Source organism: Hoyosella sp. YIM 151337, from assembly GCF_026041215.1.
Taxonomy (GTDB): domain Bacteria; phylum Actinomycetota; class Actinomycetes; order Mycobacteriales; family Mycobacteriaceae; genus Hoyosella.
The window spans coordinates 1-56811 of sequence record NZ_JAPEIQ010000006.1 but is presented as its reverse complement, the minus strand read 5'-3'; the positions used below and the strand labels follow the sequence as shown (position 1 = coordinate 56811).

The following is a 56811-nucleotide window of genomic DNA, read 5'->3' as shown; positions in this document are numbered from 1 at the left end:
AGCGCTACCGGGAACGCCTGCTGGACGCGGAAGTGGCCGCCGCCCTCCTCGAGGCGGGAGCGGCGCCTGCTCCGCAAGTGGTCAACTTGCTGTGCGCGACGCTGGGCAGCGGCGCAGTTTTCGACGACGCTGGGTTGATCATCCTGACCGAGGCAGATCTCACGGGTAACCGTGCGACCGCCGTACCCGCGCGCAAGCTCGCGTCGAAGCGCCGCAACCAGGTGGATCCACTCGCTCTCCAAGCGGGTGATCTCGTCGTGCATGATCAGCACGGCATCGGCCGGTTCGTCGAAATGGCCGAACGGACAGTAGGTGGCGCGCGCCGCGAATACCTCGTAATCGAGTACGCGGCCAGTAAGCGCGGCCAGCCCGGTGACCGGCTTTTCGTGCCAATGGAGTCGCTCGACCAGCTATCGCGATACGTCGGTGGTGAGGCGCCCAGCCTGTCGAAGATGGGAGGCTCTGACTGGCAGAACACCAAACGCAAGGCCCGCAAAGCGGTGCGCGAGATCGCTAACGAACTCGTGCAGCTTTACGCCAAGCGTCAAGCCTCTCCTGGGCACGCCTTTGGTGCGGACACGCCGTGGCAGAACGAACTCGAGGACGCTTTTGCCTTCTCTGAGACGGAAGACCAGCTGACTGCGATCGCGGAAGTCAAGGCAGATATGGAACGGCCCGTGCCAATGGACCGTGTTATCTGCGGTGACGTGGGTTTCGGCAAAACCGAGATCGCGGTACGTGCTGCGTTCAAGGCCATTCAAGAAGGCAAACAAGTTGCGGTTCTCGTGCCGACGACCCTGCTCGCGCAGCAGCACACCGAGACGTTCACGCAGCGCATGACGGGCTTCCCGGTGAAGGTGAAGCAACTATCGCGCTTCACGGATCCAGCCGAATCGCGAGAAGTGGTTGCCGGTCTCGCTGACGGCTCGATCGACATCGTGATCGGCACCCACCGCCTGCTGCAGACGGGCGTCCGGTGGAAAGACCTCGGCCTCGTGATCGTCGACGAGGAACAGCGTTTCGGTGTCGAGCACAAAGAGCACATCAAGGCGCTTCGGTCGCACGTGGATATGCTCACCATGTCGGCGACACCAATTCCGCGGACACTTGAAATGTCCCTGGCCGGCATTCGCGAAATGTCCACGATCCTCACCCCACCGGAGGAACGTCTGCCCGTCCTCACGTATGTCGGTGCGTACGAAGACAAGCAGGTAGGCGCTGCAATCCGCCGCGAACTCCTCCGCGACGGGCAGGTGTTCTACGTTCACAACAGGGTCAGCTCAATCGAGAAGGCAGCCAAACATATTCGTGATCTCGTCCCGGAAGCGCGCGTTGTCGTCGCGCACGGACAAATGAACGAGGACACGCTGGAAAAGACGGTGCAAGGATTCTGGAACCGAGAATTCGACGTGCTCGTGTGCACCACTATCGTCGAAACCGGTCTGGATATTTCCAACGCCAACACATTGATCGTGGAGCGTGCCGACGCGCTCGGCCTGTCCCAGTTGCACCAGTTGCGCGGGCGTGTTGGCCGTGGCCGGGAACGCGGCTACGCCTACTTCCTGTACCCGTCGAACCGGATGCTCACCGAAACGGCATACGACCGGCTCGCCACGATCTCCCAGAACAGCGACCTCGGTGCGGGCATGGCGGTGGCCATGAAGGACTTGGAAATCCGGGGTGCTGGAAACGTCCTTGGCGCGGAACAGTCCGGTCACGTGGCTGGTGTTGGTTTCGATCTTTACGTCCGGCTCGTGGGAGAGGCCGTCGAAGCATTCAAAGCAATCGCTGACGGGCGGCCCGTCGAACTTCCCGAAGAGAAGAAGGAAGTCAAGATCGACCTTCCTGTCGACGCGCACATTCCGCCCGACTATGTATCCAGCGATCGGCTGCGGCTTGAGGCGTATCGGAAGATCGCTGCCGCGACGAGCGACACCGACCTCGACGCGGCGATGGAAGAACTCATCGACCGGTATGGTCCGCTTCCTGAGGAGGTCAAGCGGTTGCTTTCGGTGGCGCGGCTGCGGCTCATGTGCCGGGAGCGTGGCCTTACTGACGTCGTTGTTGCGGGTACGCAGATCCGTCTGTCACCCATCACATTGCCCGACTCCAAGCAGGTGCGACTCAAGCGTTTGTTCCCCGCGGCGCAATACCGGCCTGCCACGAGCCAGATTCAGCTTCCTTTGCCTCGCGGCGGCCGCGGAACGCCCGCCGATCCACGTATTCGGGACAACGATGTGATTCAATTCGTCGCAGACTTCCTCACTTCCCTCGAAGGCACGCCGAAAGGGGAGATGAAAGTGCTCGTCACATGACGGTCGTCCTCCTCGACGTGCGACGCCCCACGCTCGCGCCCCTCGCTGCTGCGCGCCATCTCACGCAGCCTGTGCAGGTGACCGATGATGTGCCGCAGGCCATCCGGGAAAGCCTCGACGTCGTCGGGTCGGCCGCGACACTCGTCGCCGTCGACCCCAGACATCCCGCTGTCATCCAGCGGCTGAACGACGGCGAAGACATCATCACCGTGGACGGCTTCCCGGGGGCGAAGGTGCTTGAGTCAGCTGATCTGATGGATAAGCTGCGCCGCCGCGGGCCATGGGAACAACAGCAGACCCACGAATCTCTGCAGCGCTACCTCCTTGAGGAAACGTACGAACTACTCGACGCGGTGCGGGCAGGCGACCGGGACGAGTTGCGCAAAGAACTCGGTGACATGCTGCTCCAAGTGCTCTTCCACGCGCGTATCGCGGAGGACGACCTGACCGACCCTTTTACACTCGACGACGTCGCTGCAGCACTCACCGCGAAACTCCTGCACCGGAACCCCCTCGAGTTCGGGCCCGACGACGCGCCCATGGACGCTGACGAGCAAAACCGGCGGTGGCAGGAGCGCAAAGCCGCGGAGAAGCCTAGACAGAGTGTGATGCAAGGAATTCCACTCGCACAGCCGTCGCTCGCCCTCGCTGAAAAGGTGCTGCAGCGGGCCGTCGACGCTGGAATTCCACCCGATCTTTTCCCCCAAACACTGCGCCACGTGACACTTCGGCCACAAGGAAATACCGAACTCGAACTCCGCGCCGCGGTCCTTGACTTCATCGAGACAATCGAAATCACCGAGCAGAAAATCGGACGAACCACTACGGACCCCGAAAAGTGGCGCGCAGCCTGGGACGATACCTCCAGCTAGAACTCGCAGCGCTTGAACCCGGTCACCAAAGGCGCACAACGCGGTTACGGCCACGGCACAGTCTGCTTGAGACTCGATGAAAGCAGCTGCACCACAAAGCTGTACGTGGCAATGATGACCGCGTGACATCTCCACGCAGAAGCAGCGCCCGTACCCGACAGACACGCCGTGTCGCATCAGCGGTGGCCGCGTCGATGGCAGCAGCATCGCTGCCCCTCGCAGGTGCAGCTGCTGCATCAGCAGAGACACTCACTGACATCGCGGATGCGGTACTCGAAGCAATGCCGCCCGCGGCGGGAACCTACGTTCCGCCCATCGACCACCACGCGCCCGGGCGCACGTCAGAACTGCTCGCTGACTGGGCACAAGCCCACACCGACGCGCTGGGAATCCCGCGTCCAGCCATGCAGGCGTACGGTCATGCCGCGCTGGCGACGCAAGCCGCGAACCCCGGCTGCAACATCAACTGGACCACCCTCGCTGGGATCGGCGCAATCGAAAGCTGGCACGGTACCTACGAAGGCGCCCAGATCCTGGAAGACGGCACAGTCGACCCGCCCATCCGGGGAGTGAAACTCGACGGCCGACCTGGCCTCGCGGACATCCCAGACACTGACAACGGCGAACTCGACGGCGACCCCGAACACGATCGCGCTATGGGGCCCATGCAATTTATCCCCGAAACGTGGCGGCTCTTTGGCACCGACGGCAACGGCAACGGTATCGCGGACCCCGACAACATCGATGACGCAGCGATGTCAGCTGCGCGCTACCTCTGCGCCGCTGGGGGCAACCTCGGCACCCCAGAAGGCTGGCGGAAAGCGATTCTCGCCTACAACCAGTCCGAAGACTATCTGCTCGACGTGCGCGATGCGGCCTGGCGGTACGCGGCCGACGTGTATGTTCCCGAACCCGCACCGCCGGAGCCCGCTCCAGAACCGCCAGCCGAGGGTGAGCTGCCCCCGCCAGCGGAAGGTGACGCACCGCTCCCTGAAGGTCAACTCCCGCCGCCTGCCGAGGGTGAAGCGCCGCCTCCGGAGGAACTGCCCACGGATGAGCTCGCGGCGGAGGAACTGCCGCCAGTGGACGCCGAGTTGCCACCTGTGGAGGATGAGCTGCCTCCGCCCGAGGGTGAGCTGCCTCCGCCAGCCGAAGAGCTCGTCCATCACGAGCAGGAGCTTGACGGTCCAGCGCTGCACGAATTCGAAGCACTCAATGAGCGCGAGGAGGCTGACGAGCGCCCTGCGTTCCCCGGAGACGAGTTCCCCGGAGACGAGTTCCCCGGAGATGCGTTCCCCGAAGACGCGTTCCCAGAAGGCGAGATTGACGACGCCGATCTTGAACTGCTGCGGCAGTTCGCGGAGCAGTACGGTGACGAGTTCGCTCCGCACGATGACGCCGAGAGCGAACCGGGCAGTGAAACCGACCGAGACCGTCATCCGGCCGAACGCCCTGCAGGACAGCGGGTTCCCGATGTGCTGGCGAAGCTCGCGGCGCAGATCTGGGCGTTCCTCGCGAAGCTGGGAATTAATGGCGAACCGCAGGGCGGCGCGTAAGCGTGCCTGAAACATAGAGGCCTCTGGTCCGGTTACCCTCGAACCTGGCAAGATTGTCCACTGCGGAGTCATTGCTCCGCTGATAGTTGCCAGTTGCCGTAAGGAGTAATTTCGTGGCCGTCATTGAGCAGGTCGGAGCACGTGAAATATTGGATTCACGCGGTAACCCCACCGTTGAGGTGGAGGTTGCACTAGACGATGGGACGGTCACGCGTGCCGCTGTCCCTTCGGGGGCGTCCACTGGTGAGCATGAAGCCGTAGAGCTGCGTGACGGTGGAGAGCGTTACCTGGGCAAGGGTGTCCAGCGTGCAGTCAATGGTGTTCTCGACGAGATTGCGCCCGCCCTGATCGGGCTGGACGCTATCGAGCAGCGTGCCGTCGATCAGTCGATGCTCGACCTCGATGGCACCCCGGACAAGTCGCGACTGGGCGCGAACGCGATCCTCGGTGTGTCGCTCGCTGTTGCTCGCGCCGCGGCAGAGTCCTCGGGTCTGGAGCTGTTCCGGTACGTCGGCGGCCCGAACTCGCACATCCTCCCTGTCCCGATGATGAACATCCTCAACGGTGGTGCCCACGCGGACACCGGCGTTGATGTTCAGGAGTTCATGATCGCTCCGATCGGCGCACCTACGTTCAAAGAGTCGCTGCGCTGGGGCACCGAGGTGTATCACGCACTCAAGGGTGTGCTGAAGGCCAAGGGTCTGGCCACTGGTCTCGGCGACGAGGGCGGGTTCGCGCCTGACGTGGCGGGAACGAAAGAAGCTCTTGACCTGATCATCGAAGCGATCGGCAAGACCGGCCTCTCGCTGGGCAGTGACGTTGCTCTTGCGCTTGATGTTGCAGCCACTGAGTTCTACGAGGAAGACGCCGGTTACCGGTTCGAGGGCACCACTCGGTCGGCCGACGAAATGGCGAAGTTCTACGGTGAACTCGTCGCGAGCTACCCGCTTGTTTCTGTCGAGGACCCGCTCAGTGAGGACGATTGGGACGGCTGGGTTGGTCTGACCACCCAGGTGGGTGACAAGCTGCAGATCGTGGGTGACGACTTGTTCGTCACCAACCCCGAGCGGCTGCAGACGGGCATCGACAAGAAGGCAGCGAACGCGCTGTTGGTGAAGGTGAACCAGATCGGCACCCTCACCGAAACCCTGGACGCGGTTGACCTTGCGCACCGCCACGGCTACAGGACGATGATGAGTCACCGTTCGGGCGAGACGGAAGACACCACCATCGCAGACCTCGCGGTCGCGGTGGGCAGCGGCCAGATCAAGACGGGCGCGCCCGCTCGGAGTGAGCGTGTCGCCAAGTACAACCAGCTTCTGCGCATCGAAGAAGCTCTCGGTGATGCCGCTCGGTACGCGGGTGCTTCCGCGTTTCCCCGATTCTCCTGGAATTCAGCAGGTAGCTGATGGCTGAATCGTGGCCGCGGGGCAGACGCCCCAAAGGCAGTCCAGCTGGCCGGGAACCCCGTCAATCAGGTGATTCACGGGACGCCCGGTCAGCTCGTTCTGCTGCGCAGCCGTCGCGGCCACGGTTCTCCCGCGGGCAGGGAGGAAACGGAAAAAAAGCGCCGAGCATCAAAGCTGTCGGCGCGAAAGCGATGCGGAAACCCAGTGGTGCGCAGATAGCGCAGTCAGCGAGCGGCGCGCACGACGTTGGCTGGTCCACCCGGCGAACGTTCATTCTCGTCCTTGTCGCGGGTGCGCTGGTGCTTACGCTGGTGATGCCGCTGCGCACGTACTTCGCGCAACTTGGGGAGGCTCGGCGCATTTCCGCGGAGTACGAAACGCTGCTCGAAGAGGTGGAAGACCTCAAGCGTGAGAAGGAAATGCAATCCGATCCGGCGTACATCCGGGCCGAGGCGCGGGAGCGACTCAACCTTGTGTACCCCGGCGAGACCCCGTATCGCGTCCAATTCGACGATGATCCCCCCGTCGGTGTGGACGACGAGGTCGCCCGCCCGGGCAGCGCGGCTCCGTGGTACTCACAGTTGTGGCGTGAAATGTCGGTACCCAGTGATCAGGGACCCCAACGTGAAATGAACCTCCCGATCGCTCCAATTGAACCGGAGGCCGAGCCGTAGTGGTTCTCGACGAGTCTTCAGCTGTGTCCGAAGACGATCTTGCGGCTGTCGCGGAGCAACTCGGCCGACACCCCCGCGGTGTGGTGGCGATCGCGTATCGGTGCCCCGATGGCACCCCCGGAGTCGTGAAGACGGCGCCACGGCTGCCCGACGGCACACCGTTCCCGACGCTGTATTACCTGACCCATCCCGCGCTGACCGCGGCTGCCAGCCGTCTCGAATCAGCGGGAGTCATGAAAGAAATGTCCGAGCGTCTCGGTGCGGACCACGAACTTGCTGCCGCGTACCGTGCCGCACACGAGGAGTACCTCCGGGAACGTGACGCGCTCGAATCGCTCGGCACCGACTTCTCCGGCGGTGGCATGCCGGACCGTGTCAAATGCCTGCACGTGGTTGTCGCGCACTCGCTGGCTCGCGGGCCAGGCGTCAACCCGATCGGAGACGAAACAGTCGCGATGATCGCGCGAGACGAACCCGAACTCGTAGGGTCCGTACTGCCGAGTGATTGGCCCGGCGTGGCAGCGAACGAAGAGGGGAACGAGCAGTGACACGCGTCGCCGCAATCGACTGCGGCACCAATTCGTTGCGACTCCTTATCGCGGACGTCGAAGAGACGCCCGACGGCAAGCAAACGCTCACTGATGTTGAGCGGCGGATGATCGTCGTGCGTCTCGGACAAGGTGTCGACGCGACCGGTGAATTCCATGTTGACGCGATCGCTCGCACACGGCGCGGCCTGCAGGAATACGCGACGCTCATCGCCGAGTCGGGCGCGACACGGCTGCGCATGGTCGCGACCTCCGCGACACGCGACGCGAGCAACCGCGACGTCTTCTTCGACATGACGCGCGAAATCCTCGACCCCGTCATCGCCGGCTCGGTGGCTGAAGTGATCACCGGCGACGAAGAAGCCGAGCTCTCGTTCCTCGGCGCGGTTGCCGACCTAGACCCTGCGGAAGGCCCCTTCGTTGTCGTCGACCTGGGTGGCGGCTCCACCGAAGTCGTGTACGGAGCGGACAGCGTCATCGCAGCGCGATCAGTTGACATCGGGTGCGTGCGCCTCACCGAACGCTGCCTGCACAGCGACCCGCCCACTGATAGCGAGATCACCGCGGCCATCCAGACAGCCCGCGAAGTGCTCCGGGACGCGTTCAGCGCGGTACCTCTGGCGCCAGCACACACCTGGGTGGGCGTAGCTGGCACGATGACGACGCTGTCAGCATTAGCGCACGAGATGCCCGAATACGACTCCGTGAAAATTCACCTCTCAAGAGTGCCGTTCCCCAGACTGTTCGAGGTGTGCGATGACCTCGTGCACATGACACGCGCCCGCCGCATGTCACTCGGGCCGATGCACCCGGGCCGCGCCGACGTCATCGGGGGAGGAGCGATCATCACCCGCGTCCTCGCCGAAGAGCTCGCCGCCGTCACCGATATCGGCGAGCTTGTGGTGAGCGAACATGACATCCTCGACGGAATCGCCTACAGTCTCGCTGCGTCAGGAAACGGTGACTGACGAGCGATACTGAACGCCCCCGTAGCCCAATCGGCAGAGGCAGACGGCTTAAAACCGTCACAGTGTGGGTTCGAGTCCCACCGGGGGCACCATCTACCAGCGTAACCACGAACGTGGTGGTCACTCAGGGTCATCCAAAAAACTCTTAATGGACTCGAAGGAAACCGCTGGTCAGGTATCCGCGCCGCGAAATTCATCATCTACTTCGAAGCCTTATGAGCATCTGGGCGCTAGGCGTCATCACCCGCTGCGAAGTCTGCGAGGGGCGACGCTTCACCGGCCAAGCCCAAGAAGATCATGTCGCCGGCAAGAACTTCGCAGACGTGTTCGAGATGAGCGTCACCGACGCGCCGGACTGCGTTGCCCAGCCCGCGATCAGGCGCATGCTGTCCCGGCTCATCGACGCCGGATCGACGCTCGTCGTGATCGAGCACAACCTCAACATCATTGCTGCCGCCGACTGGATTATCGACCTCGGCCCGGAGGCCGGACACGATGGCGGCCAGGTCATCTTCGAGGACCCCCCTGACCCGATGGCCGCCGACGGCAACACTCACACCGCCGAACACCTGCGCCGCCACTTCTCTGGAATAGGGCCAGGTCTCCCGCGATGAGCGGGCGGGCTGAGTCCCTCGGCTCGGCTGTGTCCCGTCGACAACCCGCGTCTCCACGACCCCGTCGCTCGAATTGCCTTGGGATAGTGCACATTTCCGCAGGAAACATCCTAGGGAAAAGACCGGTATCTTGAGGAAATTCGAAGTAGTCGAGGAAATTTACGGCAGCCCGCACGGAAGCCGCGGTCAATTTCGTATGTCAAGCTGCCCAACCCGGCTTCGCCGAAACCTGCTATCTCCCATTACTGTTGGGCACACGCGCCACTGAAATCCTGCCGAACCCGAAGGAATGTGATGACCTCCGTAAATCTCGCGAAACAACACCCTTCCGCCTATAAAGCGCTCACCGCGCTTAGCGATGAAGCAAACATTGCGATCGAGCAGTCCGGGCTGAGCCCCCTCCTCGCGGAGCTTGTGCGAATCCGGGTCTCCCAGCTCAATGGTTGCGCCTTCTGTCTGCGCATGCATACCCGCGATGCGCTCGAGAAGGGCGAAAGCACAGACCGCCTTGCCGTCCTATCCGCCTGGTGGGAGTCTCAGTACTTCACAGCAACTGAGCGTGCCGCCCTCGCGCTAGCCGAACAAGTCACCAAACTGGCTGTCCCGGAACGTCGCACTTGGGACGACGGCACGCTAACCGAGCTGCAAACGTCCGCAGTAAGCTGGCTTGCCACTGTCATGAACGCGTGGAACCGTGTGGCAATCACCGGCCACTATCCCGTTCACCCCTGACACTGCCTAGTGCGGCCGTGCTCGCTGAGCACGTCGCTTACGGCAGGATGTGTAGCCAATGGAGCACTCCCAGCACGGACCAACCCAGGGCATCGAGAAGCAAACCCCTGGCCTAATCGTGGTGGGCGGTCTGCCGGGCACTGGCAAGTCGTCGATAGCTGTTCCACTTGCGCGACGGCTCCGGTCGGCATATGTGCGGATCGACACCATCGAGCAGTCGCTCGTCGGCTCCGGCGAGTTACGAAAAGCGCCGCAGGCAGTCGGCTATCTCACCGGCTATGCGCTAGCAGCTGACCAACTGCGCGTTGGGCTTTCGGCTGTCGCGGAATGTGTCAACCCGCTTGAGGTCACCCGTGCTGCCTGGCGGCGGGTCGCGGACGAGCAGTCCTGCTGGATTGTAGAGGTGGAACTCATCTGCTCGGATCGCGACGAGCACAAGCGCCGCGTGGAACACCGGTCATCGGATATCCCGGGTCTCGTGCTGCCTACCTGGCAGCAGGTGCTTGATCGGAGTTACGAAACCTGGGATCGCGATCATCTGGTGATCGACACCAGCACCACCAGCGTGGAAAGCAGCGTCGAACTCATCTGTCAGCACGTCTTCGACGCTGCTGACAGAGCCTAAAGCTCCCGGGCTCGCAGCACCTAAACGGCTTCCAGCTCTGCGTCACCCTCCTCGGCCGCGCCGGGTCGGCGAAACTCGGCCACGATCCAGTGCGCCATCGCGAGGGTGAATGCGCCGAGCATGGCGACGAGCGACGCGGAATGCTGCCACACGTCCGGCAGGGGTATTACACCCGACCAGACTGCCAGGCTAAAGACCGACAACCCAATCTGGCCCAACGCTGCAATCCATGCAATGCGGAGGTGGGGACGGACCACGGGTGCAAGGCACAGTGCCACGGGCATGGCCAGTGCGGCGATGAGCCAAGCGCCGTGGTGGTCGTACATGAGCGATTCGCACGGGTCCGCGGCATAGAGTTTCTGGCATTCACCGCTGAAGTGAACTAACGGCGACCGCGCCACTTTCAGGGCAGCGTAGGCGGTAATTGCGGTGAGCAGCAGCCAAGCAATGCGCACGAGTACCACCCGTGGAAGTATGTCACAGGAGTCCCCGGCCCGGGCCGCCCGTGTAAGGGGAAAATACTTCACCGGGGGACTATCGGCACATGAAGATGCGGATGGCGATTGGTATCCGTGGCATCAGCGCTGGTCTGCTCGCTGCAACAGTCACGGCCGCGATGCTTGCAGTATTGGTCGTCGGCTTCAGGCTGGAAGACTCCTTCCCAGTCTGGGCGTGGACCATTTTCACCGCTCCCGCGTTCATAATCGCTTATCACAGCGAAGTGCGACGTGCCAAGAAGCAGCAGAACAGCAACCAGCTTGGACCGAGGCGCTGACTACTTCACCGCGTCCCGGCGCTGTATTCGGCCGCGAGTTCGAGTAGTTGGGGTACCCCTGTTTTGAGTGAGGGGCCGAAGGTGGTGTCGTGGGGGCGTTCGCCTTTGAGCCAGCGTGTGTAGATGGCTTCGCAGAAGATGGCGGCTTTCCATAGGGCGAGGGTTTGGTACCAGGGCAGGGGGGTGATGTCGAGCCCGGTTTGGGTGGCGTAGCGCTGGGCGATGGCGTTGCTCGATGGGTAGCCGGGCTGGCCGGTGACGGGGCTGAGTTCCAGGGGTGTGGGGGTTGAGTTGGTGTCGGTGTAGGTGGCTGTGAGGTACCCGAGGTCAGCGAGGGGATCGCCGAGGGCGGCCATTTCCCAATCGAGCACGGCGAGCACGCGGGCGGGTGACTGCGGGTGGTACATGAGGTTGCCGAGGCGGTAGTCGCCGTGGACTATGGCGGCTGCCTGGCTGGTGGGGATGTTGTCACGCAGCCAGGTGCCGAGTTCGGCGACGCCGGGGATGGTGCGCGTGGTGTTGACGTCCCATAGTCCGCTGAAGCGTGTGACCTGCCGTTCGAGGTAACCGTCCGGGCGGCCGAACGCGGCGAAGTCAGGCCGGGTGACGTCGATGCTGTGCAGGTGCACCAATGTGTCGACTAGCGCTTCGCTGGTGCGCGCGCGGTCCTGGGGGGTGCTGAGGGCTTCGGGGATGGTGTCTGTCAAGACGGCGCCGTCGAGTGCTTCCATGACATAGAACGGCACGCCGAGCACCGTTTCGTCGGAGCATACGGTGAGGATGCGGGGGACGGGGAACCCTTCGGGACGCAGCAGCTGCTGGATGCGGGCCTCGCGAACCATGTCGTGTGTGGAGCGGGGCAGCGGCGGGCGGGGGCCGCGGCGCAGCACGATGTCCTGATCACCGCGGCGCAACCGGTAGGTGATGTTTGATTGGCCGTCGCCGATGCGTTGCCACGCAAGTGGTCCCTCGCCGATGCCGTGGGCGTCAAGGTATTTGGTGATGCGGTCGAGAATGAGCAGCGGTGCGCTGGGCAGGCCGGCGGCGGCGCCTGCGGTCGCGACGACTTCGGTGTTGTCGGGTTCGGTGAACATCACAGGTGTGCCTCCCGGATCACGGGGGTGTCTTGGCGTGGCGCACCGGACTCGACGGCTTTGCGGCGGGCTGCGGACGCTCTGCGCGCGATGGCCCACTTGTGGGTTTCGTTGGTGCCGTCGTAGATGCGGAACGGGCGGACCTCGTTGAGATACTGGGCCAGCGGCAGTCCGTCGGACACACCGTCACCGCCGCAGATCTGCACCGCCCGGTCGATCACGCGGTAAATCGCTTCGGAGCAATGGACTTTCGCAACCGACGACAGGGCTGAACCCTGTTTGGGATCGTTTTCGAGCAGTCGCGCGGTTTTTGTGATGATTGCGTCGGAGGTTTCGATGTCGATGACGGACTCGGCGATGAGGTTTTGTGTCAGGCCGAGATCTTTCAGGGCGGACCCGAATACCTCGCGCTGTTCCGCGCGGTCAAGCGCGATGTCCAGTGATCGGCGTGCGAGACCGAGCCAGCGCATGCAATGTGTGAGCCGGGCGGGACCGAGGCGCACCTGTGCGTACCGGAACCCCTCACCCGCCTTGCCGAGCACGGCGTCGGCGCCGACCTCACAGTTCTCGAAGTAGACGTGTGGGTGCCCGCCGGTGATGTAGCGGTCCACGGTGTGGATCGGTTCGCCGACGCGGACGCCGGGGTTGTCCATGTCGACGAGGAACATCGTCGCACCCCCAGGTGCGTCCTCACCGGCGGCGGTGGTGGCCATGACGATGCAGAAGCCCGCGCCGATCGCGCCGCTGATAAACCGCTTGTGCCCGTTGATGATCCACCGCTCACCACGGCGGGTAGCGGTGGTCTGCAGTGCGGACGGGTCCGAGCCCGCGCCGGGATGCGGTTCGGTCATCCCGAAACAGGAACGCACCTCACCGGTGGCGAGTGGGGTGAGGTAGCGGCGCTTCTGCTCGCCGGTCGCGATGAGGTTCAGCATGTGCATGTTGCCTTCATCGGGTGCCATGCAGTTGAGCACGCTAGGGCCGATCGGCGAGTAGCCGGCTTCCTGGAAGATCGGCGACCAGTACTCGATCGGCACGCCCTGCCCGCCATACTCGCGGGGCACGTGCGGCGCGAACACCCCCGCTTCTTTGGCGGCGGCCTGAAGCTTCTCCCTCGTGGCGTGCGTCAGGTAGTCCCCGGGCGCGGGTTCATGCTGCATTACCGTGTCGCGGACGAATTCCCGGGTGCGCTGACGCAGGTCCTCAATCTCGGGCGGGAGGCTGTGGTGGTCCATGGTGGGTTTCCTTACGGTTGGTGTGGTCACGCGGTTCCGCCGACGGTTCGCAGACCGCCATCGACGGTGAGCACCTCGCCAGTGACCCACGCTCCGTCATCGGAGGCGAGGTAGGCGACCGCGGCCGCGATATCGGCAGGATCGCCGAGACGCTTCAACGGGTACATCGCTGCCGTTTCGGCTTCCTTGCCCTCGTAGAGCGCTTTGGCGAACTTCGTTTTCACCACCGCCGGTGACACCGCGTTGACGCGCACGTTCGGCCCCATCTCCGCGGCGAGCGTGCGCGTCAACTGCGTGAGCGCGGCCTTGCTCACCCCGTACATCCCGATGCCAGGGGCCGGGGTCTCGCCGGTGACCGAGGAGATCGTGACGATACAACCCCCATCTGTAAAGCCGGTAGCGGCCAGCTTCATGGCGTCTTGGGTCCAGGTAAGCGGTGCGATCACGTTGACCTCGAGGATCTTTCGCGCGACGGCCGCGTCGAGTTCGAGCATTGGCCCATACGCCGGATTGATGCCCGCGTTGAGAACAAGGATGTCGAGCCGCCCGAACTCGTCGATGACACGCCTGATCGTTTCCTGCCGGTGCGCATCATCATCGGCCTTGCCAGCGACCGTGATGACGCTCCCCTCCGGCATGGTTGCTTTCGCTTCAGCGAGCTGGTCTTCGTTGCGTGCCGTGATACAGACGCGTGCACCCTCTCGCACCAAACGCTGCGCAATGCCAAGGCCGATTCCCCGGCTGCCTCCGGTAACGATCGCTGTCCGGCCCTCGAACCTGTTCACGCTGGTGTGATTCACGCGAATTCCTTCTCTCCTCACAGCACACGGCGAGCGTGCCGACCGATCGATCGCTCGGTGCCTACTATGGCCCGGGCGGCGTGATACTGTCAAGGCCGCCGGGCCACAGGTAGCGCTGCTGCCAGGCGATTGAAAAGGACCGAACCATCGCCACTGAGACACCAACAGAACTGCACGCCGACTGGCGCGACTTCTCCCACGAAGCGCTGCCCCAGATACTTGAGGCAGCGCTCGGCTGCTTTGTGGAGCAGGGGTATCACGGGACAACCATTCGCCAGATCGCAGCGAGCGCTGGCTTATCGGTTCCGGGCCTATACCATCACTACCCGTCAAAGCAGGCCCTGCTCGTTGCGATCGTGCAAGAGGCCATGCGCGACCTCTGGGCTCGCAGTGTTGCCGCGCTCGAGGAGGCCGGTGACGACCTCGCGCAGCGTCTTGACCTTCTCGTTGAATGCTTAGTACTCTTCCACGCCAACCGCCGAGAACTGGCTTTCCTCGCGTCCAGCGAGATCCGCAGCCTGGAGTCCGCTGCACGCGACGCGCACATCGCTGCCCGTGACCGCCAACAGCGCCTCATGGACGGCATCATCCAGAAGGGCGTGGAGACCAGCGCCTTCTCGACACCGTACCCGCGCGAGATCAGCCGCGCCGTGGTCACCATGTGCACCGGAGTCTCCCAGTGGTACCGGCCCGACGGCGAACTGACCCCCCACGAGATGGCCATCCGCTACCAAACCATGACACGAATGGCAGTTGGAGGCGGTGAGCGATAGTCGGCCGAGCCGTGGATTATTTGTGCTGTCGGCTGCAAAGTCGGTGCGCATCAGCTGAGCAGTTCTGCGTGAAAAGACGACCCGGCTAGGTATCTAGTATGGCGCAATGCGGATTCTCATCTGGACCCACGGCACTCGGGGTGATGTGCAGCCCTACCTCGCGCTTGGTTACGCGTTACACAATGCTGGACATGAACCTGTTGTCGCTGGGCCACGCTGCTATTCGGGGCATGCGGAGCAGCACGGACTGAACTACGCGGGGCTTGACGACCGGTGGAACCGGCTGACTGATGACCCGGAGATCCGGCACGCCCTCGAGTCGAACTATGCCGGGGTCAAGGGAAAGAAGCTGGCGGGCACAGTGATTCGCAGAACCCGCGCCTACATGGCCACCGTTCTTCGTGAAATCGCGGATGTCGCCGACGAGGGCATGTACGACGCTGTCGTTCATCACACTCTTGTTCCTGGACAGCACTTGGGTGAATACCTGGACGTCCCTACGTTCCCGGTGGCGCTTCAACCCGTGTGGATCCCGACTTCTGCGTTTCCTTCACCGCTCGGGCCGCAGTCGCTACCCCCCGCCTTTAACCGCATGACCTACTCGTCGTCCCAGTTCCTGGTGCGGGCGATGTTTCCGAAGATTGGCGCCTGGCGCGCCGGGCGGCTTGGGTTGCCCCGATACCGGCGGCGAATGCACAACCCGTTCGTGCGGCCAGACGGCGCCGCCACGACCACCCTCCAAGCTTTCAGCAACGGCGTGCTTCCTGCCGATCCCGCGTACCCAGACACCGTGCATACAACCGGGTTCTGGTACCTTCCCGCACCCGGGGACTGGCAGCCCGCCCCAGCACTCGCCGCGTTTCTCAGCAACGGCGAAAGGCCCGTCTACATTGGTTTTGGATCCATGACCGGAAAGGACCCGGCGCAGACCGCCGCGACGGTCTCAAAAGCACTGGCCATAACGGGGATGCGCGCGATCGTCGTAACCGGCGAAGGAGGACTCAGGGAAGAGGCGTTCTCTGGTGACGTCTTCGTCGCCGGGGAGATACCGCACGATTGGCTCTTCCCCTTGACGCGCGTCATCGTCCACCACGGTGGCGGGGGAACGACTGGTGCGGCGCTCAGGGCGGGCATCCCGCAAGTGATCTGTCCATTCACTGGAGACCAGCCGTTCTGGGCGCGACAGATGCACCGCATCGGCGTTAGCCCGCCCCCAGTGTCTCAGGCAGACATAACCGCCGAGGGACTGGCCCGCGCGATTACCCACGCGGTAACCAGCAGCACGATCGCTGCGAAAGCAGCCCAGTTCGCCCAGACAGCCAACTCGGAGCACGGTGTTACACAAGCGGTCCAGATCATCGAACAGGCAATGACCTGACGGCGATCGTTCGATGCTCGGCTCAATCGAACCCGCCCGAGTGAGCTTGCGGCAATGCCCTTTTCCACGCTCCGAATAGCCGCGGCCTGCTCCGCTACCCGTGCACCGGGTGATGCGCCGCCGCCTCCAACTCTGCGGTATCGACGATTTTTACCCGAGGGCGCCCGGCTCGGTGCCCCGCTGATCGTTCGTGCTGGTCGATGCGCGACCATCCGTCTGCGTCGATGGGGTGAGCACCGCGGGCTTTCAGGAGATCTATGACGTCGCCGCACGGGATCTCGGGCGAGCGAAGTTGACCGGAAGCGAGGTCGGCGAGGATTGTGCGGGCGGTTTCCCGGCCGCAGACTCGGTTCATCCCGATACCGCCGGTGGGGCCTCGTTTGATCCACCCCGCAACGTAATGTCCTTGGGTCTGCGATACTCGGCCTTCGTCATTTGGCACAACGCAACGTCCTGAGTCGAAGGGTAAACCCGGGATAGGGCCGCCGCGATAGCCGGCGGCGCGGATGACGAGACCGGTGTCGATGGTGCTTCGCCGGGCAGTCGCCGCGACCTTCGCACCGTCAGCGTAGACGTTGTGGACGCACGAAATCCCAGCTGCGGTGCTTTCGCCAATGATCGCTTCGGGGGCGACGAGGTAGCGCATCAGGATGCGCCGGTTGCCTGGCGTGATCGGACGGCTGGAATACGCCTGGGCGATACGGATCTTCGCGGCGAGCATCGAGTCGAGCGTGCCCTCAGCGAGGGCCGTCGCCGTTGATTCGGTGAGCTTGAGGTCATCGGGATCGATGACGATGTCGACTCCCCGGAGGTTGCCCAGCGCAGCGAACTCGCCGATGGTGTGGGCGGCCTCAGCAATCCCTCGCCGACCCAGTACCACCACCTCGCGCACTTTCGAACGTCGCAGCGCCGCGAGGGCGTGATCAGCAATATCGGTGGGCGCCAGGGACTTCGGATCACTGACGAGAATCCGGGCCACGTCGAGGGCAACGTTGCCATTTCCGACGATAACCGCCGTCTCACCGGAGAGATCGAACTGCTCGCTGGCGAAGTCGGGGTGGCCGTTGTACCAGGCGACCAATCGGGTCGCGGAGACAGAGCCGGGCAAATCCTCGCCGCCGATACCGAGACGTCGATCGTGGGCGGCGCCGCTGGCGTGCAGCACGGCGTCGTAGCGCGCGGTCAACTCGTCGAGAGTGATGTCACGCCCGACTTCGACGTTGAGGAAGTAGCGAAACGACCGCCGAGCAGCGGTGGCGGCGAACATCCGCGTGACACCTTTCGTGGACTGGTGATCGGGCGCGACCCCGGCTCGCACCAGTCCATACGGGGTGGGAAGTCTCTCGAACATGTCGACCGACACTCCAGGCTGTGAAAGCAGTTCCTCGGCGGCATAGAACGCCGACGGGCCGCTGCCGATGACGGCAATGTGCGCGGGCCGGCGCGGCCGTGGCAGTGGCAGCGCAACCGGTTTACGCCGAATCGGCCGGTGGTCGGTGTAGTAGGCGGCATTAAGGTCGAGGAAGTGGCGATTGGTCTCGTCGAGTTTGTCGTCGGGTTTGATCGCCGAGACGGGACATTCGTCGACGCACGCGCCGCAGTCGATACAGTTGGCCGGATCGATGTAGAGCATCTCGGCGGTCGGGAATCCGGGTTCGTCGGGGCTGGGATGAATGCAGTTGACGGGGCAGACGGACAGACAACTGGCGTCGTTGCAGCAGGCCTGCGTGATGACGTGTGCCATCGAATTCCTTGAGTATTAGTTGAATCGGGCGGTGAACGAGGCGAAGCCCTGGAGGGTGTTGTTCAGTACAGGTACGGGGTCGCTGACGGTGATCGTGTCGACCCGCGGGATCATGGCGTACAGGAGGGTCTGCATTTCGAGTTTCGACAGTTGCATGCCGACGCAGGTGTGGATGCCGTGACCCCAGCCCAGGTTGCTTCCGCGCCGGTTCAACGTGAATTTCTCGGGCTGGTCGAAGTGGCGTTCGTCCATGTTGCCTGAGGCGTAGAGCAGGACCACTCGCTGTCCCCGGCCGAGCCGAATGCCGTGAAGTTCGGTGTCTTGCGCGACCATTCGGGTGAACCCGCGAATAGGAGACGCCAGTCGAACGGCTTCCACGACCGCTGTTGGGACGAGGCTGGGATCGTCGCGCAACTGCCGCCAGACACCGGGCACTGTTCCCAAACTCCATAGCAGCTGTGCTGTAGCAAGAATCGTGGTGTCAAGGCTAGGGGCCACGAAGTCGATGATCATGTTCTTGGCTTCGATCGTGGAGACTTCACCGCGATCGGCTGCGTCGAAGACCGTGGACGCCCAGCTGCCAGGCTTCACGGCCGCCCGGTTCAGGCGGAGCGTGTACAGGTACAGGGCGAGCGAGCGACGAAAAGTCGAAAGCGACCGCAGGTTAGCCGGACCGAGCCCGTCAAAGGTCGCCCCGGCCCATCGCAGCATATGGTGGGGAGTGACCTTGACGCCGACAAGTTCCGCGACCGCCTGTACAGGGAGCCTGGCGGAAAAGTCGGCGACGCCGTCGAATGAGTCCTGCCGGAGTAGCCGTTCGATCGTCTCCGCGGCTTCAGCCTCGAACACCTCCGCGGACGGTGACAGGGCCCGCGATGTCAGCGACCGCATCAGGATCATGCGGCGCGTCAGATGGGTTGAATTGTCACTGGAGAGTGTGGTGTATCGCCCCAGCGCGTTGGCAATCGGGTTGGCCGCGACACCTTGTTTACTGAGGAAGGTCGTATCGTCGCGCAACGCTTCGCGCACATCGTCGAACCGGCCCATCGCCCACATTCGATGCCGGGGCAGCCACACGAGTGGGCCGGTGTCGCGGATCTGCCGGTAGACCGGCTGCGGATTCTTCAGCGTGGCGGTGCTGTACAGGTCGATGTCGACCGAAGGGGCACTAAGAGTCATCATCGGACCAGCCCATCGAGGCGCGCCTGCATGGCCTGTTCCACTCGTGCGGAAAAGTCTTCAGGCGTTTCACCCTCTTCCGGGTACATCGCCGGAAGCACCGCTGTGGTGATCTTCACGGGCAGTGGCAAATACGGGAGGATCGCGGTGATTCCGATCGACAAGCCCCAGGGAATCGACAGCGTCACCGGCAGCGTTTTCACGCGAAGGAGGCGGGGGAGGCAGAGTGCCTTCGCCATTCTCTGCCCGTCGGATAGCACGAACAAGGAGTTGCCCGCACCGGCCGTGACCACAGGTACGACCGGGACCCCGTGTTCCATCGCGAGTCGCGCGTAGCCGCTTCGTCCACCGAACTTGATGCGATGGCGCTCCTGGTACGGTTTGGCCGCCTCGACGTCACCGCCGGGAAAGACGGCGACATAGTGTCCGGCAGCGAAGCCTTCGTCCGCGGACTCTTTGCTGGCCGGTCGGCATCCGAGTTGCTCGGCGAGCGTGCCGAAACCCAGTGTCCAGGCAATCTGGTGGGTGAGGAAGATGACGTTGTCTCTGACACCTAGCTCGTCGAGTGTGGCGGCGAGGGCGTAGACGTTGAGGTCGGTGATTCCCCCGTGCCCGTGGTTACTCACCAGCAGTGCCGGTGCGGATGGCAGTGGCGAGTCGACGTGCAGTTCATGCTGGTTGTGGCGGCGAACGATCGCCAACCCCGCCCGGCGGACAAGGTTAGCCGCGGCGCTCTGTCTGGTCGTCATGTGCGCATTCCCGAGTAGATGTCGTCGATGAGCGACGCGTAGTTCCGCATGACCACGGGACGCTTCACCTTCAGACTCGGCGTCAGTTCACCGCTTTCGACAGTGAGTTCGTGGGGGAGGACGCGGTATTGCTTGACTGTCTCCCACCTGTTCAGTCCCGCGTTGACCTTCTCGAGTGCGTCGGTGATCGCTGCCTCGGCGTCCGCGGTCTGGCCGATGGCGTCGGGGTCGAGGGTGAGCAGCACACTTGCGAAGTTGCGGCCGTCGGCGACGACTATTGCGTTCGAGATGATCGGGCATTCGGCCTTAATCGCAGATTCGATCGCCGTTGGCGCGATGTACTTGCCGCCGCTGGTTTTGAACAGGTCCTTCTTGCGGTCGGTGATCTTGAGGAAGTTCTCGTCATCGAGTTCGCCGATGTCACCGGTGGCGAACCAACCGTCGCTGTCGATCACCTCGGCGGTCTTGTCGGGGAGATTGTGGTAGCCGCGCATGGTACCCGGGCCGCGCATCAGGATCTCGCCATCATCGGCGATGCGTACTTCAGTACCCGGGAATGGTTGCCCGACAGTGCCGATTTTGACGTTGCCGGGCCGGTTGACGAAAGAAGCGCCTGTGGTTTCGGTGAGTCCATAACCTTCCAGAATCGGCAGACCCGCGGCCGCGAACCACTCGGCGATCCGCGGCGGAAGAGCGGCGCTCCCAGAAACGAGGTATTCGAGATTGCCGCCGAAGCGTGCGCGAATCTTGCTGAACACCAAGCGATCCGCGAGCGCGAGTTGCGCGGCCCGCCACGGCGGGACGACTGTGCCCGCAGCCTTGCGACGCACCGCGTCGATGCCGACGCCGAACGCCCACGTGAAGATTTTGGCCTTGAGTCCGCCCTCGGCCTCGGTGGTGGAGACAACCCGGCTGTATATCTTCTCGAAGACGCGCGGTGCAGCGGCCATGAAGGACGGCTGGATAAGTCCTATGTTGTCAACGATGCGGTCGATTCGGCCGTCGATGGCGGTGATAAAACCGACCTCATACTGCGCGGCGAGCAGCAGTTTGCCGAACACGTGGGACAGCGGCAGCCACAGGAACTGCACGTGATCGTGCTGGATGACGTTCTCCGAGGCGACCGCCGCGCCGAGGTAGAGCCAGTTGCCGTGCGTGAGTTCGACACCTTTGGGACGTCCGGTGGTGCCGGAGGTGTACACAATTGTCGCGAGGCTGTCGGGCGTGATCCCGGCGACTGCCTGGTCGACGGCGTCCGGGTGCTGGCGGAGGTGATCGCGGCCAAGTTCAGCGAGTTGGCTGAGCGACAGCACCGTGTCACCATCGCCGGCGCCGTCGAACAGCACGACGTGCGTGACGGCGCCGACGTACCTGCGGCCGCTGCGCAACTTCGCTAGCTGTGTCTCGTCCTCAGCGAATACTACGACGGCTCCGCAGTCACTGAGGATGTACTCGACATCGTCGGGGTTGGTGCTCGGGTAGACGGTGGTAGTTGCGGCGCCTGCGAGCGCCACCGCCACATCGGCCAGCACCCATTCGAGCCGGGTCGTCGCAGCGATCGCGACTCGCTGCTCGCGCTGAACGCCGAGAGCGAGGAGTCCTGCGGCAAGTTCGCGCGTCTGCAATTCGGTATCGGCCCATGTGAGCGAACGCCACTTGCCGTCGTCTGCGGGAGTGCGAAATGCCTCACGGTCGGCCGAACGGTGGCACTGCTCGAGAAACAGTGCGGCGGTTGACGCGTGGGCCACGGGCAATGCTTGAGTCGTCATCGGAGTTCCTTGACGGTCGTCGGGTTGATGCCGGCCGCGGCGAGTCGCCGCTGCCACGTACGCAGGTCGGGGGAGTCGGCGGCAGCCGCTACGATGCGGTCCGGGCGAATCAGCACGGCATCCGCGTGGTAGAAGTCGAGCAGCGCGTGTGCTTCGGTGTCGGCAGCCCCGACCCGAACAACTGACAGTCCCAGTGATTCGAAGAATCTGCGGGTTTCGGCGTCGAAGGCGGCTGTGCGGTCCGCGCCGCGGTAGATGATCGCCCAATTCAGTCCGATTAGTGCATCAAGGCGCTGACCTCCGATGAGTGGCTGAGCGAAGACGTCGCCGGTTCGTTTGCCTCGGCCGCCCTGGTGAACGAGTGGGCCCTCACTGAAGGTGGGCCACAGCGCGGTGACGAACTCGTCCTCGCTGCCGGTAAGTCGGGTGACCGCGCGGATCGCGCCGTTGCGTACCGAGTTGAATTGTGCCGGACCGCCGGTCATCGCGGCGCCGACGACGATCGCCAGTTTTACAACACGGCGAGCGTAGGGTCGCCGTTCCGCCTCGTACGTGTCAAGAATCCGGTCGTCGGCCATGCCGTCCAGTACGAGGGCGAGCTTCCAGACGAGGTTCGCGGCGTCACGAATCCCGGCGCACAGGCCCTGGCCGATGAAGGGCGGGGTCTGATGTGCCGCGTCGCCGAGAAGGAACACCCTGCCTCGCTGCCATTTGTCGGCGACGACACCGCGAAATGTGTAGCAGGCCTGGCGCAGGAAGGTGACCTTCTCCAAGTCGACGTTTTCGAGCCAAGGCCGGGTTAGTTCCAGCACCCGATGGTGGGTGAAATCCCCGGGCCGCTCGCCGGCCTTGAGCCGGAACTCCCAGCGGTAGCGCTGGGGTGTTATCGGCATGAAAGTCGCCGCGCGGTTGCTGTCGCATACCTGCTGGACGCCGTCGTAGACATCGAGCGGTTCCGTGGTCGCAATGTCGACGACCAGCCACTGCTGCTGAAAGCGGAAGTCCTCCATTTTGGCGCCGACCACACCGCGAGTCATGCTGTTTGCGCCATCGCAGCCGAGTACTGCGTCGGTCCAGACTTCATGTTCGGTGTCGCCTTCGCGGTACCGAACGCGCATGACCCCACCGATGCCGGGTGCCTGTTCGACCGCGAAAACCTCAACGCCCCCGCGAAACTCGACCGAGGGGTATTTGTCGAGCGCATTGCGGAGAACGCGTTCGAGATCGGGTTGATCGAACATGTTCGCTTGGGGGTAGCCATGAATCTCGCGCTCGCGGCGAAGATTGGCAAGAACACGGTGCTGGGCGTCCGTGAGTCGCATACCAGGCGCCGGCCGGGAGATCGCACTTACTTCACCTTCGAGGTCCATCGCGGCGAAGATCCGAAAGACCTCGTCGTCGAAGTGGACGGCGCGAGGGAGGGGGTAAACCTCCGGCCAGCGTTCGAGCACCAGTGTCTGAATGTTGTGCTGGCCGAGCATGATCGCCGCGCTAGCACCGGTGGGTCCGGCGCCAATCACCACGGCTGGGATGTAGCGCATGTCGCCTACCGAATCGTGTTGTGCTGAGTTCCGAGGTCGAGCGCGCCGTCGTCGGTGCGAATCGACGTGACGACCCGGTCACCGGGCTTGAGGTACGCGCTGCTTTTGGCTTGGCCTTTGATGAAGAGCTGCCATTTAGTGCTTTCAGGGAGCAGGCCACCGACCTTCTGTGCGATTGCTTTCGGCGGCTGCAGGGCGACACCACCCGGCGTGCCGGTGAGGATAACGTCACCAACCTCAAAGTTCTCAAGCTGGGAGAACTCGGTGAGGGTGTCGGCTGGCTGGAAGACCATGTCGCCGGCGAGCGAGTCCTGCCGTTTGCTTTCGTTCACTGAGAGAGTCAGACGCAGATCTGACCAACGGGCGACCTCTGCAGCGTTCTCCGGTACGCACAGGTGCGGACCGACCGGGCAGAAGGTGCGGTAGCTCTTGCCCTTGTACCACTGTCCTTGCGGCAATTGGATGTCCCTGGCGCTGACATCGTTAGCGACCACGAAGGCGCCGACGTATTCGGCCAGGTTCTGCGGGGTTACGGTCACCGGTTCCGTGATCGGCTTACCGACAACGATCCCGAGTTCGACTTCGTAGTCCAGCAATTGCACGTGGGGCGGGGTGACGATGTCGTCATCGGCGCCGCACATTGAGGCGGTTGATTTGGTGAACAGCATGTTGAACGCCCGGTTCGGGTCCATGCCGGACTCGATCATGTGCGACCGGTAGTTCGCGCCCTGGCAGTGCACCCGCGCGTTAGGCAGCGGGTTCAACGGTGTGACGTCCCTGAGCGGAATCCCTTTGGCCTCGGGTTTGGCCAGCGACTCGCGGGCGGCCTTGACCCCCTCGGTGAGGACTTCTGCAGTGGTCTCGTAGGTGCCGGGCAGAGAAATTATGTCGGTGCCGCGGACGACACCCCAGCCGTCGCTGTGGCGGATTAGATTGATGCTCATTTCAGGGCTACTTTCGCTAGGCCCAGCAGGCGCCGGGAGGTGAACTCGTTGTCGCGGTCGGCGAGTGCCGATACCACTTGCTTGATGAAATGCGGCGATGGATTCGCTTCGAGGAAGTCACGGGTGACGGCAGGTCCCCACTGCGAGAGCCCGCTGGCCGACATCTCGGCCCAGCCCGCCTCGACGGTGTTGTCGAACATGTCGCCGTCGGTGAAGTGCTCGACAAGGAAACCATCCGGGTCGCGCCAGTAGTCGAACAATTGACTGCCCTGGATGTGGCGCCCGATGCCCCATGAATGCTTGTAGCGGTTTTCCTTCAGGTACTCACTGCCCGCGGCGAGTGCATCGAGGTCGGCGACCTGGAACGCGGAGTGGATGTACTTGCGGCCGGGGCCGAGCGTCATCGCGAGGGTGTGGTGGTCGGCCGGGGTGCTGCCGCGGTCGCAGCGGATGAACGCCATCGTGGGCCCTTGGTCACGCTGACCGGGAAAGTACAGGAAGTCGCTGACGATCAGACCCAGGTGCTGCTGGTACCAGTCGAGTGCCTTGTTGAAGTTCGTGGATTCGAGCACGACGTGGCCCAGTCGCTCGACCCGCGCCGGTTCACGCGGCGGCCGCTGAGTGGCGTTGACGCGGTTCAGTTCACCGTTGGTGTTGAAGATGAGCTTCCGCTGGAGGATCGGAAGCTCGGGGAGTTCCTCGGCACCGGCGACAACGCGCAGCGGGACTCCACCGGGATCGACCAGGTCAACACCGATCCCACCGCCGTGGCCGGGCAGGTGATAGGCCGACGTATTCGCCGCCCGGGCGAGCCTGTGCACGTCAGCGATATCAGCAGCCCTAAAGGCGGGGCCGATGAACCGCGACTTCTCGCCCTGCCGGATGACGACACAATGGGTGCCCGCGAGTGCACCGCGCAGATAGAGCGCGTCCGTGGTGCGGGCGGCGGTGACGAAGCCAAAGTCGTGCGCGAACCGTTCCGCCGCGTCGAGATCGGGCTTCTCGAACTCCAGCCACGCCAGATCTTCAACCTTGATTACCGGGTTCTTGGCCTTGTGCGCGCGGTCTCCACGCACGGCGCCCTGCTCGCTGTGCAGACCATCGTGGACGTCCTTGGTTGGTGTGGTCATATCCGATTCCTTCCACGGTACTGATGAAAGCATCAGTTACGAGAACCATGGTTGTCAACAACCGTCATAACTGATGAACAGATCAGTTTTGTGTTATCTTGGCGTGCATGACTGAGCCAGTAGCCGTGAACCGACTCGAGCGGCGCAAGGCGCGGACGCGGGCCGCCTTGATCGCGGCCGCCCGCACGTTGCTAGCCCGCCACGGCGGGACGGAAGCGAGCATCCAGGAGATCACTGATCTCGCTGATGTCGGTTTTGGATCCTTCTACAATCACTTCACCTCGAAGGACGAGCTGTTTGACGCGGCAGTAGCGCAAACGCTCGAAGAGCACGGTGCGCTGGTCGACCAGGTCACCCAGGGCATCGAAGACCCAGCCGAAGTGTTCGCCGCGGGTGTCCGGCTCACGGTCCGGCTCTTTCGCACGCATCAGCAGCTCGCGCAGATCATCACCAACACGGGGCCTGCTTACCTGCAGTCGAGCACTGGGTTGGCTCCGCGCGCGCTGCGCGACATTCAGCGCGCCTTAGAAGCTGGTCGCTTCGACGTCGAAGATCCGGTTGTCGCCCTCGCCTGCACCGGAGGCGCGATACTGGGTGCCCTGCACATCATGGAAGGCCGCTCGGCCGTGCAAATCGACCAGGCTGCCGACGAAGTGGCCAGAAACATGCTGCGAATGTTCGGCCTTCCCAGCGAGGAGGCGCGAGAGATCACGTCCCGGCGATTGCCGAACCTGCGCTGAATCTCTCGACGGCGGGCATGCTCTGCGAGGTAGGTTGCCCAGTCTGCCTAGCCGTCCGGGAACGGCTGCATTGGGATGCCATGATCAGTCTCGCGCATACCGAGTTCGTATGTGGCGGAACCAGATACGTGCATCCGCTGAGGAGTTTCTCCAGGCCGGTCAATTTCAAGGTCAAGGTCGGCGATCGAGCAGTTCACGGTATTGTGCTCGCCCCCGTCAGGGTCGGCATAGACCCATCCGACGTATCGCTCGCGCGGCGCACTGACTCTTCCACGGACAGCGACCTCTTTGCTGGGGAGTACAAAATTGCATTGATCCGGCAACTCGTCGATATGCGTGCGCGGGACACCAGGTAACCCACCGAGCCGGTGCGCCGCGCCATCGAGAACGAGCATCCCGTTCGCGACCCAGGGCGTGGTCAGGGGCCCCAGCTTGATGCGCCCGGCGCCGATGTCGAGATATCCGCCGTCGCGCAGCGGTGCGTGGAGCCATATCCACCGTTCTGCGTGTTCCCGTCCCCAGTTGTGGCCGACCATTCCTGGCCAGTCACGCAGGTCGATGCGCTCGTTGTCGACTGTGAGCCGGCCAGACCACAGCACGCCCGGGTGCGGACTGAGGAGCTTTGTGCGAGGCAGCGGTCCCGTGTACATCCAGTCGGCCGGCAAGTGGCGCAGCACCTGGTGGCGGTCACTGAATGTCAAATCCCAGTTCGCATTCAGCGCCTCGCTGCTGATGGAGCCATAGGCCCGTCCCGGCGCGATCTCCGCCTCCGCTATGCGTATGTAGGAGCCTTGCGGCGTGGTCAAGGACGTCGCGTCGAATGTGACCTTTGTTGCCTGGGGTGCGTCTGGGGCGAAGAGGGTGAACCACAGTGAGCAGGTGGGGTCGGCATTCGGGCGTTTGTGGACCGTGTAGCGAATCCACACGCCTCTCCCGCCACTGGGCTCAGTCGCCTTCAGATAGAAGCTCTCGTAGTGCCCGGTTCTGTGGTCGATCTCTGGAAACCGCGCTGAAGTCCGCACACAACAACAGTAAAACTACTGGTACAGCAACGGTATCGAAATCATCGCTCCTGTGACTGCCACTGGGATTTCGCTGTTGTGAGTACGAGGACGTCCTAAGCGCTGCTTGCGCCAGGCTGCGGTTGCGCCGCTTGCCACGGTGCCGGAATTGTGCTCGTCTCTGTCACTACTGCGGCCTACGGGCATGCGACGATGGCGACGCGGTGGCGGTCCCTCTTGTCGGGCTGTGGATCGCGCGGCTACGCGCAGCGCGCCGCGGGGCGGCAGGCGACGTCACGTCGGGTACGGGCTTGTTGCGCTTGTCGCGATACTGGCAGCGCCGAGCGCGCTGCCAGTCGCTGGGGGTACCTGACGTTCCTTGGGGCGGCACTGTTCGTGCTGGGTGTGCGATCTCGTCAGCGCGTCGCTTGGGTCAGCCGCGCGGTAACCGCAGTCGCTGGGGTCCTCACGGGTTCATCAGTAGTCCGAGACGCTGTTGGAATTCACGAGTACGCGTCGGCTGCGGCGACGTCAACCGTCGTGCAGGCGTCGCTGGGTCTGGTAGTGCTGCTGTTGACAGTGCGGGTGTTCATGGTCGAACGGGACCGCCCGCCAACAGTGTCCGGGTCAATCGGCCACAAGTAGCGGCGGCCCGAGTCGTCCGGCGCCGCGCTCGCGCTGTCGGCGAACGACGTAGCACCCTGGAGCGATCCCTGTCGCCCCGTGCTCGGGGTGAAGAAGATACGCGATCCCGGTGGTCTCGATGATGCCCAGGGCGAGACGCATGGTGTCTTGGACGGATGTCGTCCATATGCAGGTACCTTCATCGGCAACGAGGCAGTGCGGGTTGCCGCCGGCGGCGCTCCGCAACAACTCGATTCCCGATCGTGGCACTGCGATGGAGCGTGCCCAGGGCGCAGGCTGGATGGCGGCACTGACCACGGCGTAGGGGATGACAATGAGATCGCCTTGCGCCTGGAGACCGCTTGTCACCGGGACAGTAACTTCGCGGTCGAGGTGGTCGAGTACATCCAGGCCACTGAGTGCAGTGAGGTCGGACAGTGTGAGTTCAGCATGCATGGAATATCACCTTGGAGGTTTTCAGGTTCGGCGAACGAGTTGTGCATAGTCGGTACCGCTGATGCCGTAGGTCCAGCCAGCGGCGTCCAGCGCGGAGGGAACCCAGTGGGGGACGCGAATGCCGTAGCGGCGGCGCTGGCCGTCGCGTTCGACGGAACCGTTGACGACCAGCAGGATTAGGCCCGGTCGCCCCCAGCCAGCTGGGGTTGAGTAGAGCCCCAGCGTGCACCCGGGGTTGCCTGGGTCGTCGGCGCGATCCACGAGCGCAAGGCCAGCCATGTCGATGTACCGGTCCCAACCGATCCGCTCGATCGCGCAGCGGCGGACCTCGATATTGCGCTCACTGTTGATCCGTTCGGCGGTGGGATCGAGAACGACCCAATCGGGAACGATGGTGCCGTGCAGCACGAACGTGTGACTGCGGTCCGTGAACTCGAGTGCTGGCCGGTCCGGATGGTGTAGCCGACGTTGATTGTTGTTGCCGCTGGGCGTGGGTTCCGTGTGTAGTGCGGTGGGTCGTTCGGACATTACGCAGACACCATCGAACGCCCACCACCACCCCGTCGCGCCTACCAGCGTGGCGTGAAGATCGAGGAGGTCGTCGTCGCGCGCCTGGTAGTCCACGAGCCCGAAGTGCCGGAACGTGTCGTAGTACGCGACCCGATGAGCTTCCTGTTGCCCGTACCAGGTGACGCCGAGAGGTGAGCGCGGCAGCAGCCCGCGTATCGCCGTCGCGACACCGTCGTACAGTGAGGTTCGCAATGAATTGCACGCTGGCCCAATGATTCTCGAGCTCGGCCCCGGCAGTCGGTGTATCCGTGCGTCCATTCGGGCACGGGACTTGGCCCACATTGCGGCGATCCCCTCCGAAGGGTGGGGAGGCGCTCCGTAGGTCAGCGGCGGGACCGATAGGCCTGCATCGTTGATCAACCGATGTGCCGCCGGGGGAGAAGGCGCCCACACGAATCTCGGTGCTGTGAACCCGGCTCTTTCGTAGAGCTCTGCGACAGTCTCCTCGGCGGAGGGCCGATCGGAAGGTGTCGTGCACAGTCCGTGCTCAAGCCAATAGTCGCGCCGGGCATCTGCCGCATCGGCCAGGGCGTGGGGATCGGTGACTTTGTGGGATAGGGCGCGGTGTGGAACCGCTGATGAGATCGGCATCGCGCTCACCGGACGGTGGCGGTAGCCGCCTTTCCTGTAGTCATAGTTATCGAGGATCGCACGAGAAGCTCCGCGGCACAAGCAGTCTTTCGTGTCCAGGTGGTGATTCCGGAGGACGCCAATTGTTTGAAGTGTCTTCTAGCTGTATCGGGTGATGAAATCCCGGTTTGTGTCCCGGCCGCCTTCGGGGTCAGGCGTGGGCGCCGCCTCTTGGCTGGTCGACGTGTCCTCGACGCGGATTACGTGCGGAAGCTACCCACACTTCGCCGCACGCTCGGCCAAACCGTCGTTGTGGCTGGTCATGCCACGAATGCTGCGGCGCGGTGCCAGGTTGGACGGCCAAACTGCGCACGTTTCAGGCGCGGCGTGTATCCGTCCCACGACTTCGCCGACGCAATCGCCGGTGCCTTCGGCTCCGCCCTCACTTACCAGGCCCCGGTCTCCAGATTTCTCAATTCAATGAGTCGTGACGGTGTTCTGCCTTCACGTATCTTCGGCCAGATTTCTCCCCGCTTCGGGACGCCAGTTTTCGCCGTGCTGTGTGTCCGGCGGCCGCCACCTGCTCTGCAACTCGAGCATTAGGTGACCGCGGGCGGCTCAACTCATCCGGCGGTACAAGGACCGGCAGAGTAATCTGACCTCAGATCGCTCAATGTCGTTTTGCCCAGGGAGGTCGAAGGTGGCGATCGATCCGCACCTCGATCCGTCCAGAGTTGAACTGGGAATGTTCTACCAGCAGCCACCCGAGGTTGTGTGGCGAGCGCTCACAGACTCAACCCTGCTTGAGCAGTGGTTGCTTCCCTCGGTCGGGTTCGACTCTCTGCAAGCGGGAACCGCATTCATCTTTCTGCTGCCATCAGATCCTCCGGCCGAGATCGCGTGCGAAATTCTTCAGGTTCTGCCGGGGCAAGCGATGACCTGGAGCTGGACGGACATGCGCGGCCCATCGCCGTCCCGATGGAAAGTGAGCTGGGCGATACAGCCACAGGGGCACGGCACCCGGCTGCTGCTCGTCAACAGCGGCTTTGACGTCGCAGAAAAGCGACAGCGAATGCAGCGAAATGTGATGGAGCGAGGCTGGCGCGAAGTGCTTTCGAAACTGGAAGGTATATTGCGCCGCCACTGAGTTGCTTCCGCGACGTTCCTTCCCGCGATCGCGAAGCACGCCCTTCCAGTGGCTGATTCAGGCGATCAGCTACTCAGGGTGACCGGCTGATTGGTTAAACTCTCCGTGCCAGGTGTGATACCACACCTGGCCGCTACGGTTAATGTACGGAGAGCGTTCCGGCGATCGCGCCGTCACGCATCGTGTGGAAGGTGTAGTACCCGGGAAATGCGTGGACTTGTCCTGTCCGAAGTTCTGGCCTGAATTGCTTAAGCCACTCGTCCGCTAGTGTGCGAGCTTTTGCGTATCGATCACCGGCTTTGCCGGTCGCGTATCGGTCGGCATCATCCCGTATGCGGTATTCCACATCATCGCTGGGCCCCACTCGAGATGCACATCACCAGTTGTCCGGTCGAAGATCACCTCGGTTGCGCTGCCCCCGCCCTAGTCAACGAGTTCGATGTAGAAGTGGTTGCCGAACTCCATTACCTCGCCGATGCCCAGCCCCCACCTGGCCGCAAGCTGCTCTGCGCTGGCGATGGCTTCATCCGGGGTCTCAACCGGCCCCGTCCCCTGGACAATCGCACCCATGGCACCCATCGGCCCAGCCATCATCTGCTGCGTGTGCGCCCGGCTGTAGTCCCAGCGGGTGTTGCCCCGCGCCGCGAAGCTCCATGTCAGTGTGCCGACGAGTAGTTCACGGCGTAGTGCCTTTTCCCGTGAGCATGCGCGCAATGTCGTAGCTGATACAGCGTCGAGAGACTCCTCCATCTCTGGGGCCGAAAGTCCCCAACGGCCGACGGCAAAGGCCTGCTGACCCACCGAGAAGGGACTTTCGGCCCTAACCCCCAACTTCGGACGGAGGGAACGCTCGTCAAAAGTAGGTGTCTCAGAACTGGCGTGACAGCCGCGTCATCTGAGCCAGGAGGGAACATCATGACTGAAACCGCACCGGACATTCGCGGCCAGGTCAGCTATCGACTGATTGTGCCCGGCATGGGTTCTGACCATTGCGCGGGAATCGTCACGACGTCGCTGCGGCGTGTCCCTGGTGTCGAGGAAATCCACACGAGTATCGCTAGCCACAGCGTTCGGGTCACAGTGAGAGACGGCCCGGGTGCTGCGGCTCTCGACGTCCTGCGTGCTGCGGTGGAGCGAGCGGGCTACGACGTTGCCGAAGGCGAGGCCGGGGGTGACACTGCAGGTGCAGTCGCACCGCAGGAAGTTGACCGGGATCAGGAGTATCTCGCGATTGCTGCGAAACGCGTGTGGATCGCGGCGGTTCCGGCCACTCTCATCATGGTGCTCATGGCGGTACACATGTTCTGGGAGCCGGTCCCGGGCTACCTCGCCATCATCTCTGTGCTGGCGTTCCCGGTGGTCTTCCTCTACGGCGGCTTTGTCACGCATCGCTCCGCGTGGCGATCGCTCACCAACCGCACCGCCAATATGGATGTGCTCATCTCGCTGGGCAGCCTGCCGCCCTACCTGATAGGACTAGTGGGCTTCTTCTATCCGATGACGTCGTTCACCGAGATGGCCGCGACTATCATGACGTTCCATCTCATCGGCCGATACTTGGAGACCCGTGCGAAAGGCCGTGCCTCGCAAGCGATCAAGCGGCTGCTGACGCTTGGGGCGAAGACCGCCCGAGTCCTTCGCGACGGCAGCGAGGTGGAGGTCCCCATTGCGGACTTGGCCGTCGGTGACGTGATGGTCGTGCGCCCCGGGGAGAAAATCCCGACTGACGGGGAAGTGATCGACGGTGACAGTCACGTCGACGAATCTATCGCGACGGGCGAATCCCTCCCCATTGCTAAGCAGCGCGGAGATCTCGTGCTAGGCGCCACGATCAACAAGGAGGGTCGCTTGATCGTGCGGGCGACCCGTGTTGGCGCCGAAACGTTCCTCTCGCAAGTCATTCGGCTCGTGGAGGAAGCGCAAGGCTCTAAGGTGCCGATCCAGGAGTTCGCCGATCGTCTGACCGCCAAGTTTGTGCCAGCAGTTATCGCGATCTCGCTCGGCAGTTTGGCTGTATGGCTGATTTTCGGGGAATCCCTCCGGCCGATCCTCGAGTGGGGCGCAGGGTTCCTGCCCTGGGTTAATCCAGACCTTCCCGTGCCGGTGATCGCGATTTTGGCCGCGGTGGCCGTGCTCGTCATCGCGTGCCCCTGCGCGCTGGGTCTGGCTACTCCCACCGCGCTGATGGTCGGGTCCGGACTCGGCGCGGCGCACGGCGTGTTGATCCGCTCGGGTGAGGCCATACAGACCCTCAAAGACATCAAGGTCGTTGTACTTGACAAGACGGGAACGATCACGCTCGGAGAGCCAGAACTCACCGACGTCGTTGCTGCGCCCGGGATGGACGAGTCCCTGGTGCTTGAGCTTGCCGCCGCTGTTGAGAACGCTTCGGAACATCCGCTCGCGAAGGCGATTGCCGACGGAGCGCGGAAGCGCGGTATCCGGGTTGGCGAGGTGGGCGAATTCCGGTCCGTCAAGGCTCGTGGCGTGCAGGGCATCGTCAGCGGCAGGAAGATTCTGATCGGAAACCGCCGCTTGCTGCAAGAGACCGGTGTTGCGGGACTCGACGCGCTCGATACTGCACTCGCGGAGTTGGAGCGCCAGGGCCGCACCGTTGTCACTGTCGCGGCCGGCGGGAACGCGATCGGTCTCATCGCGGTCGCCGACGCCATCAAACCGGACTCGCGCAAGGCCGTCGCAGCGCTGCACTCACTGGGTCTGCGCGTCGTTATGCTGACCGGCGACAACGAACGCGCGGCCCGCGCAGTCGCAGACGCGGTGGGCATCGACGAGGTTCATGCGGGAGTGCTGCCCGAAGGCAAGGTCGATGAGATCCGCGCACTGCAGGACCGTTTCGGCCCCCACGTCACCATGATCGGTGACGGTATCAACGACGCCCCCGCGCTCAAACAAGCGAACGTGGGTATCGCCATCGGTGCAGGTGCCGACGTCGCGATCGAAGCAGCCGACGTCACGCTCGTCAGCGGTGAACTTACTAAGGCAGTCGCAGCGATCCGGCTTTCACGCGCAACGTTCAGCAAGATTGTTCAGAACTTGTTCTGGGCCTGGTTCTACAACGGTGCGGCTATACCAATTGCCGCCATCGGCTTGCTGCACCCCATGATCGGTGTCATCGCCATGACAACCAGTTCGCTGTCGGTGATCGGCAATTCGATGCTGCTCAAGCGCGCGAAACTGGACGTCTGATTCACAGTCGCGTGCACGTCACATCACAGAAGGGGATTCCCCAATGACTGCGCCACAGCAAAGTACTCCTGAATCAGTCCCGGTTCACAATCATGGGCACCGATGGCTGATGATTGCCTGCTGCGCCCCAATTGTGCTGATTGTCGGTGTGCTGGTGTGGACGGGCACCCTAGATTCGGGCTTCCTCGCCATCGCGGCGGTGTGCGCCATCATGATGTTCGCGATGATGGGCATGCACCGCCGCGGTGGTTCAACGCACGCGTCCGGTCATGACCGGCAATGACACGGTCGGCGGTAAGCCGGCCCCAGCCGCAGCGCACCTGTGCGCCTGCCACGGTCGCGAACGAGATCACCGCATTGGCCCGCTTGCCTGGCGGCCCAGGTGCCTGCCTGGGTGCCGTTCACAGCTCGTCGAGTAGCTGCCGCATCTCGGTGATCTCCTGCTGCTGGGTTTCGATGATGGTGTTGGCCATTTCCGTCGCGCCGGGATGGGTACCCTCATCGACCTCGCGCTGGGCCATCATGACGGCACCTTCGTGGTGCACAATCATGTGCTCCAGAAATAGCCGCGCCGCGTCATCGCCCTCGGCATCAGCGAGGGCCTGCATGTCTTCTGCTGACATCATTCCCATACCTCCGGGGCCTGCGTGCATATCATCTGCGGCCATCTCGTGCCCGGGCATGCGCATCCCGTTGCCAGGTTGCATCGGCATACCAGTCGGGGGAACATCCTCGCCCCAGGCGGAGAGCCACTCCGACAGTTGTTCGACCTCTGGTGTCTGGGCCGCCTTGATGTCCTCGGCCAGCGCAAGCACCCGGTCGTCGATCCCGTCCTTCGCCAGAAGCATGTCACTCATCTCGATGGCCTGGTCATGGTGCGGAATCATCATCTGCGCGAACCAGACATCTGTCGGGCTGACTTCACCTGTTACGACGTCTTCAGCGGCGGGCGGGGCGGCGGTAGTGTCAGGATCCACTGCACCGTCGTCGCCGCACGCGGCGGTACCGATCAGCACGGCGACAGCTGCGGCAGCTGCTGCGACAGTTCTTTTCACCTCAGACTCCTATCGGGTAAGGACACTTTCGTGTCCGGCACGTCTGTTCAATGCTACTAAGTACATTAGTAATAACGCGAGTGCTGAGGACTCGTGGGGGTGTAAATGCAAGTGCAAGGCTGAAGGGCCCGGCTTAAGCTGACGGGGTGGCGACGGGATGCGATGGTGCGGAGCCGCTGTTCAGAGCGGAGGGCACGTTCATCTTCGCCGATCTGGCCGGGTTCACCGCGCTGACTGAAGCGCACGGCGATGAGTCAGCCGCTGACCTTGCGCACGAGTTCGTCTGCGCAGCTGCGCCGGTGTTGTCCGAGTGCGGGGCTGAACAGGTCAAGACCCTTGGTGATGCGCTCATGCTGCGGGTACCAGAACCAGCTGCCGCCATCCGCCTCGGCCTGCTGCTCGCCAACGATCTCCTTTCGGGTTATGGATATCCGGACGTGCGGGTGGGGATGCATCACGGCACCGCCGTGTCGCGAGACGGCGACTGGTTCGGGTCGACGGTGAATATCGCGTCACGCATCGGCGCGCTCGCTGGGCGGCGGCAGGTGCTAGCCAGTCAGGCAGTAGCTGACGCAGCAGGTGACATTCCAGGTGTATCACTCACTCCGCTTGGCCCCCGCAGCCTGCGGAATATCCCCGTGCCAGTTGAGTTGTTCGAGGCGGAATGGGCAGACCGCCCAGCCCGCGAATCGGTTCTTGATCCGGTGTGTCAGATGACTTTGGACACTGATCACGCGCCGCACCGGCTGCGACACGATGGGACGATGTATTACTTCTGCTCGGCCGCATGCGCCGGGAAGTTCGCCGCATCGCCGGAGAGCTACCCTCAGGGCCGGTAGCGGACGATGCCCCGTAACCGGACGTCATTGATGCACGTGCTGGGACCTGCCTGGGCGCGCTACTGTGTCCACTAAACCGATTAGTAATTGGGCGGCAAAGGCTGCTGGTGGAGGGCAACAGTGCGTATTACCGGTGAGCTTGAGACCGCGATCATGAATGTGCTGTGGTCGCGGGACCAGTCGTGCACCGTCCGCGAGGTGCTGGAGCGCTTAAGAGCTGACCGGGACATTGCCTATACCACCGTGATGACGGTGATGAACATTTTGTACACCAAGGGGTGGCTGCTGAGGGACAAGCAAGGTCGCGCCTGGAGTTACCGGCCCGTTATGTCGCGCGAGGAGTACAGCGCGCAATTGATGCGTGAAGCACTGCATTCGAGCCCGGACACACGCGGTGTTTTCACGCATTTCGTGTCAGGATTCAATGAGGAAGAATCCGAGGCTTTACGTGACGCTCTGACGCGCCTGACTGAGCGGGAGCACTGATGCTTTTGATCGCGGGCTGCCTGGCCATCACTGGGCTTGCAGGCGCAGTGTTGTTGCCCGGGCCGCTGTCGCGAATCCGGACCGAGCACTCCCCTCGGATAGGCATTGCAATGTGGCTGGTGGCGGTCGGTGGCGTGCTGATCGTGTGGCTGGCGGCGGCGCTCACTGCGCTGATGGCTCTTGCCTATCCGCGATTGGCTGCAGGTGCAGCGGTTTCGCACGACGGACTTTCGCTGCTGCTGCACAGCGCGCTAGGCGTGCTGGCGACGGTCGGCATCACGTGGCTGGTAATCGCTGCGGCGTGGCAGTTTTGCCGCGACCGGGCCGCCCGCAAAACTCACTGCCAGGCGTTACGCCTGGTGTCCAGTGCGGCGCCCCGCCTCGGCAGCAACGTCGTTGTGGTGGAGTCACCACAGCGGTCCGCCTATAGCGTGGCGGGACGCGGCGGAACCATCGTGGTCACCAGTGGAATGCTCAAAGGACTCAGCCACAACGAAGTTCAAGCCGTCCTCACGCATGAAGCCGCTCACCTGTCCGGGCACCATCAGACTCTCTTATCGGTACTCAGCAGTCTCGCTCGGGCTGGTGCATGGCTTCCGTTATTTCCTGCCGCGCTGAATGCCGTCAGTCAATTGCTCGAAATGCGTGCGGACGACATCGCGGCCCGCAGCCACGGCCCCGGTCTCCTCATGACAGCCCTGGTGTCAATGACGGCCGGGCCGGCATTCACTATGAGCGCGGGAGGAAACGGCGTCCTCGCGCGGGCGGAACGACTCGTCGCGCCCGTCAGCGGCCGTCGCAGAGCGTTCCATGCCGCTGCCGGCCTGACAGGTGCTGCCGCCGCTGCCGCAGCGCCTGTGGTGCTCGGTGCGGCGCTCCTCACCGCCTGTGGCTTCTGATTATCCACCATCCTGACGGCACCTGACGTGGCCGGAGCGCTAAAGCCCGCGACCTGAATTCTGCGTTAGAACTGCCAATTCAGAAGATCCGATACGCATCGCGGGACAGGAAGAACCCGCTGCCCGTCAGGTTATGAAAGCAGGTAACACCGCTGGCTTCGCTGGCACATATCGTCTTGCCGATTTGGGTCCTGTGGTCGTAGTCGAGGACGGGGTACGAGCCGAAGACGGTGTCACCGGCGCACACGAACCCGGACTCCTCGAAATCGACGGAGAGTGACTGTCCCCAGGCGAGGTCGCATTCGACGGCACTCGTGGGAGTGTAGGTGTAGTCGAGAATGTCGCACCGGGCTTCATGCCGGCAGCGCGCCATATGTCCCCGGTCTCGTTCCCGTGGAGTTGACGTGATGATAACCGCGATGATCGAGCGCGCGCTGGACTGGCAGATAAGCTAGCGCCTGTGAGCGGCTCGCGGGTATGCACCAAGCGCTTTCCCGCTTTGCTGCTCTTCGTCGCCCTTGCGCTCGCTGCTCAGGTGGTCACTGGCTGCGCACGGCCCTCGCCAGAAACCGTTGCGGCCGCTGAACGATTCGAGCGGGAGATCGCGAGCGCCGCCCTCCCCGGGGTGCGGACAACAGACGTAAAGGTGCATGGGAACAAGGGCGGCGGTGGCGACCGAGTCGCCGTTGTGGTGACGATGCGCCCAGAAGCGAGCGATACCGACGTTATCCGAGTGGGCGCGACGCTAGGCGAGTATGGGGCTCGGCAGGACTTCCGGGCCGGGTACACAATCCGTCAGCCGAATGGCCGGTCACTTTTTCGCAGCTCGCCGGAGTCAGAATTTCACCTCGCGTCGCTGGACACACCGGCTGCCGTCCTGACGGCCGGAGTGCCCTTGTGGCGTGAAGTGAGAGACGTCTTCCGGGTGCCCGTCCATGCCGAGTATCCGGACAATTCCGCGCGGACCAGATTCACGGTGATGCTGCCAGAGGAAACTGACCCTCTCGTTGCCTTCTCCAGGATCGCCGAACTCCCTGCCGCGCACGACGACGGGTACACCTGGTACCTCAAGCAAGAACCGGGCTCGCGCGTGTTCATGTCGCACGGTCTGCCCGGGCCGCAGGTCACTGCGCTGTGGGAGACTTTCGATTCTGCTGTCGCTGGGGTGGAACCCTCCGGCGCGGCGTTACTACGGTTGATCGCGTACGAGCACATGCTTGAGGTGCAGGTTAACGTCGATTTCTCAGATGCGAGCCCGCAGGCGGTTCCGCCGGATCAGTTCACGCCGGATGAGTACTGGGAACTCGTCGGGCCGATCGCGGAAGCCCACCTGCAGGCGCTGCACGACACCGGGCAACCGTTTCTATACCGGCTTAATCGCGGTGGCTCGCACGAGACGCTGGAGGTATTCCCGGTCATGCGAATAACGTCGACCGGTTGCGTGCCAGAAGAGTCGTTCCGTGCCCCATGGAACGAGGTGGCTTATGAGTTGTATGCCCGGATGAGTGGCGACGCGTCTCTCGAATGTCCTTGATTCGCAGCGGTCCGGCGTCAGGGATAATCGAAGTATCGCTCACCATCGATATCGATGGTGATGCTTGTCATCGTGCCTTCGGCATCGCCGTGGACATCGCAGTAATACGCCGAATCAACATCTTCCCCGGCGGCGTCCTCACCGCGCACACGCCCGCTGATCTGCCACGTGAACGGTTCGTCTTGCGTGGCTCCGATACCGGAGAAACGCGCGCCGTCGGGAATCTGCATCACGCGAAGAACCGTTTCTTCGCAGTACACGTGCGCGAGCGCCTCCGGGATGCCGCGTTCACGCTGGGACCACATCACGACGAACGCGACGGTCAGAGCGAATAGCGCAACGGCAGCCGCGATCGACAGTTTGAATGTCAGGCTGCGTGTGCGGGCACCCTCGGCCACTGCGTGAGTACCTCTTTCTTGTGCTGATGAGTTCAGTATCGTCCGCGAGGGTATACCTGTGAGCAGACAAGTGCTCATGGTGCATCTAAGGTCGAGGATGCAGCGATGCAGGGAACGGGAAGGCAAGGGACGGGCGATGTCGGTGGGTCACGAGGCGCAGCCATCCGTCAGTGACTTGTTCCGTAACGCGTTTCGGCGGCACCCGGCAGGCCTCGCGATAATTTCGGCGAGCGGTCCTGACGGGCCAGCGGGGATCCTGTCGTCCTCGGTCGCGTCGGTAGGAATTGATCCACCCGCGCTGTCATTCACAATTTCGACGACGACGGCATCCGCGCAAATCGTGCGCAGCGCGGAAACCGTTGTCGTCCACCTGCTCGATGCTGCGGACCTGAAGCTTGCCCAGACGTTCGCGAAGCCGGGAAGCGTCCGCTTCGGTGACGATATGGCGTGGGAGTATCTGCCGACGGGCGAACCGATCCTCGTTGAGACGAAGTCGTACTTGCGCTGCCGTCATCTCGGACACCTCGACGTGGGGGATTCGTCGATCGTCGCCGCGGAGGTGCTGAGCGTGCGCCAGACCGAGTCAACGGCGCTCCCGCTCGTCTACTCGAACCGGGCGTTCCATATTTTCCACGAGTTCCCGCTGCGCTGATGAGTTAACGATTCGGTCCTGATCAGGCGCTTGTGTGCCGCACTACACAGACGTCGTAGCAAAGAGCGGGTAAAGTTCCGGGGGAGGCATTGTTGAGGAACATGTGGCTCATGTGAGTTTCCGGCGCTGGGAACTCCCCGAACTACTTGTTCGTTGACGTTGCAGAATCGGGAGACACCATCGGGCACTGGACCGGCAACGGCGTGTGCAGAAGCCCGGCACAGAACGGAAGGGACATCCTAAGGTGCGCACCACCAGCAACCCGGTGTTCAAGAACCTGCCGAAAGGCCCCGGGGGTTACGCAACATTCGGTAGTGGATCGGCAGGCGCTTCGCAGGCTGCCTACCAGTACGGCCAGCAGACGGCGCCGCAGTACACGCCATCCGCCCCGCAGCGGGCGATGACGGTCGATGATGTCGTCACAAAGACCGGCACCACTCTTGGTGTCCTGACCGTCACCGCGGTCCTGTCTTACTTCCTCACCAACACCAACCCAGGTCTCGCGCCGATCCTCGTCTTCGGCGGCATGATCGTCGGCCTGGTCCTCGTACTTGTTGCCGTCTTCGGTAAGAAGATGGACAACCCGGCCATCGTGCTCAGCTACGCGGCTGCCCAGGGCTTGTTCGTTGGTGGCCTTTCGTGGCTGTTCGCGAATGTCATGGTCGCCGGTATCTCCGCGGGTGCGCTGATTGGCCAGGCGGTGCTCGGTACCTTCGGCGTGTTCTTCGGCATGCTGATGGTGTACAAGACCGGTGCAATCCGCGTGACGCCGCGCATGACACGCATGGTGGTTGCCGGCATCTTCGGCGCGCTTGTGCTGATGATCGGCAACCTGGTTGCCAGCTTCTTCATGGACGGTGGCTTCGGCCTCCGCGACGGTGGCCCGCTCGCGATCATCTTCTCGCTCTTCGTGATTGGCCTCGCAGCGTTCAGCTTCCTGATCGACTTCGACGCCGCTGACGAGATGATCCGCCAGGGCGCACCGGAGCGTGCCGCCTGGGGCGTCGCACTCGGCCTCACCATCACACTCGTCTGGCTGTACATCGAGATCCTGCGCCTGCTGAGCTACTTCAACCAGGAGTGATCTCGCCTCAACGAAACCGGCCCCCAACTCGGGGGCCGTTTTTGTTTGCGCCGCAGCCCCACAGATTCACGAGAAACGCGTCAGATTCACGGCCTTAACCGATGAATCTGACGCGTTTCTGGTGAATTTAGCGCCCGAGTCTGGTCATAACCAGCAATGACCACGCTATACTGAAGCTGCCCGTCACGATGTCCGTGCGAGAGGTTGACCGTGTCTGAGAACCCCACCCTGCCTGACCGAGCTGTGCAGCAGGTTCTCGCTGACGGGCCGATTCCCAAGCATGAACAGTTGCGCGCGATCCTCCTCGACTTGTGCCGCACCGCCCTCCAGCCTGGTGACATGCTGCCCAGTGAGCGAAAACTGGTCGACGAATACGGCGTGAGCCGTATTACGGTCCGGGAGGCGGTCGGCCAGCTCGTCGCTGACGGGGTGCTCGAGCGGGTCCCGGGCAAAGGCACGTTCGTGGCGCGCAGGGCAGTGCGCTCGACGCTGCACCTCGCGTCTTTTCACGAAGACATGCGCCGCGCCGGCGCCATCCCCTCAACGCGGGTCCTCCAGGCCGAACGGGCGGTCCCGCCACCGGACGTCGCGTCACTGCTTCGCTTGCGGCCCTTCGACGAGGCCTTCCATATCGTCCGCCTGCGGCTTGCGAACGAGCAGCCTATTAGTGTGGACGACGGCTGGTACAACCCGGCGTATCTTCCTGATTTGCTGTCTGCGGATCTTGAGGCGTCGCTGTACGAGCAGTTCGATAACAAATACGGCGTGCCAATCAACCGAGCGGAACAGTCAGTGGCTGCTCGCGCGTGTCCGGCTGAGACTGCGCGCCATTTGCAGGTAGATGAAGGGGATCCGGTGCTGGTGTTCGACCGGGTGTCCTATAGCGACAAATTGCCGATTGAGCGCGCTGTCTCCACCTATCGCGGTGATCGGTACCAGCTCCAGATGAGCCTGGATGAGACGTCACCGCAGGGTGGCTCCAACACGGGGCAGGTGCGCTGACAGGGAAGGACTACCACCGTGGTTTACGACGCTTACGAGGCCGCAGCGCAGCGATACGAGCCGATGCCGTATCGCACCTGCGGCCGCAGTGGCCTCAAATTGCCCGCAGTATCGCTCGGCCTGTGGCACAACTTTGGTGACGATAAGCCGCTCGAAACGCAGCGGGCGATCCTGCGCCGCGCCTTCGATCTCGGTGTCACGCATTTCGATCTGGCAAACAACTATGGCCCGCCGTACGGGTCGGCGGAAATCAACTTTGGACGCGTGCTCGCGGAGGACTTCCGGCGCTACCGGGATGAACTCATCATCTCGTCTAAAGCTGGCTGGGATATGTGGCCGGGCCCCTACGGTTTCGGCGGGTCGCGTAAGTATCTGCTCGCATCGCTGGATCAGTCGCTGCAGCGGATGGGCCTCGACTACGTTGACATCTTTTACAGCCACCGGCCGGACCCGGAAACGCCGCTGGAGGAGACGATGGGGGCGCTGGATCAGGCCGTCCGGTCCGGGAAGGCGCTGTACGCGGGGATATCGTCCTACGGCCCGACACTAACCCGCAAGGCTGCGAAGATCATGCGCGAACTCGGCACCCCGCTGCTGATACACCAGCCGTCGTACTCGATGGTGAACCGCTGGGTGGAGGACGGGGAGCCGTCACTGTTGCAGGCAGCTAGCGATGAAGGGCTCGGCGTGATCGCTTTTTCGCCGTTGGCTCAAGGGCTGCTCACTGATCGGTATCTCGGTGGCGTGCCCGCGGATTCGCGAGCTGCGGCCGGAAAGAGCCTAGCGCAGAGCATGGTCGCGTCGGAGAACCTGGAGCACGTGCGTGCGCTCAACGAGATCGCGGCAGCACGCGGCCAGTCACTGGCGCAGCTCGCGATTTCGTGGGTGCTGCGCAGGCAGGCCTACCCGGTGACGTCGGCGCTAATCGGCGCCTCGAGCGTCGCGCAGCTCGAAGCGAACCTCGCATCAGTCCAGCACCTGAGTTTCACGCCTGAGGAGCTCGCGCGCATCGACGAGCACGCGGTCGATCTCGGAATCAATCTATGGGGCGACGCCACTGCATCGAAAGAGCACTAGGTTCTCACCGGCTGTGGGAGTTTGCACTGCGTATGCCCCGTGCAAACTCCCACAGGCCGTGCACAATCATGGGTGCCAGGTGAGCAGGGGATCGCCGGCGGCCACCTCGGTCGCGGTGACGGTGGCTGTATCTGGCTTGCTGTCGAGAACCACCACGGGACAAATATCGTCGTAACCTGCCGCGACAACGGCTTCTGGGTCAAAGGTGACGACCGGGTCGCCCGCGTTGACTCGGGTCTTTTCGGCCGCGAGGAGCGCGAAGCCCTCGCCCTTCAGCTGGACGGTATCGATACCGATGTGCACGAGCACGCCAACGCCCTCATCGCCGACGATGACGAATGCGTGGGGGTGCAGCTTTGCTATCGTGCCGCTGATGGGTGCGACCGCAGTGAGCTTTTCACCTGAGCGTGCGGGTTTTACGGCAGCTCCGGCGCCGACGAGCTGCTGGGCGAAGACTGGATCAGACACAGTGGTCAGTGCGACGACTGTTCCGGGCAGGGGGCTCACAAGATTCATATCGTCAGCTCACAGAAGGTCGTCGATGTCTTCGGCGAGGTTCTCCGCCTCCGGTCCCACGACAACTTGGACGATCGACCCGGCGCGAACGACGCCGTGCGCGCCAGCGGCTTTGAGTGCCTCGTCGTTGACGAGGTTAGCGTCGTTCACCTCAGTGCGAAGGCGGGTGATGCAGGCTTCGATTTCGACGATGTTGTCTGCGCCGCCGAGTGCGCTGAGAATGCTTTCGGCCTTGGACATGGTCACTCCCTGTGTGGAGAAGAGCGTTGCTCTATGGTTCGGATCACATAAATTCTGACCAGACTATTGACAAGCGGTGCTGTGATTGCCCATTCTGATCTCACTGGTCATAACCAGACAGTACCTGTCACAGCCAGAGTGGGCAAGACCACAATTTCACGTCTCAACCCGACACCCGATCGAGGTTCTCATGACCGCAATGACAGCAGGTGCCCCTCCGGCGCCGAAGCAGAACCGGGCACTCGCCGGTCTTCAGCGCATCGGCCGCAGCCTGATGCTCCCCATTGCCGCGTTGCCAGCGGCCGGCCTGCTCCTGCGCCTCGGCCAGGACGACCTGCTGGGCCGATTTTCCGCTCTCGAGGTCCCCGCAAGCGTGATATCCGCAGCTGGCGGTGCGCTCTTCGCGAATCTCGGCCTGATCTTCGCGGTCGGCATCGCCATCGGCTGGGCTAAGAAAGCCGACGGCTCTACGGCGCTCGCCGCGGTAGTCGGCTACCTCGTGCTGATGGGCGTCTTCGACGCGCTGTCACCCGTGGTGCTGGAGGGCGAGACGGCGCCCGACGGCAGCCAATTGATGATCAATTACGGAGTCCTCGCGGGCATCGTCACCGGCCTGCTGGCGGCGATACTGTGGCAGCGGTTCTACCGGAAGACACTGCCGGACTATCTCGGCTTCTTCTCCGGCCGGCGCTTGGTGCCGATCATCACCGCGGTCGTGATGATGCTGGTCGGTGTCCTGATGGCACTCATCTATCCGCTTTTCAACAACGGGCTGACCTGGGTCGGTGAAACCGTCAACGAGAACAGCGTCATCGGTGGCGGAATCTTCGGCATGATCAACCGCCTCCTCATTCCGCTCGGTCTGCACCACGTCGTCAACTCTGTGGTGTGGTTCATCGTCGGCGAGTACGACGGCGTGCGAGGTGACCTGCCTCGCTTCTTCGCCGGTGACCCGGACGCGGGCATTTTCATGACCGGCTTCTTCCCGATCATGATGTTCGCGCTACCGGCTGCCGCGCTCGCGATCTGGCATGAGGCTCGCCCCACGCAGAAAAAGGTCGTCGGCGGCATCATGCTCTCGACCGGTCTCACCGCGTTCCTCACCGGCATCACCGAGCCCCTCGAATACTCCTTCATGTTCATTGCGTGGCCGCTCTACCTGATGCATGCCTTCCTGACCGGCACGTCGCACGCACTGGTCAACGCGCTGGAGATACGTGACGGTTTCACTTTCTCAGCAGGTCTTTTCGACTTCGTTCTGAACTGGGGCAAGGCCACAACGCCCTGGCTGCTCATCCCGATCGGTCTCATGTACGCCGTCATCTACTACGTGATGTTCCGGTTCGCGATCCGCAAGTGGAACCTTCGAACGCCCGGACGTGATGAGGAAAACGGCACCGCCGACACCACCGCATCGAAGTAGTCCACCCGCCCTCCTCGCTCAGCCACCAACCGAAGGAACCACCACATGCTCAGCCGCACCACCACGATCGGATCAACCGTTGGACTTCATGCCCGCCCCGCAGCCCAGTTCGCGAAGGCCGCGTCTGCGACAGGTCTCGCCGTCACCATCGCCGTCGACGGTGGCGAACCAGTAGACGCCACCAGCCTGCTGGCAGTCATGACGCTTGGCGCCGCGCATCAGCAAACCGTGACGCTTACGGCGGAAGGGAAGGGCGCGGAGGAAGTGCTCGACTCTCTGGCCACGCTGCTCAGCACCGACCTCGACGCCTGATCGGAGCCGAGCCACGATGTTTACCGGAATTGGTGTCAGCCCCGGCACCGTAATCGCCCCGGCCCTGCAGCTCGCACCACCCGTGCCAACGTCCGCGGAAGACGAGCGCGCCGACACGGCTGGCGAACTCACCGCCATGCGCAACGGCTTCACCAATGCGGTCATGCAGTTGCGAGCAGAAGCTGGCCGCCGTGAGGGCGATGCCCGCGACGTTCTCGAGGTTGCTGCCCAGATCGCGGACGACAGCGCGCTGCACGCAGCCGCCGAAAAGCACATTACCGAAGGCGCGCCAGCTGCTCACGCGGTCACCCTCGCCGCCGCCGAGTTCGCGACGATGCTCGAGAGGCTCGGCGGCTACATGGCCGAGCGTGCTGCGGATCTGCGGGGTGTGCGTGACCGGGTTGTCGCATCCATCAAAAACGTTGCACTGCCAGGCATCCCGCAACCGGGATACCCGTACGTGCTGGTGGCAAAGGACCTCACTCCAGCAGACACTGCCACCCTCGGTGGCAGCGATGTGGCCGCAATCGTCACGGAGGAAGGCGGGCCGACCAGTCACACGGCGATCCTGGCGCGGGCACTGGGCATCCCGGCGGTCGTCGCCGTGTCTGGGGCTACTGCGATCAGCGCGGGGACCGATCTTCTCGTCAACGGGGCGCGTGGCGTGGTGGTCGCTGACCCGACAGAGGAGCAGCGGCTGTCCGCAACCGCGGCGGAAGCGACGGCGCTGCTGACGAGTGGCCCTGGCCAGACGCAGGACGGGCATCGGGTGAGCCTGCTTGCCAACATCGCTGGACCGGGGGACAGCGCCGCCGCCCACGAAGCTGACGCGGAGGGTGTCGGGCTTTTCCGCACGGAGTTCGCGTTCCTCGACCGTGCGTCGGCACCGTCGTTCGAGGAGCAGAAACAGCTTTACGTCGACGTTCTCGCGCAGTTCCCGGGCCGGAAGGTGGTGGCCAGGACGCTCGATGCGGGCGCGGACAAACCGCTTCCATTCCTGCCGCTTGGGACCGAGGAGAATCCGGCGCTGGGCGTACGCGGACTGCGGACGAGAACGCGCTTCCCAGCGCTTCTCGAGACGCAACTGCACGCACTTGCTGCGGCAGCCGCGGAAACCAGCGCTGATCTGTGGGTGATGGCGCCAATGGTCGCCACCACCGACGACGCAGCAGAGTTCGCAGCGCTCGCTCGCCAGTACGGGCTTCAGACTGCGGGCGCCATGATCGAAGTCCCGTCAGCTGCTTTGCGCGCCGGTGACATTCTGACCGAAGCCGCGTTCGTCAGCATTGGAACGAACGACCTCACGCAGTACACGCTCGCGGCGGACCGCATGCTCGGCGCAGTCGCGCATCTGCTTGATCCGTGGCAGCCAGCGCTGCTCGACCTGGTCGCTCTCACCGCCGCTGTGGCCGAGGGAAAGCCAGTCGGCGTGTGTGGGGAGGCAGCAGCCGATCCGCTGCTCGCGCTCGTCTTCACCGGGCTTGGCGTATCCAGTCTCTCGATGACGCCGCGCGCGATCGCTGCGGTGCGCACAGCATTACACGCGGTCACGCACGAACAGTGCCAGCAATTCGCGGCCGCAGCGCGCAAGTCCCGCACAGCTGCGCAAGCACGCAGCGCTGTGCGAGCCCTAGCCCCAGCCAGCCTGCTGAGCGATGTGGGTCTCTCATGAATGCCGATCGGGAAATGACAGCACTGCACGGCCGAATCATCACCGGCACCGAAGTCATCAGCGACGGTGTTGTCACGTTCAGCGACGGTGTGATCACGTGGGTGGGCCACGCACGCGACTTCACCGGTCACGCGACCGATACCGGTGCGACGCTGGTCCCCGGTTTCGTTGACCTGCACTGTCATGGGGGTGGGGGTGCAGGATTCAGCGGGGATCCGGATGCCGCGCGCGCGGCTGCCGCCTACCACCGGTCACGGGGAACCACCACGCAGATGGCGAGCCTAGTGTCAGCGCCGGGGGATGTGCTCGAGACACAGGTGTGTGCGCTCGCACCGCTGGTACAGCGCGGTGAACTCGCCGGAATTCACCTCGAAGGGCCGTTTCTGTCGGCAGCGAAGTGCGGTGCGCAAGACCCCGCTGCGATCATCCCTGGCGACCCGAAGTTGCTGGGCCGCGTCCTCGACGCCGGAGGCGGCACGGTCCTGAGCCAGACGCTCGCCCCCGAGACTGCACACTTCGCGGAGCTCGTGGCGCTGCTGCGGGCGCGCGGTGCGGTGCCGTGCGTCGGTCACACGTCAGCGGACGCGGCGACCACGCGACAGGCGCTGCAGTCTTCGTCAGGGAAATGGTGCGCAACGCACCTTTTCAACGCGATGCCACCGCTCTTGCATCGCGAACCGGGCCCGGTTTCCGCGTGCCTCAGTGCAGCAGCGTCCGGCGACATGGTCGTGGAGTTGATCGCTGACGGTGTGCATCTCGCCCCAGAGACAGTGCGTATGGTGTTCGACCTTGTAGGGCCAGGCCAAGTCGCGCTAGTAACGGACGCTATGGCAGCGGCCGGTATGGCGGACGGCGACTACATGCTGGGCGCGCTGGATGTGCGCGTCGAAGAGGGCGTTGCCCGGCTGCGCGACGCCGCCCACCGTGGAGCTGACGGCAAGCTGCCCATCGCTGGCGGCACAGCCAGCATGATCGACGTTGTACGCCACACCGTCGCGGCGGGCGTGGACCTGCTGAGCGCCGTGCAAGCCGCCACCGTGACCCCAGCCCGTCTGATCGGCGCCTACGCTGGAAGTATCGCCCTCCGATACCCCGCGAACATTGTTGCCCTCGGCGACAACCTCGAGCCGGTGCGCATCTGGTTCCGGGGTGAAGAACTCAGCGGCCGGACGACCTCCGCCGCCGGTACACCCGCTCCCAGCCACCCATAACGGAGAGCTACAAATGGAAATTCGTATTGAACGTCAACTATCCGGTGTCGCGGTTTCGGTCGCTGACGTGATCGAAGGCTACGTCCGGTCTGGCGCGGTGACGCTCGGCCTCGCGACGGGTTCATCGCCGATACCCGCGTACCGTGAGCTGATTCGGCGGCACCGCGAAGAAGATTTGAGTTTCGCGCGGGCCCGCGCTTTTCTGCTCGACGAATACGTTGGACTGCCGCGCAGCCACCCACAGTCGTACTACTCCGTCATTCGGTCTGATTTCGTGTCACATGTCGACCTCGCGGACTCTGCGGTGCAGTCCCCGTCGGGAGATGCAGTGGATGCGGCGGCTGAAGCTGCGCGGTACGACGCCGCAATACACGCCGCGGGTGGTGTGGATGTGCAGATTCTGGGCATCGGCAGCAACGGGCACATCGGGTTCAACGAGCCGGGGGAGCCGCTCGATTCGCGCACCCACGTGGGTGTCCTCGCGGAGCGAACCCGCCAGGACAATGCGCGGTTTTTCGGAAGCCTCGAGGAGGTGCCGTCGCAATGCATCACGCAGGGGCTAGGCACTATTCGCGAAGCACACCACCTCGTGCTCGTGGCCACTGGTGCGCGTAAAGCTGACGCGCTGGCGGCGGCCCTGCATGGCGAGGTCACGCCCGACTGCCCAGCGTCGGTGCTCCAATTGCACGCAAACGTCACCGTTATCGCGGACGAAGCGGCTGCGGCGGGACTTTACGGTGCGGAGATCAGGGCTGGGCAGACCGCTTGAGCCTTCAGCTCCCTATACCTCTTTTCAGCGGGCATGTACAGATTGTGCATTTTGCAATGACATTCGCCTGAAATGGACGTGGTTGCCGGAAAGGGGTATAGGGGGTGGGTCCGGCCTTCATCAGGACAGAACGAATGTCGCGAGCACCTGGTCGAGTGCGGCGAAGTCTCGCTCTTCGTTGACCTGAATCTGGACGCCGATCAGGGCGCTGCGATCCTCGGGCATCACACTGACGATGATGTACAGCGCCCCGGTGCCGCCGCATTCCTCGAACAGGTCGTACACCCCGGTGTAGAGCGGGTCGGAATAGTCGAACCTGCCACCGTAGCTGCACATGCCGTGAAAGTCCTCGGCGAGGCGTTCGAGGTAGGCGGCTTCGTCGTAACTTCCCGCGAGGTCCCGCGACGCTGTCACGATCACGCCGGGTGTAGTCCAGCCCGACATGAAGGCTTGCAGATTATTCGAGGCGCGGACGTCGATGAACTCGGCACCCTCCGAGGTGAATGGCGCTCCGTCCACGTCACCCCACTCGGCGGGCACGGAAACGGAAAGGGCGCCGCTGTCGTCACTGATCGTGACGTAGTTGGTGTACTCGGCAGCACCGCTGGCGACGCTGTCGCCAAGTTCGTCCGCGAACGAGAACTTCTGCTCCAAGGCGGCACCGCCGAGCTGGCCGCTCATCACCTCTTGCGACGCGAACCGGACCACGTCGACTGACATCACATCGTCGGCGGATCGGCTGCGCAGGATGTCGCAGAAGTCGGCCATCGTCCCGTCGGTGGCGAGTTCGAGGCGTTCAAGATGGGTGATGATGTCACCGGGTTCGAGGCCGGCCTCGTCGGCGGGGGAGCCAGATGCGACCGCCGCCACCCAGATGCCGTTGAGCCCTGCGCCGTCAGTCACTGCCTGCCCATTGATCCCGATCGACGTGACATTCTCGCCGCCCCGGAGGCGATCGACGAGCGGCCGCGCTTCTGATGAATTGATCGCGAAGTACTGGCGAGCATCATGATTGCCCGCGTAGTTCACCCCCACGACCTGACCATCGGTGGTGACGAGCGGGCCGCCGGAGTTGCCGGGGTTGATGGTGGCGTCGTGTTCGATCACTGAATCGACGGACGCCCAGTCGGTGTCACCATCAGCCCGCGCTTTCGACACAATGCCGCGCGTCAGCGTGAACTCGGGATCACCGAGCGGATATCCCGCTGTGTACACATCGAGTCCGACGGAAGCATCGCCGTCGTGCCACGCGAGGAACGGGAAACCGTCCCCTTCGATATCAATCACGGCGAGATCAGAGCACTCGGAGTAGCCGAGCACACGCGCGTTGCGGGGCTGCTGCTCACCGTCAATGTGCACGCGGAGCAGTGCGGCACCGGTGACCACGTGGTTATTGGTGACCGCGATGCCGCTTGGGTCGATGATGAAGCCGGTGCCGCTGCCTGCGGCGTTCATCTGGACACCCACTTCGGGGTCGACGAACGTGCCTTCGGCGACGATGCGCACGGTCGCGGCGCGCACCCCTTCCAGGTCGGTTTGCGCGCCCGCTGGCTGACCGGCCGCGCCATTCGTCTGGTTGTCGCCTGACTCCCCGCCACAGCCGACGAGCACCAGGATCGCGATGCTGAATACCGCCGCAAGCTTCCGTGCCGAACGCATCATCTTTACCCACTTTCTCGGTGAAAGGTGATGGGGTCCGGCCGCCTTGCTATCGAGGTGCCGTGAGCCATCAGGCGAAATCGTACTCCGCTACAACCACTTCGGAGTTACATTCATTCGCCAAAAAATGACGGCGTGTGAAAATCGTCCTCGCGCGTCAGCTGAGGCGCTCGAGGATGATCGCCATCCCCTGACCGCCGCCCACACACATCGTTTCGAGGCCGAACTGCTTGTCGTGCGTCTGGAGGTTGTTGAGGAGAGTGGTGGTAATGCGGGCGCCGGTCATCCCGAAAGGATGACCAAGCGCGATCGCGCCGCCGGAGACGTTCAGTGTGTCTTCGTCGATGCCCAGTTCTCGGGCGGAGCCAAGCACTTGCACCGCGAACGCCTCGTTGATCTCGAAGAGATCGATGTCCGACAGGGACATTCCGGCGGTCGCGAGGGCGCGCCTCGTCGACTCGATCGGCCCAAGACCCATGATTTCCGGTGACAGCCCGGACACACCAGTCGCGACGATCCGGGCGAGCGGTGTGAGGCCGAGCGCTTTCGCTTTCGTGTCACTCATGATCACAAGCGCCGCGGCCCCGTCGTTGAGCGGGCACGCGTTGCCAGCCGTGACCGTGCCGTCCGGGCGGAATACTGGCTTCAGCTGGCTCACGGCCTCGTACGTGGTACCAGGCCGCGGGCCGTCATCCGTCGCCACCTGCGAGCCGTCGGGAAGCGTGACGGGAGTGATCTCCCGGTCGAAGAAGCCAGAGTTGATCGCGGCTTCGGCACGGTTCTGCGAACGAACACCCCAGTGGTCCTGGTCTTCGCGGCTGATACCCGTTAGCTGGACGACGTTCTCGGCGGTCTGGCCCATCGCGATGTAGGCGTCGGGGAGCAGTCCGTCCTCACGCGGATCGTGCCAGGTGACACCGCCCTGTGCGGTGTGCGCGGTCCGTTCCTCGGCTTCCGCGAATTTCGGGTTCTTCGTGCCGGGAAGCGAATCCGAGTTGCCGTGGATGAAGCTCGACACGCTTTCCACACCGGCGGAGATGAAGACGTCACCTTCACCGGCTTTGATCGCGTGCAGTGCCATGCGCGTGGTCTGCACGGAAGAGGCGCAATACCGGGTGATCGTGGTGCCTGGAAGGAAGTCATAGCCGAGCATCACCGCGACGGTGCGGGCCATGTTGAACCCTTGCTGCCCGCCCGGGAGCCCGCAGCCGAGGATAAGGTCGTCGATCTCGGTCGGATCGAGCTCAGGAACCTTCCCCAGCGCGGCTGCCACCATTTGGGCCGCGAGATCGTCAGGCCGGATCTCTTTCAGCGAGCCTTTCATCGCGCGCCCGATAGGCGACCGGGCGGCGGCGACGATGACAGCCTCAGGCATGAGAACTCCTTCGAGTGCGGATGGTTATGTCACACCAGCGTAGTCCCCAGGTGATCACTTCTTCCGGCGCTGGCGCCGTGCGATGCGGGTGAGGCGGGCGGCGGCGTCGGCACCGTAAGGGCTGCTTGGCTGCGCCGGCGATGAGCCCTGCGGCGCAGTGCGATGCCGGAACCAGAGCCGGTTCGCCGCATTCCAGATCCGGACGGTCGGACGGCGGGCTTCAGCTGCGGTGGAGAGTTCGGGCAGCTCCTCGAGCGGGCCGCCCTTCCACACGCCGAGCGCGGTGCACAGTACTGGCAGTATGTTCTCTGCGGCGAGCTCGTATCCCGCGGGGGACGGGTGAAAGCGATCGGACGAGAACAACCGGTCGGGCGCGGCCAGGAACTCAGGTGTGAGGAGGTCGGCCAGCCGCACCGGGTGACCGCCTTCGACCAGCGTCACCGCGGCTTGTGCACGGGCCAGACGCAGCCCCCATCGGCGCATCACGAAACGCAGCGGCTGCGGAATTTCAGCCACGATCCCGAAGTCGGGACAGGTCCCGACCACGACGACAACACCATGCTCACGGAGCCTGCGCACGGCATCTCGGAGCCGCTGCGCCGCCCGGCGCACAGATTGTCGCGCGGTGACGTCGTTTGCGCCCACAAGAATGACCGCGGCATCCGGTGGGCTGCCCGCGATCAGCGCGGCATCCACTTGGCCTTTCAGGCCCTTCGAGGTGGCCCCACTGATCGCTTTGGTGCTCAAACGCACGCGCTTGCCCGATTCCTCGGCGAGGCCGCGGGCCAGCCGCACACCTGGCGTTTCGTCGGCGAACGTCGAACCAAGACCCGCCGCGGTGGAGTCCCCGAACACCATCAGATGAATGTCGGCGCGGCGCGAGGAACTCCACCGTTCGGGCCGTCCGCCGTACGGGTTGTACACACCGTCCGCTTCGGGCGGAAACGGGGGAAGCTTGCCGATCCGGCCGCGAGCAGTGCGCGCCTGCGCGGCGAGAAAGTTGTAAGTGGCCCAGCTCGCTGCGCCTGCTGAAGTGGCACTGATCGCGGCGGCGGCAGCTGCCCGGGCCGCGACGTGGCTGCGTGTATCTGCCGGACGCGTGCGTGCGGAGCGCTGGCGGCGTGGTGCCACGTCGTACCTCCCCTCAACGCTTACGCTCCGCAGATCTGGTGATGCCCCGATTTGCAACGTCCTCAGGGCGGCATGTCCATTCAAATTTATACCGGTGATCATGTCTGAGCCCACCGGTGATGACCCTTATCGGACCGCGATGCGTACTTCGCGCGCGACATCTGGGACCATGGAGATATGCGCATTGCAGATCACGTGGTCGACCTCATCGGCAATACCCCGCTGGTGAAGCTGAACTCAGTGGCGGAGGGAATCCAGGGCATCGTCGCGGCGAAGATTGAATACCTCAATCCGGGCGGCAGCTCAAAGGACCGTATCGCTCTGAAGATGGTGGAAGCGGCCGAGAAAGAGGGCAAGCTCAAGCCTGGCGGCACCATCGTCGAGCCGACATCCGGTAACACGGGTGTGGGACTCGCGCTCGTCGCCCAGCAGCGGGGATACAAATGTGTATTCGTCTGCCCCGACAAGGTGAGTGAAGACAAACGCAATGTACTGCGCGCATACGGCGCCGAAGTCGTGGTGTGTCCGACGGCCGTGCCGCCGGACCATCCCGACAGCTACTACACGGTCTCCGACCGTCTGACGAAGGAAATTCCCGGCGGCTGGAAGCCGGACCAGTATTCCAACCTGAATGGCCCCGAGAGTCACTATGAGACGACCGGGCCGGAAATCTGGCGTGACACGGACGGCAAGGTCACCCACTTTGTCGCGGGTGTGGGGACTGGCGGCACAATCACCGGCACGGGACGGTACCTGAAGGAGGTCTCGGACGGCGCGGTGAAGATCATCGGTGTGGATCCCGAGGGTTCTGTGTACTCCGGCGGCACTGGCCGCCCGTACCTGGTCGAGGGTGTGGGGGAGGATTTCTGGCCGACCGCCTACGACCCTGCGATTCCGGACGAAATCATCGCCGTCTCCGACGCAGACTCGTTTGAAATGACCCGTCGGCTCGCTCGTGAGGAAGGTCTCCTCGTCGGTGGCTCCTGCGGTATGGCCGTCGTCGGCGCTCTGGAAGTAGCGCGCCGCGAGGGTCCCGACGCGGTAGTCGTCGTTCTGCTGCCCGATGGCGGTCGCGGCTACATGTCGAAGATCTTCAATGACGCCTGGATGTCCTCGTATGGGTTCCTGCGCACCCGTCTCGACGGCACTACGGCCGCGTCCACCGTGGGCGACGTCCTTCGCGGCAAGTCGGGCAAACTGCCGGATCTGGTGCATACGCACCCCCAGGAAACGCTGCGCGACGCGATCGAGATCATGCGCGAGTACGACGTGTCACAGATGCCGGTGGTCGGCGCGGAGCCGCCGATCATGGCAGGTGAGGTCCGCGGCTCGATCAATGAACGTGACCTGCTCGGCGCGGTCTTCGAGGGGCGTGCGTCCCTCGCGGATCCCGTGAGCAAGGTGATGGGTCCGGCGCTGCCGCTCATCGGTACGGGTGAGACAGTGGACGACGCACAGAAGGCCCTTGCTGATACGGACGCCCTGATGGTAGTCGAGGATGGCAAACCAATTGGTGTGATCACCCGTCACGACCTGCTGGTGTTTTACAGCTCAGGCCTCGCCTGACGATTCATCTGCGAATCCGCCACGGATACTCGGTCTCCCTTTGGGGTATACCCCGTGAAGTGAGCCAGTATCGGGGGCGGATTTTTTCGCGTAGGTAAATACCCCTAGGCGTATTGTGGAAGGAACCGCTTGCGACGGGAGGCAGAAGATGCACATCACGACCATCGAAACCTCAAGCCTGGGCGACCGCTCGTACCTTGTCGATGATGGCGCTGTCGCCGCAGTGATCGACCCGCAGCGCGACGTGGATCGGGCGCTCGCTGCCGCCGGTGCGCGCGGCGTCAGCATCACACATGTCTTCGAAACGCACATCCACAACGATTACGTCACCGGTGGTCTCGAGTTGTCGCGCGTCACCGGGGCAGAGTACGTGCTGTCGAATATGGACGAGCTGAGCTTCCGGCACCGCGCGATCGCCGACGGTGAGGTCGTGGACGTCGGTTCGCTGCGCTTCAGGGCGATGCACACACCTGGGCACACCCACCATCACTTCAGCTACGTGGTGCTCGATAGCGGCGGTGCGCCGGCCGCTGTGTTCACCGGTGGGTCAATGCTTTACGGCACCACGGGGCGTACGGACCTGTTAGGGCCAGAGCACACTACCGACCTTTCGCACAAGCAGTTCCACTCGGTGCGCAAGCTCGCGGACGCGCTGCCCGAGGACGTCGAGGTGTATCCGACCCACGGTTTCGGCAGCTTCTGCTCGTCGACACCGGCCGCCGAGCAAGACTCGTCCACAATCGGGGCGGAAAGACGAACGAACCCCGCACTGACGCAAGACGAACAGACGTACGTCGACGAACTCATGGCTGGTCTCACCGCTTACCCCGCCTACTACGCGCACATGGGAGTGATCAACCAGGAAGGGCCGGAACCGGTTGATCTCCGTACGCCTGAGCCCGTTGAACCGGCCGCGCTGCGCCGGCGCATCGACGCCGGTGAGTGGGTGGTCGATTTGCGGAACCGGCGGGCATTCGCCTCCGGGCATTTAGCGGGCACTACGGGATTCGAGCTGTCCAACAGCTTCGTGACCTACCTCGGCTGGCTCTATACGTGGGGCGCGCCAATCACGCTGATTGGCGACAGCTCGGATCAGGTGCGCGACGCGCGCCGGGACCTCGCGCGAATCGGGATCGACAACGTGACAGGAGCGGCGGTCAGCGAACGCGACCGCCTCGGTGACCTCGCGCTGCGGGACGGCGATGTCCGCTCCTACCGGGTGGCGACGTTCGCTGACCTCGCGCGAGAAAGAGACGAGCGCGATCTGGTGGTGCTCGATGCGCGCCGCAAAGACGAGCACAATGAATCAGCCATTCCAGGTGCAATCAACATTCCCATCCATGAGGTGCTCGCCCGCAGGGATGAAGTTCCCGGTGGTGAGGTGTGGGTGCACTGCGAATCCGGGTACCGGGCGTCGATCACGGCGTCGCTGCTCGATCGCGATGGCAGAACAATAGTGCTGATCGACGACGCGTTCGATGAAGCGGAAGAGCTCGGTCTCACCCGCGCCTCTGCCTAAGAGTTGATTCATAAGTATCTGCGGTGGTTGAGGTTGTAGAGGTGGGCGACTGCTTGGGCGGCGTTGTTGATGTTGTCGCCGCGTCGGCCGGCATTGTCGAAGCATCTGCCAGTCCTTCATGCGGGCGAGGATGTGTTCGATTCTGGCCCGGATTTTCCGGTGTGCGGCATGGCGGTGGTTGTCGGTTTTCGGTGGCGGTAGCGTCGCACCGGGTAGGGACCGGTAACCACCGTCGGTCAAGGTAGTCACGCCTGGCGGGAGGGTGACGGTCGCTTTAGCGACGATGATGTCGTTGCGGTTGCCCGGCCACGCCCTGCCAACGTGCACGATCCTGCGAGATGTGGTGGCGAGGACGTGGATGGTGACTGACCGACGGTAGTTCTTCGATGGCTTCGTGAGTTCCTGGTCGTGCACCGGGATCAGTGTTCCGTCCAGCAACAAGGTTTCACCGGATCGGACATCACCGCTGGTGAATAGGGCCGCGATGGCTGGGAGTAGGTCGCGGATGATGCGGTGCGCGGTGGACTGGCTGGTGCCGAAGATCGGGGCGTGTCAGATGGTCTGTGTAAGGGTTCGGTCCGTCTGAGAGGAGATGATGGACCTTGTGACAGATGATAGGGAGCATCGTGGGTCAGATGTAGCGGCAGAACTGG

The 56811-nt window shown here is 63.5% G+C and carries 57 protein-coding genes, 1 tRNA gene and 2 pseudogenes (1 of these 60 only partly in view); 34 read left to right on the top strand and 26 right to left on the bottom strand.

Annotated features, from left to right (window positions below; genetic code table 11):
• From mfd to ONR57_RS23480, 3 genes and pseudogenes are all read left to right on the top strand, one after another.
• Positions 1-2315: the 3' portion of a transcription-repair coupling factor gene (gene mfd, locus ONR57_RS01640; protein WP_374116366.1), read on the top strand. It extends 1291 nt beyond the left edge of the window; only the last 2315 of its 3606 coding nucleotides appear in the window; its start codon lies beyond the left edge, outside the window; the stop codon is at positions 2313-2315.
• Positions 2312-3187, top strand: coding sequence for a MazG family protein (locus ONR57_RS01635; RefSeq protein WP_265121111.1), 876 nt, complete (start codon positions 2312-2314; stop codon positions 3185-3187). The genes mfd and ONR57_RS01635 overlap by 4 nt, the downstream gene beginning before the upstream one ends.
• A gap of 194 nt (positions 3188-3381) precedes the next feature.
• Positions 3382-3987 (top strand): annotated as a pseudogene (locus tag ONR57_RS23480) (lytic transglycosylase domain-containing protein); the annotation flags it as partial.
• Between the two features lie 412 nt (positions 3988-4399).
• On the opposite strand, the gene ONR57_RS23475 reads toward ONR57_RS23480, so the two are convergent.
• On the bottom strand, positions 4400-4501 hold the full coding sequence (locus ONR57_RS23475) for a pentapeptide repeat-containing protein (protein WP_374116385.1): 102 nt from the start codon (positions 4499-4501) through the stop codon (positions 4400-4402).
• Positions 4502-4856: 355 nt separating this feature from the next.
• Here ONR57_RS23475 and eno point away from each other — a divergent pair, with 355 nt between their 5' ends.
• The 8 genes from eno to ONR57_RS01590 all read left to right on the top strand — a co-directional run bounded on the left by eno (position 4857) and on the right by ONR57_RS01590 (position 10313).
• Positions 4857-6152, top strand: coding sequence for a phosphopyruvate hydratase (gene eno, locus ONR57_RS01625; protein ID WP_265121109.1), 1296 nt, complete (start codon positions 4857-4859; stop codon positions 6150-6152).
• Positions 6152-6826 carry a septum formation initiator family protein gene (locus tag ONR57_RS01620; RefSeq protein ID WP_265121108.1) on the top strand — a complete coding sequence of 225 codons (675 nt, stop codon included), beginning with the start codon at positions 6152-6154 and terminating at the stop codon, positions 6824-6826. The genes eno and ONR57_RS01620 overlap by 1 nt, the downstream gene beginning before the upstream one ends.
• 23 nt (positions 6827-6849) lie before the next feature.
• Positions 6850-7374, top strand: a complete 525-nt coding sequence (locus ONR57_RS01615) for a DUF501 domain-containing protein (protein WP_265121107.1) — start codon at positions 6850-6852, stop codon at positions 7372-7374.
• Positions 7371-8342, top strand: coding sequence for a Ppx/GppA phosphatase family protein (locus ONR57_RS01610; RefSeq protein ID WP_265121106.1), 972 nt, complete (start codon positions 7371-7373; stop codon positions 8340-8342). The genes ONR57_RS01615 and ONR57_RS01610 overlap by 4 nt, the downstream gene beginning before the upstream one ends.
• A 15-nt stretch (positions 8343-8357) precedes the next feature.
• Positions 8358-8434: transfer RNA gene (locus ONR57_RS01605), tRNA-Leu, on the top strand.
• A gap of 123 nt (positions 8435-8557) precedes the next feature.
• Positions 8558-8956 (top strand): hypothetical protein, encoded by a 399-nt coding sequence (locus ONR57_RS01600; protein WP_265121105.1) that lies wholly within the window; start codon positions 8558-8560, stop codon positions 8954-8956.
• Between the two features lie 294 nt (positions 8957-9250).
• Positions 9251-9688 carry a carboxymuconolactone decarboxylase family protein gene (locus tag ONR57_RS01595; protein WP_265121104.1) on the top strand — a complete coding sequence of 146 codons (438 nt, stop codon included), beginning with the start codon at positions 9251-9253 and terminating at the stop codon, positions 9686-9688.
• Positions 9689-9746: 58 nt separating this feature from the next.
• Positions 9747-10313, top strand: coding sequence for an AAA family ATPase (locus ONR57_RS01590; protein ID WP_265121103.1), 567 nt, complete (start codon positions 9747-9749; stop codon positions 10311-10313).
• A gap of 20 nt (positions 10314-10333) precedes the next feature.
• Here the strand turns inward: ONR57_RS01590 and ONR57_RS01585 are convergent, their stop codons facing one another.
• Complete coding sequence (locus ONR57_RS01585; RefSeq protein WP_265121102.1) at positions 10334-10768, bottom strand: hypothetical protein; 435 nt, start codon at positions 10766-10768, stop codon at positions 10334-10336.
• An 89-nt stretch (positions 10769-10857) separates the two neighbouring features.
• On the opposite strand from ONR57_RS01585, the gene ONR57_RS01580 reads away from it, so the two are divergent.
• Complete coding sequence (locus ONR57_RS01580; protein ID WP_265121101.1) at positions 10858-11088, top strand: hypothetical protein; 231 nt, start codon at positions 10858-10860, stop codon at positions 11086-11088.
• Positions 11089-11093: 5 nt separating this feature from the next.
• On the opposite strand, the gene ONR57_RS01575 is transcribed toward ONR57_RS01580, so the two are convergent.
• The 3 genes from ONR57_RS01575 to ONR57_RS01565 are packed head-to-tail and all read right to left on the bottom strand — an operon-like array spanning position 11094 to position 14217.
• Positions 11094-12182 (bottom strand): phosphotransferase family protein, encoded by a 1089-nt coding sequence (locus tag ONR57_RS01575; RefSeq protein ID WP_265121100.1) that lies wholly within the window; start codon positions 12180-12182, stop codon positions 11094-11096.
• Positions 12182-13417 carry an acyl-CoA dehydrogenase family protein gene (locus ONR57_RS01570; RefSeq protein ID WP_265121099.1) on the bottom strand — a complete coding sequence of 412 codons (1236 nt, stop codon included), beginning with the start codon at positions 13415-13417 and terminating at the stop codon, positions 12182-12184. The genes ONR57_RS01575 and ONR57_RS01570 overlap by 1 nt, the downstream gene beginning before the upstream one ends.
• Positions 13418-13443: 26 nt before the next feature.
• Positions 13444-14217 carry an SDR family oxidoreductase gene (locus tag ONR57_RS01565; protein ID WP_265121098.1) on the bottom strand — a complete coding sequence of 258 codons (774 nt, stop codon included), beginning with the start codon at positions 14215-14217 and terminating at the stop codon, positions 13444-13446.
• 146 nt (positions 14218-14363) lie between these two features.
• On the opposite strand from ONR57_RS01565, the gene ONR57_RS01560 reads away from it, so the two are divergent.
• Together ONR57_RS01560 and ONR57_RS01555 are read left to right on the top strand one after the other, a co-directional pair.
• Positions 14364-14990 carry a TetR/AcrR family transcriptional regulator gene (locus ONR57_RS01560; protein ID WP_265121721.1) on the top strand — a complete coding sequence of 209 codons (627 nt, stop codon included), beginning with the start codon at positions 14364-14366 and terminating at the stop codon, positions 14988-14990.
• A gap of 106 nt (positions 14991-15096) precedes the next feature.
• On the top strand, positions 15097-16368 hold the full coding sequence (locus ONR57_RS01555) for a glycosyltransferase (protein WP_265121097.1): 1272 nt from the start codon (positions 15097-15099) through the stop codon (positions 16366-16368).
• A gap of 94 nt (positions 16369-16462) precedes the next feature.
• On the opposite strand, the gene ONR57_RS01550 is transcribed toward ONR57_RS01555, so the two are convergent.
• The 7 genes from ONR57_RS01550 to ONR57_RS01520 are packed head-to-tail and all read right to left on the bottom strand — an operon-like array spanning position 16463 to position 25424.
• Positions 16463-18112, bottom strand: coding sequence for an FAD-dependent oxidoreductase (locus ONR57_RS01550; protein WP_265121096.1), 1650 nt, complete (start codon positions 18110-18112; stop codon positions 16463-16465).
• Between the two features lie 15 nt (positions 18113-18127).
• Positions 18128-19294 (bottom strand): cytochrome P450, encoded by a 1167-nt coding sequence (locus tag ONR57_RS01545; protein WP_265121095.1) that lies wholly within the window; start codon positions 19292-19294, stop codon positions 18128-18130.
• The gene (locus ONR57_RS01540; protein ID WP_265121094.1) at positions 19291-20040 is read right to left on the bottom strand and encodes a 1-acyl-sn-glycerol-3-phosphate acyltransferase; all 750 of its coding nucleotides are present in this window, start codon (positions 20038-20040) and stop codon (positions 19291-19293) included. Before ONR57_RS01540 ends, ONR57_RS01545 begins: the two co-directional genes overlap by 4 nt.
• Positions 20037-21809, bottom strand: coding sequence for a long-chain fatty acid--CoA ligase (locus tag ONR57_RS01535; protein ID WP_265121093.1), 1773 nt, complete (start codon positions 21807-21809; stop codon positions 20037-20039). Before ONR57_RS01535 ends, ONR57_RS01540 begins: the two co-directional genes overlap by 4 nt.
• Entirely contained in the window at positions 21806-23350 is a 1545-nt protein-coding gene (locus ONR57_RS01530; RefSeq protein WP_265121092.1) for a bifunctional 3-(3-hydroxy-phenyl)propionate/3-hydroxycinnamic acid hydroxylase, read from the bottom strand. Before ONR57_RS01530 ends, ONR57_RS01535 begins: the two co-directional genes overlap by 4 nt.
• 5 nt (positions 23351-23355) lie before the next feature.
• Positions 23356-24294 (bottom strand): fumarylacetoacetate hydrolase family protein, encoded by a 939-nt coding sequence (locus ONR57_RS01525; RefSeq protein ID WP_265121090.1) that lies wholly within the window; start codon positions 24292-24294, stop codon positions 23356-23358.
• Positions 24291-25424, bottom strand: a complete 1134-nt coding sequence (locus tag ONR57_RS01520; RefSeq protein ID WP_265121088.1) for a VOC family protein — start codon at positions 25422-25424, stop codon at positions 24291-24293. Before ONR57_RS01520 ends, ONR57_RS01525 begins: the two co-directional genes overlap by 4 nt.
• 107 nt (positions 25425-25531) lie before the next feature.
• Between ONR57_RS01520 and ONR57_RS01515 the strand changes: the two genes are divergently transcribed.
• Positions 25532-26164, top strand: a complete 633-nt coding sequence (locus ONR57_RS01515; protein WP_265121086.1) for a TetR/AcrR family transcriptional regulator — start codon at positions 25532-25534, stop codon at positions 26162-26164.
• A gap of 47 nt (positions 26165-26211) precedes the next feature.
• Here ONR57_RS01515 and ONR57_RS01510 read toward each other — a convergent pair whose 3' ends face one another.
• Entirely contained in the window at positions 26212-27186 is a 975-nt protein-coding gene (locus ONR57_RS01510) for a hypothetical protein (protein WP_265121085.1), read from the bottom strand.
• Between the two features lie 150 nt (positions 27187-27336).
• Here ONR57_RS01510 and ONR57_RS01505 point away from each other — a divergent pair, with 150 nt between their 5' ends.
• Complete coding sequence (locus ONR57_RS01505) at positions 27337-27810, top strand: hypothetical protein (protein WP_265121084.1); 474 nt, start codon at positions 27337-27339, stop codon at positions 27808-27810.
• Here ONR57_RS01505 and ONR57_RS01500 read toward each other — a convergent pair.
• Entirely contained in the window at positions 27793-28245 is a 453-nt protein-coding gene (locus tag ONR57_RS01500; RefSeq protein ID WP_265121083.1) for a hypothetical protein, read from the bottom strand. The genes ONR57_RS01505 and ONR57_RS01500 overlap by 18 nt on opposite strands.
• Positions 28246-28266: 21 nt before the next feature.
• Positions 28267-29415, bottom strand: a complete 1149-nt coding sequence (locus ONR57_RS23470) for a DUF6745 domain-containing protein (protein ID WP_374116384.1) — start codon at positions 29413-29415, stop codon at positions 28267-28269.
• 201 nt (positions 29416-29616) lie between these two features.
• On the opposite strand from ONR57_RS23470, the gene ONR57_RS23260 reads away from it, so the two are divergent.
• Both ONR57_RS23260 and ONR57_RS01485 read left to right on the top strand, forming a co-directional pair.
• Positions 29617-29988, top strand: coding sequence for an amino acid permease (locus tag ONR57_RS23260; RefSeq protein ID WP_308198632.1), 372 nt, complete (start codon positions 29617-29619; stop codon positions 29986-29988).
• A gap of 97 nt (positions 29989-30085) precedes the next feature.
• Complete coding sequence (locus ONR57_RS01485; protein WP_265121081.1) at positions 30086-30532, top strand: SRPBCC domain-containing protein; 447 nt, start codon at positions 30086-30088, stop codon at positions 30530-30532.
• A 139-nt stretch (positions 30533-30671) separates the two neighbouring features.
• On the opposite strand, the gene ONR57_RS01480 is transcribed toward ONR57_RS01485, so the two are convergent.
• Together ONR57_RS01480 and ONR57_RS01475 are read right to left on the bottom strand one after the other, a co-directional pair.
• Complete coding sequence (locus ONR57_RS01480) at positions 30672-30896, bottom strand: hypothetical protein (protein ID WP_265121080.1); 225 nt, start codon at positions 30894-30896, stop codon at positions 30672-30674.
• A 59-nt stretch (positions 30897-30955) separates the two neighbouring features.
• A complete protein-coding gene (locus tag ONR57_RS01475) occupies positions 30956-31282 on the bottom strand; it encodes a hypothetical protein (RefSeq protein WP_265121079.1) in 327 nt (108 codons plus the stop codon).
• A 165-nt stretch (positions 31283-31447) separates the two neighbouring features.
• On the opposite strand from ONR57_RS01475, the gene ONR57_RS01470 reads away from it, so the two are divergent.
• The gene (locus ONR57_RS01470) at positions 31448-33739 is read left to right on the top strand and encodes a cation-translocating P-type ATPase (RefSeq protein ID WP_265121078.1); all 2292 of its coding nucleotides are present in this window, start codon (positions 31448-31450) and stop codon (positions 33737-33739) included.
• A 43-nt stretch (positions 33740-33782) separates the two neighbouring features.
• The gene (locus ONR57_RS01465; RefSeq protein WP_265121077.1) at positions 33783-34022 is read left to right on the top strand and encodes a hypothetical protein; all 240 of its coding nucleotides are present in this window, start codon (positions 33783-33785) and stop codon (positions 34020-34022) included.
• A gap of 118 nt (positions 34023-34140) precedes the next feature.
• On the opposite strand, the gene ONR57_RS01460 is transcribed toward ONR57_RS01465, so the two are convergent.
• Positions 34141-34794, bottom strand: a complete 654-nt coding sequence (locus ONR57_RS01460; protein WP_265121076.1) for a DUF305 domain-containing protein — start codon at positions 34792-34794, stop codon at positions 34141-34143.
• 146 nt (positions 34795-34940) lie between these two features.
• Between ONR57_RS01460 and ONR57_RS01455 the strand changes: the two genes are divergently transcribed.
• The 3 genes from ONR57_RS01455 to ONR57_RS01445 all read left to right on the top strand — a co-directional run bounded on the left by ONR57_RS01455 (position 34941) and on the right by ONR57_RS01445 (position 37018).
• Positions 34941-35633 carry a YHS domain-containing protein gene (locus ONR57_RS01455; RefSeq protein WP_265121075.1) on the top strand — a complete coding sequence of 231 codons (693 nt, stop codon included), beginning with the start codon at positions 34941-34943 and terminating at the stop codon, positions 35631-35633.
• A 120-nt stretch (positions 35634-35753) separates the two neighbouring features.
• On the top strand, positions 35754-36119 hold the full coding sequence (locus ONR57_RS01450; protein WP_265121074.1) for a BlaI/MecI/CopY family transcriptional regulator: 366 nt from the start codon (positions 35754-35756) through the stop codon (positions 36117-36119).
• Positions 36119-37018: a M56 family metallopeptidase gene (locus ONR57_RS01445; protein ID WP_265121073.1), complete on the top strand. Its 900-nt coding sequence runs from the start codon at positions 36119-36121 to the stop codon at positions 37016-37018. The genes ONR57_RS01450 and ONR57_RS01445 overlap by 1 nt, the downstream gene beginning before the upstream one ends.
• Before the next feature lie 79 nt (positions 37019-37097).
• Here the strand turns inward: ONR57_RS01445 and ONR57_RS01440 are convergent, their stop codons facing one another.
• The gene (locus tag ONR57_RS01440) at positions 37098-37391 is read right to left on the bottom strand and encodes a DUF6636 domain-containing protein (protein WP_265121072.1); all 294 of its coding nucleotides are present in this window, start codon (positions 37389-37391) and stop codon (positions 37098-37100) included.
• A gap of 1178 nt (positions 37392-38569) precedes the next feature.
• Positions 38570-38950, bottom strand: coding sequence for a hypothetical protein (locus tag ONR57_RS01430; RefSeq protein WP_265121069.1), 381 nt, complete (start codon positions 38948-38950; stop codon positions 38570-38572).
• A 136-nt stretch (positions 38951-39086) separates the two neighbouring features.
• Here ONR57_RS01430 and ONR57_RS01425 point away from each other — a divergent pair, with 136 nt between their 5' ends.
• The 4 genes from ONR57_RS01425 (at position 39087) to mgrA (ending at position 42765) form a co-directional block, all read left to right on the top strand.
• Positions 39087-39602, top strand: a complete 516-nt coding sequence (locus ONR57_RS01425) for a flavin reductase family protein (protein ID WP_265121068.1) — start codon at positions 39087-39089, stop codon at positions 39600-39602.
• A gap of 244 nt (positions 39603-39846) precedes the next feature.
• Positions 39847-40686: a Bax inhibitor-1/YccA family protein gene (locus ONR57_RS01420; protein ID WP_265121066.1), complete on the top strand. Its 840-nt coding sequence runs from the start codon at positions 39847-39849 to the stop codon at positions 40684-40686.
• 204 nt (positions 40687-40890) lie between these two features.
• Positions 40891-41688 (top strand): GntR family transcriptional regulator, encoded by a 798-nt coding sequence (locus tag ONR57_RS01415; protein ID WP_374116365.1) that lies wholly within the window; start codon positions 40891-40893, stop codon positions 41686-41688.
• A gap of 18 nt (positions 41689-41706) precedes the next feature.
• The gene (mgrA, locus tag ONR57_RS01410) at positions 41707-42765 is read left to right on the top strand and encodes an L-glyceraldehyde 3-phosphate reductase (protein ID WP_265121064.1); all 1059 of its coding nucleotides are present in this window, start codon (positions 41707-41709) and stop codon (positions 42763-42765) included.
• Positions 42766-42831: 66 nt separating this feature from the next.
• Here mgrA and ONR57_RS01405 read toward each other — a convergent pair whose 3' ends face one another.
• Entirely contained in the window at positions 42832-43281 is a 450-nt protein-coding gene (locus tag ONR57_RS01405) for a PTS glucose transporter subunit IIA (protein ID WP_265121062.1), read from the bottom strand.
• Positions 43282-43290: 9 nt separating this feature from the next.
• Positions 43291-43521: a PTS glucose/sucrose transporter subunit IIB gene (locus tag ONR57_RS01400; RefSeq protein ID WP_265121060.1), complete on the bottom strand. Its 231-nt coding sequence runs from the start codon at positions 43519-43521 to the stop codon at positions 43291-43293.
• A gap of 190 nt (positions 43522-43711) precedes the next feature.
• Between ONR57_RS01400 and ONR57_RS01395 the strand changes: the two genes are divergently transcribed.
• The 5 genes from ONR57_RS01395 to nagB are packed head-to-tail and all read left to right on the top strand — an operon-like array spanning position 43712 to position 48908.
• On the top strand, positions 43712-44944 hold the full coding sequence (locus tag ONR57_RS01395) for a PTS transporter subunit EIIC (protein ID WP_265121059.1): 1233 nt from the start codon (positions 43712-43714) through the stop codon (positions 44942-44944).
• A gap of 45 nt (positions 44945-44989) precedes the next feature.
• A complete protein-coding gene (locus ONR57_RS01390) occupies positions 44990-45256 on the top strand; it encodes an HPr family phosphocarrier protein (protein ID WP_265121057.1) in 267 nt (88 codons plus the stop codon).
• 16 nt (positions 45257-45272) lie between these two features.
• Entirely contained in the window at positions 45273-46928 is a 1656-nt protein-coding gene (gene ptsP / locus ONR57_RS01385) for a phosphoenolpyruvate--protein phosphotransferase (protein WP_265121056.1), read from the top strand.
• The gene (locus ONR57_RS01380) at positions 46925-48139 is read left to right on the top strand and encodes an N-acetylglucosamine-6-phosphate deacetylase (protein WP_265121054.1); all 1215 of its coding nucleotides are present in this window, start codon (positions 46925-46927) and stop codon (positions 48137-48139) included. Before ptsP ends, ONR57_RS01380 begins: the two co-directional genes overlap by 4 nt.
• A gap of 13 nt (positions 48140-48152) precedes the next feature.
• Entirely contained in the window at positions 48153-48908 is a 756-nt protein-coding gene (gene nagB, locus ONR57_RS01375) for a glucosamine-6-phosphate deaminase (protein ID WP_265121052.1), read from the top strand.
• A 120-nt stretch (positions 48909-49028) separates the two neighbouring features.
• Here the strand turns inward: nagB and ONR57_RS01370 are convergent, their stop codons facing one another.
• The 3 genes from ONR57_RS01370 to ONR57_RS01360 all read right to left on the bottom strand — a co-directional run bounded on the left by ONR57_RS01370 (position 49029) and on the right by ONR57_RS01360 (position 53073).
• Entirely contained in the window at positions 49029-50570 is a 1542-nt protein-coding gene (locus tag ONR57_RS01370; protein ID WP_265121051.1) for a S1C family serine protease, read from the bottom strand.
• 154 nt (positions 50571-50724) lie between these two features.
• Positions 50725-51942, bottom strand: coding sequence for an acetyl-CoA C-acetyltransferase (locus ONR57_RS01365; RefSeq protein WP_265121050.1), 1218 nt, complete (start codon positions 51940-51942; stop codon positions 50725-50727).
• A gap of 54 nt (positions 51943-51996) precedes the next feature.
• The gene (locus ONR57_RS01360; protein ID WP_374116364.1) at positions 51997-53073 is read right to left on the bottom strand and encodes an SGNH/GDSL hydrolase family protein; all 1077 of its coding nucleotides are present in this window, start codon (positions 53071-53073) and stop codon (positions 51997-51999) included.
• A 177-nt stretch (positions 53074-53250) separates the two neighbouring features.
• Here ONR57_RS01360 and ONR57_RS01355 point away from each other — a divergent pair, with 177 nt between their 5' ends.
• Both ONR57_RS01355 and ONR57_RS01350 read left to right on the top strand, forming a co-directional pair.
• Positions 53251-54639, top strand: coding sequence for a cystathionine beta-synthase (locus ONR57_RS01355; RefSeq protein WP_265121049.1), 1389 nt, complete (start codon positions 53251-53253; stop codon positions 54637-54639).
• Between the two features lie 148 nt (positions 54640-54787).
• A complete protein-coding gene (locus ONR57_RS01350) occupies positions 54788-56158 on the top strand; it encodes an MBL fold metallo-hydrolase (RefSeq protein WP_265121048.1) in 1371 nt (456 codons plus the stop codon).
• 78 nt (positions 56159-56236) lie between these two features.
• Here the strand turns inward: ONR57_RS01350 and ONR57_RS23465 are convergent.
• Positions 56237-56596, bottom strand: a pseudogene (locus ONR57_RS23465) (transposase); the annotation flags it as partial.
• Positions 56597-56811 lie beyond the last annotated feature (215 nt).

Coding starts and splice junctions, on each gene's coding strand:
- ONR57_RS01575 (WP_265121100.1), bottom strand. CDS start 12,182: ATGTTCACCGAACCCGACAACACCGAAGTCGTCGCGACCGCAGGCGCC.
- ONR57_RS01445 (WP_265121073.1), top strand. CDS start 36,119: ATGCTTTTGATCGCGGGCTGCCTGGCCATCACTGGGCTTGCAGGCGCA.
- nagB (WP_265121052.1), top strand. CDS start 48,153: ATGGAAATTCGTATTGAACGTCAACTATCCGGTGTCGCGGTTTCGGTC.
- ONR57_RS01520 (WP_265121088.1), bottom strand. CDS start 25,424: ATGACCACACCAACCAAGGACGTCCACGATGGTCTGCACAGCGAGCAG.
- ONR57_RS01530 (WP_265121092.1), bottom strand. CDS start 23,350: ATGCGCTACATCCCAGCCGTGGTGATTGGCGCCGGACCCACCGGTGCT.
- ONR57_RS01545 (WP_265121095.1), bottom strand. CDS start 19,294: ATGATGACTCTTAGTGCCCCTTCGGTCGACATCGACCTGTACAGCACC.
- ONR57_RS01390 (WP_265121057.1), top strand. CDS start 44,990: ATGCTCAGCCGCACCACCACGATCGGATCAACCGTTGGACTTCATGCC.
- ONR57_RS01590 (WP_265121103.1), top strand. CDS start 9,747: ATGGAGCACTCCCAGCACGGACCAACCCAGGGCATCGAGAAGCAAACC.
- ONR57_RS01550 (WP_265121096.1), bottom strand. CDS start 18,112: ATGGCACACGTCATCACGCAGGCCTGCTGCAACGACGCCAGTTGTCTG.
- ONR57_RS01365 (WP_265121050.1), bottom strand. CDS start 51,942: ATGCCTGAGGCTGTCATCGTCGCCGCCGCCCGGTCGCCTATCGGGCGC.
- ONR57_RS01465 (WP_265121077.1), top strand. CDS start 33,783: ATGACTGCGCCACAGCAAAGTACTCCTGAATCAGTCCCGGTTCACAAT.
- ONR57_RS01620 (WP_265121108.1), top strand. CDS start 6,152: ATGGCTGAATCGTGGCCGCGGGGCAGACGCCCCAAAGGCAGTCCAGCT.
- ONR57_RS01525 (WP_265121090.1), bottom strand. CDS start 24,294: ATGAGCATCAATCTAATCCGCCACAGCGACGGCTGGGGTGTCGTCCGC.
- ONR57_RS01475 (WP_265121079.1), bottom strand. CDS start 31,282: ATGGAGGAGTCTCTCGACGCTGTATCAGCTACGACATTGCGCGCATGC.
- ONR57_RS01440 (WP_265121072.1), bottom strand. CDS start 37,391: ATGGCGCGCTGCCGGCATGAAGCCCGGTGCGACATTCTCGACTACACC.
- ONR57_RS01535 (WP_265121093.1), bottom strand. CDS start 21,809: ATGACGACTCAAGCATTGCCCGTGGCCCACGCGTCAACCGCCGCACTG.
- ONR57_RS01600 (WP_265121105.1), top strand. CDS start 8,558: ATGAGCATCTGGGCGCTAGGCGTCATCACCCGCTGCGAAGTCTGCGAG.
- ONR57_RS01555 (WP_265121097.1), top strand. CDS start 15,097: ATGCGGATTCTCATCTGGACCCACGGCACTCGGGGTGATGTGCAGCCC.
- ONR57_RS01595 (WP_265121104.1), top strand. CDS start 9,251: ATGACCTCCGTAAATCTCGCGAAACAACACCCTTCCGCCTATAAAGCG.
- ONR57_RS01470 (WP_265121078.1), top strand. CDS start 31,448: ATGACTGAAACCGCACCGGACATTCGCGGCCAGGTCAGCTATCGACTG.
- ONR57_RS01540 (WP_265121094.1), bottom strand. CDS start 20,040: ATGACGACCAGACAGAGCGCCGCGGCTAACCTTGTCCGCCGGGCGGGG.
- ptsP (WP_265121056.1), top strand. CDS start 45,273: ATGTTTACCGGAATTGGTGTCAGCCCCGGCACCGTAATCGCCCCGGCC.
- ONR57_RS01425 (WP_265121068.1), top strand. CDS start 39,087: ATGTCGGTGGGTCACGAGGCGCAGCCATCCGTCAGTGACTTGTTCCGT.
- ONR57_RS01500 (WP_265121083.1), bottom strand. CDS start 28,245: ATGCATGCTGAACTCACACTGTCCGACCTCACTGCACTCAGTGGCCTG.
- ONR57_RS01380 (WP_265121054.1), top strand. CDS start 46,925: ATGAATGCCGATCGGGAAATGACAGCACTGCACGGCCGAATCATCACC.
- ONR57_RS01580 (WP_265121101.1), top strand. CDS start 10,858: ATGAAGATGCGGATGGCGATTGGTATCCGTGGCATCAGCGCTGGTCTG.
- ONR57_RS01395 (WP_265121059.1), top strand. CDS start 43,712: ATGACCGCAATGACAGCAGGTGCCCCTCCGGCGCCGAAGCAGAACCGG.
- ONR57_RS01405 (WP_265121062.1), bottom strand. CDS start 43,281: ATGAATCTTGTGAGCCCCCTGCCCGGAACAGTCGTCGCACTGACCACT.
- ONR57_RS01515 (WP_265121086.1), top strand. CDS start 25,532: ATGACTGAGCCAGTAGCCGTGAACCGACTCGAGCGGCGCAAGGCGCGG.
- ONR57_RS01635 (WP_265121111.1), top strand. CDS start 2,312: ATGACGGTCGTCCTCCTCGACGTGCGACGCCCCACGCTCGCGCCCCTC.
- ONR57_RS01570 (WP_265121099.1), bottom strand. CDS start 13,417: ATGGACCACCACAGCCTCCCGCCCGAGATTGAGGACCTGCGTCAGCGC.
- ONR57_RS01370 (WP_265121051.1), bottom strand. CDS start 50,570: ATGATGCGTTCGGCACGGAAGCTTGCGGCGGTATTCAGCATCGCGATC.
- ONR57_RS01350 (WP_265121048.1), top strand. CDS start 54,788: ATGCACATCACGACCATCGAAACCTCAAGCCTGGGCGACCGCTCGTAC.
- ONR57_RS01400 (WP_265121060.1), bottom strand. CDS start 43,521: ATGTCCAAGGCCGAAAGCATTCTCAGCGCACTCGGCGGCGCAGACAAC.
- ONR57_RS01355 (WP_265121049.1), top strand. CDS start 53,251: ATGCGCATTGCAGATCACGTGGTCGACCTCATCGGCAATACCCCGCTG.